Genomic DNA, 53,278 nt, shown 5'->3' on the forward strand with positions numbered 1-53,278 from the left:
ATATCATCAACCTGCAGCGCGGTGAAGCCTTGATTCCGGCCACCGACGGCGGCCTGCACGAAGTGCGCCTGGCCAGTGGTGCCTCGCTCAAGGCCAAGACTGTGATCCTCGCCACCGGTGCACGCTGGCGCGAAATGAACGTACCCGGCGAGCAGCAATACCGCAGCCGCGGTGTTGCCTACTGCCCGCACTGCGATGGCCCGCTGTTCAAGGGCAAGCGCGTGGCGGTGATCGGTGGCGGCAACTCGGGTGTGGAAGCGGCCATTGACCTGGCCGGTATCGTTGCCCAGGTGACCCTGATCGAGTTCGACAGCCAGTTGCGTGCCGACGCCGTGCTGCAGCGCAAGCTGCACAGCTTGCCGAACGTCAAGGTGATCACCAGTGCGCTGACCACCGAGGTGCTTGGTGATGGCGAGAAGGTCAACGGCCTGCGCTACAAGGACCGCAACAGCGATGAGCTGCATGACCTGGCGCTGGAAGGGATCTTCGTGCAGATCGGCCTGCTGCCCAACACCGACTGGCTCAAAGGCACGGTCGAGCTGACCCCGCGTGGCGAGATCATCGTCGATGCCCGTGGCCAGACCAACCTGCCGGGCGTGTTCGCCGCCGGTGACGTGACCACCGTGCCATACAAGCAGATCGTGATTGCCGTGGGCGAGGGCGCCAAAGCTTCGTTGGCGGCCTTCGATCACCTGATTCGCACCTCGGCGCCAGCCTGACCGGCGTTATCGCGGGGCAAGCCCGCTCCTACAGACCAGGTAGGAGCGGGCTTGCCCCGCGATGGTTTCAATGCGCCAGCCCGGTGTCGGGAACACCGGCCATTCCAGCGGCGCTTTGACAAGAGTCTGCAAGCTACCGGCTATCACCCGGCATCGGTGTGCGGGCGCCGATGGCCGAGCCAGAGCGCTCGTGGTCCAGTGTCTATAGTGAAGTAGTGTGTTTCAGCGGGAGCCATTGCCATGCAATTGATCAGTCGCGAGCCCTGGTGGCGCAATCCGCCCAAGCCTGGTCAGCGGGAGCAGGATCTGGAATGGGGGTATCTGGAGATCTACAAGGATGGCCGCGCCGTGTTCGTCGAGCAGCGACCTACCGACCAGGAACTGGCCGAGCGCAAAAGCTGCCGCAACTTTCCCGAGGCTGAGGAGTAGGCTATAGGGTATGCCGTAATACAAATCTACCTGGGGCGGGAGAATGCAATGAAGGCCTGCTGGATTGCCCCTGTCGAGGTCAGCGACCCTGAGCGGTATCAGCAGTACATCCAGCGGGCACTGGCGGCCCTGCAGCCTTCCCCGCTATGCCGAGATCGTCATCACCGGGGGCTAAAGCGATCAAGTCGGCGCAGCGGGCTTGAGGCAGGCTGGACAGTCAGCCCAAGGAGATGACCATGATCCGCCTGACCCTGTCCGAAGCCCATTCGCTGGCCTTTTCGATCCTTTTGCACAACGGCTTTGACGCCGACCACGCCCGGGCGGTGAGCGACACAATCATCGCTGGCGAGCGCGATGGCTGCGCCTCCCATGGCCTGTACCGGGTGCTGGGCTGCGTCGGCTCGCTCAAGGCCGGCAAGGTGGTTGCCGATGCCCGCCCCGAAGTCATCGACCAGGCGCCGTCGATCGTGCGCGTGGACGCCGGCGGCGGGTTCTCCCAGCTGGCATTCCAGGCCGGCTTGCCGTTGCTGCAAGCCAAGGCCCAGAGCACCGGCATCGCCGCCCTGGCGATCAACCGCTGTGTGCACTTTTCGGCCTTGTGGGTCGAGATCGAGCAGTTGGCCGAGGCCGGCCTGGTGGCCCTGGCATTCACCCCCAGCCATGCCTGGGTGGCGCCTGCCGGTGGCCATCGGCCGGTGTTCGGCACCAACCCCATCGCCTTCGGCTGGCCGAGGGCGGGCACGCATCCGTATGTTTTTGACTTCGCTACCAGCGCCATCGCCCGTGGCGACATCGAGCTGCATCGGCGTGCCGGCAAGGCCATCCCCGAAGGCTGGGGCGTGGATGAGCACGGCCAGCCCAGCACCGACCCCAACGTGGTGCTGGACCGAGGTGCGATGCTGACCTTCGGTGGGCACAAGGGCTCGGCGCTGGCGGCGATGGTCGAACTGATCGCCGGGCCCTTGATCGGTGACTTGACCAGTGCCGAATCCCTGGCCCATGCCGACGGCAGCAAAGCCTCGCCTTATCATGGTGAGTTGCTGATTGCCCTGGACCCGCGCAGGTTCCTCGGCGAGGCCGCCGATCAGCACCTGGCCCGGGCCGAGGTGGTATTCGAGAGCATCGAAGGGCAGGGCGCGCGGCTGCCGTCTGCGCGCCGCTATAAAGCACGGGCGCGCAGCCTGGTGGAAGGGGTGGAAATCCCGCAGGCTCTGTACAACGATCTCAGGGCGCTGCTGGCCTGAAAGCCGCCCTTACAGGGCGGTGCGGCTGCTCTGGCCGTCGACCAGGCGCGCGATGCCCAGCGGGTTGGCGTTCTGCAACGCTGGCGGTAGCAGCGCATCCGGGCAGTTCTGGTAGCACACAGGGCGCAGGAAGCGCTCGATGGCCAGGCTGCCCACCGACGTCCCGCGGGCATCCGAGGTGGCCGGGTAGGGGCCGCCGTGCACCATTGCATCACAGACTTCAACGCCGGTCGGGTAGCCGTTGAACAGTACCCGGCCGACCTTCTGCTCCAGCAGCGGTAGCAGTTCAGCGTGGCTTTGCAGATCTTCAGTTTCGGCGATCAGGGTAGCGGTGAGCTGACCGTGCAGGCCGTGCAATGCTTGCTGCAACTGCGTGCTGTCGGCCACCTCGACCAGCACCGTGGCCGGCCCGAACACCTCTTCCTGCAACAGCGCATCGCCTTCGAGCAACAGGCTGACATCGGCCTTGAACAGCTGCGCCTGCGCCTGCTTGCCCTGTTGCGGCTGCCCGGCCAGCTGGCTGATGCCAGGGTGAGCGAGCAGCGCCTCGACGCCCTTGCGGTAGCTGGCGAGGGTGCCGGCGTTGAGCATGGTCTGTGCCGGTTGCGCGGCCAGTTGCGCGGCCAGTTGTTCGGTAAATGCACTGAATGCCGGCGAGCGCAGGCCGATCACCAGCCCCGGATTGGTACAGAACTGCCCGCAGCCGAGCACCACCGAGGCCGCTAGTTCGCGGGCGATCTGCTCGCTGCGCAGGTTCAGGGCCTGGGGCAGTACCAGCACCGGGTTGATGCTGCTCATTTCGGCGAACACCGGGATCGGTTGTGCCCGTGCCGCCGCCATGTCGCACAGCGCACGGCCGCCCTTGAGTGAGCCGGTAAAACCCACCGCCTGGATCGCCGGATGCTTGACCAGCGCTTCGCCGACGCCGGCGCCGTAGATCATGTTGAACACGCCCTTGGGCATGCCGGTCTGTTCGGCCGCGCGGATGATCGCATCGGCCACCCGCTCAGCGGTGGCCATGTGGCCGCTGTGGGCCTTGAATACTACCGGGCAGCCGGCGGCCAGGGCCGCGGCGGTGTCGCCGCCGGCGGTGGAGAAAGCCAGGGGGAAGTTGCTGGCGCCAAACACCGCGACCGGGCCGACGCCCAGGCGGTACTGGCGCAGGTCGGCGCGGGGCAGCGGTTGGCGATCGGGCTGGGCGCGGTCGATGCGTGCGCCGAGAAAGTCACCGCGGCGCAGCACCTGGGCGAACAGGCGCATCTGCCCGCACGTGCGCCCGCGCTCGCCGAGGATCCGCGCGGCGGGTAGCGCGGTTTCGCCGGTCACCAGGGTGATGAAATCATCCCCCAGGGCCTCCAGTTGCGCGGCAATGGCCTCAAGAAACTGCGCCCGTCGCTCCGGCGACAAACTGCGAAACACCGGATAGGCCTCGGCCGCCGCCTGGGCAGCGGCATGCACTTCTGCGCCGGTGGCCTGGTGGAACCGATAGGGCAGGGCCTCGCCGCTGGTTGCGTCATGGCTCTGCAGGGTGAGGCTGCCAGCGGCGCTGCGCGCGCCGCCAATGTAGTTGTGGCCGATGATATCCGCCATGGATTACTCCTGAAGAAAAAGGTGGGGTCAGGCCAGCGAACTGCCCGGGCGAACGGGGGCCGCTTGCCCGGCGGCGATGCGCGCGGCAGCTTCGGCGTCTACCTGGTGCAGCGACTTGCCGCGGGTCTCGCGGGTCAGGCCAACAGCGACAATCGAGATCAGCGCAGCGCCAACCAGGTACCAGGCAATCGGCGTCGAGCTATGAAACTCATTGAGCAAACTGATGGCGATCAGCGGCGCCAGGGATCCGGCGAAAATCGGCGCCACCTGGTAGCACAGCGACAGCGCGGTGTAGCGCACATGGGTGGGGAACAGCTCGGCCATCAGCGCCGAGTAGGGCGCGTAGGTCATCGACTCGATGGCCAGGCCCAGGGTAATTGCGGCCATGATCAGCCAGTTGTTGCCGGTGTCCATCAGCGGGAAGCCGACGAAGCCCCAGAAGGCGGTGAGCACCGCGCCGGTCAGGTACACCGGCTTGCGCCCGACCAGGTCGGACAGGTAGCCCATCAGCGGGATCATGAAAAAATGCAGCAGGTGCGCGCCGAACATCAGCAAGAGGATCTGCGAGGTGTCCTTGTGCACTACAAGCTTGAGGTAGGTGATCGAGAAGGTCACCACGGTGTAGTAGAGGATGTTCTCGGCAAAGCGGGCGCCGATGCCTACCAGCACCGCGCGCCAGTGATGGCGCAACACCTCGACCACGCCCAGTTGCTGCTCGGCTTTCTGTGCCTGGCGCGCCTGGGCCTCTTTGAAGATTGGTGCGTCGTCGACGCTGGTGCGGATCCAGTAACCGATCAGCACCACCACCGCCGAGAACCAGAATGCCACGCGCCAGCCCCAGGCCAGGAATTGTTCTTCCGAGAGGTTGCTCGACAACAGCAGTAGGGCAACCGTTGCCACCAGATTGCCGGCCGGCACCCCGGCCTGCGGCCAGCTGGCCCAGAAGCCGCGACGGTTGTCCGGGCAGTGCTCGGACACCAGCAAAATCGCGCCACCCCATTCGCCGCCGAAGGCAAAACCCTGGATCAGCCGCAGCAGCACCAGCAACACCGGCGCGGCATAGCCGATAGTGTCGAAGCCCGGCAGGCAACCCATCAGGAAGGTGGTGATGCCGACTACCACCAGGCTCAGTTGCAGCAAGCGCTTGCGGCCGAATTTGTCACCGTAGTGACCGAATACCAAACCGCCCAGGGGGCGAGCGAGAAAGCCTACGGCATAGAGGGCGAAGGCGGCGATGATGCCGTCGACGGGGCTGTCGGTCTGGCGGAAGAACAACTGGCCGAAGACCAGTGCCGAGGCGGTGCCGTAAAGGAAGAATTCATACCATTCGGCGACGGTGCCGGCCATGGCTGCGGCGACGACCCGTTTCAAGCCCGAAGGGCTGGTTGCGCTGGAGGGGTGACTGGACATGCTGGCGTTTCCTGTATGGGCGCAAAACAGGCAGGCCGGTCTCCATGATGGAGCCGGCCCGGCAATCACTCAGAGGCCGACGTCCGGCAGTTGCGGACGGTTGGCCAGGGCCTTGGCCATGATCTGCTCGACATAGACCCGATCGCTTTCTGGCAGGGCCAGGCGTGGCGGACGGGTCAGGGCGCTGCCGCGACCGGCGATGGCTTCGCACAGCTTGATGCACTGCACAAGGTCGGCGCGGGCATCCAGGTGCAGGATCGGCATCAGCCATTCGTAGATCGGCATGGCCTCGGCGAAGCGCCCGGCCTTGGCCAGGCGGAAGATCGTCTCGCCCTCTTTGGGGAACACGTTGGACATGCCCGAGACCCAGCCCTGGGCGCCGACCGCGATGCTTTCCAGGACCACGTCGTCGAGGCCGGCGAACAGCACGAAGCGGTCGCCCACTTCATTGCGCACGTCGATGAAGCGGCGGGTGTCGCCGGAGGAGTCCTTGAAGCACACCACGTTGTCGCAGTCGGCCAGGGAAATCAGGATGTCCGGGGTGACGTCGTTTTTGTAGATCGGCGGGTTGTTGTAGACCATCAGCGGCACGTCGGTGTGCTTGGCCACGTAACGGTAGTGCTCGGCGGTCTCGAACGGCTTGGAGCCATAGACCAGCGCCGGCATCAGCATCACCCCGTCGACGCCGACCTGGCGCACCGCATTGGCCACCTTGGCGGCCTGCACGCTGGTGAACTCGGCCACGCCGCAGATCACTGGAACCCGGCCGCGCGAGGCATCGACGGCGACTTCGGTGACGGCGATTTTCTCTTCGGCGCTCAGCGAGGTGTTTTCGCCCACCGAGCCACACACCACCAGGCCCGAGACGCCGTCGCGGATCACGTTGGAAATCACCTCGTGGGTCTTTTCCAGGTTGATCGAGAAGTCATCGTTGAATTGAGTGGTGACCGCAGGGAAGACGCCGCTCCAGTTTACGTACTTGCTCATGGTGTTCTCCGGTTGTTTATTGTATTTCGTATACGATATTTGAAGTGTTTGCAGTGGACCAGTGTTTTTTCACTTCGTTTACCGATCGGTTTTCAAGGCTGGTTGCAAATCAACGGCTTAGCGTTCAGGCGCCGGGCCAGGTGTCCGACAACCGGTAGCCTTGTGGCCAGGGGTCGCTGGGGTCGAGCAGCAATTGATGGGTGCCGGTGATCCAGGCGCGGCCGGAAATGCACGGGTAGATGGCCGGGCGGCCGGCGATTTCGGTCAGTGATTCGATGCGGCAGTCGAAGCGCGAGCCGATGATCGAGCGGCCAATGAACCGCTCGCCGACTTTCATCAGGCCTTTGGCCTGCAACACCGCCATGCGCGCGGAACAGCCAGTGCCGCAGGGCGAGCGATCGATCTTGCCGGGGCGGATCACCACCGCGTTGGCGCCGCTGGCAACGCCGTCCTCATACTCGATGGGCGCGGCGATCTGGCAGAAGGAAATGTGCGCCCAGTCCGGATTCAGCGGGTGGCTGAAACCCAGTTGCTGGTTGGCGGCCTGGGTGATCTTCAGGCCGACCTCGACGATATCTTTGGCTTCGTCCGGGCGGATGGCAAAGCCCAGTTGCCGGGCATCGGCAATCACGAAGCTGTCGCCGCCGTAGGCCGTGTCGACCTGCAGCGAGCCCAGGCCTTCGACCTCGATCCAGGCGTCGAGGCGGTCGGCAAAGGACGGCACGTTCTTCACTTCCACCCGTTCGACCTTACCGTCCCGGCATTGGGCGACCGCTTCGATCAGGCCGCCCGGGGCTTCGAGCACCAGGTGCGTCTCGGGCTCGGTCATCGGCAGGATGCCGCTGTCGAGCAGCACGGTTGACACGCACAGCGAGTTGGAGCCGGACATCGGCGGAGTGTCGGCCGGCTCCATGATGATCCAGGCCATTTGCGCCCGCGGGTCCTTGGGCGGCACCAGCAGGTTGACATGGCGGAACACGCCGCCGCGTGGCTCGTTGAGGACGAAGTTGCGCAGGGTCTGGTCGCGGGCGATCCAGCGCGACTGCTCCCAGACCGTGGCGCCGGGGGGCGGGGCGACGCCGCCGACGATGACGTCGCCGACTTCACCTTCGGCGTGGCAGTTGACGATGTGGATGATTTTCGATGAGCGCATTCGCAGGACTCCTTGTGTTGTAAGGGCAGGCCTCATCGCTGGCAAGCCAGCTCCCACACAGATCCCTGTGGGAGCTGGCTTGCCAGCGATGCTGTTATTTCACCGACTTGAGAAACGCCGCCGTCTCCGGCTGTAACGGATTGCCGATCACCTGGTCGGGCGAGCCGATCTCGTGCACCAGGCCGTTACGGAAGAACGCCACGCGGTCCGACACATCGCGGGCAAAACGGATCTCATGGGTCACCAGCACCATGGTCATGCCGTCCTCGGCGAGCATGCGCATGGTGTCGAGCACCTCGCCGACCAGTTGCGGGTCGAGTGCCGAGGTGGCCTCGTCGAACAGCATGTAGTCCGGCGACATCGCCAGCGCCCGGGCAATCGCCATGCGTTGCTGCTGGCCGCCCGAGAGCTTGCCGGGGAAGGTCTTGAGCTTGTCGCCCAGGCCGACGTGGGTCAGCTGCTTGACGGCCAGCGCCTCGGCGTCGTGCTTGTCTTTGCCGAGCACTTTGCGCGGCGCGAGCATGACGTTTTCCAGCACGGTCAGGTGCGGGAAGGCGTTCCACTGCTGGAAGACGATGCCGATCTTCTGGCGCAGGCGGTTGAGGTCGGTGGCGCGGTGGTGGACCTCGACGCCGTCGACGCGGATGTTGCCTTTCTGGATCGGCTCCAGGCCGTTGATGCACATCAGCAAGGTCGACTTGCCCGAGCCCGAGCCGCCGATGATCGATACCACTTCGCCCTTGTTCACGGTCAGGCTTACGCCCTTGACCACTTCCAGGTCGCCGAAGGATTTGTGTACGTTCTCGATCTCAATCATTTTCCTGCCACCTTCTTTCCAGACGGGCGCCCAGGCGGGCAACCACCAGGCTCATGACGTAGTAGATGAGGCCTGCGATGCACAGCACCAGCAGGGGTTCCTGAATCCGCGTAACGATGGTTTGCGAAGCGCGCAGCAATTCGACGATGCCGATCCACATCACCAGCGCCGTGTCTTTCATCACCCCCAGGACCAGGTTCAGCCAGCCGGGAAACGCCACCCGGGTGGCCATTGGCAAGACGATCCAGCGCAGGTCCTGCAGGTAGCTCATGCCCAGTGAGCGGCTGGCCCGACGCACGCTCAGCGACACCGCCAGCACGCCGCCGCGGACGATCTCGGTGAAGTACGCGGCGGTGTAGACGCCGAGCACGATGCAGCCGACGCTGAAGGCGCTGATGTCGAGGCCGACGATGCTCTTGAACGAGTTGAACAGCACGAACTGGATCAGCAGCGGCACGCTGCGAAACACATCCAGCACCCACGCCAGTGGCAGGCTCAGCCGTGGCCACAGGGCCCGGGCCAGGCCGAACAGCAAGCCGGCAAAGGTCCCCAGCAAAATCGCCCAGAAGGTCAGCTGCAAGGTGATACGCGCCCCGTCGAGCAGGAACACAAAGTCGTTCCAGGTAAAACCGGTGGAAAACATGCCGAGCTCCTCAGTAACGGAACAGCCGCCAGGCCATCAGCCGGGCCAGCGCGACGATCGCCTTGGCAATCAGGTAGTACAGCGCCGCCGCCAGGGCGAAGTATTCGAAGGTGCGGAAGGTCTTGACGTTGTAGTCCTGGGTCACGCCGGTGAGGTCGTTGTTCAGGCCGACGATCACCCCCAGCGAGGTCATCAGCACCGCCCAGACCATCTGGTTGGTCAGCGGGTAGAACACCACCCGCAGCAGCTGCGGGATGACGATCATCCGGTAGGTCTGGAAAGCGCTCATGCCCAGCGAACGCGCCGCACGCACTTGCGTAGTCGGCACGGCCTTGAGGCCGCCGCGAAAGTTCTCCGCCAGGTACCCCGCGTTGTTGAAGGTGATGCCCGCCAGCAGGGCGATCCACGAGCTGACGTGCAGGCCCAGCGAGCCGAGGCCGAAGTACAGGATGTAGATCTGGAACAGCGACGGCGTGTTGCGCGCAATCGACACCCAGCCGTTGGCAAAACCGCGCAGCAGCGGTTGCTTGCCTTCGCGCATGACGGTCAGGGCCAGGGCGATCAGCACCCCGAAGATCATCGACAGGGCGGCGGTCTCGAAGGTCACCCAGGCGCCGGCGAGCATGTCGGGCAGCGCGCGCAACGCCGAGCGCCACTGGAAGGTGTAGTCAAAGTCAAACATGCGCGCGGCCCTCCTGGCTCTGGGCCGCTTGCAACCAGGCCGGCAAGCGACCGCTGGCCTGGCCGCTGCAGGCCGACGCGACGCACTCGGCGAGGCTGGCGAAATGCACCGGGCGGCCGGCCAGGCCCGGCCCGTAGTGGGCATATTTGCCCGAGTTGGTCATCAGCGTACGCGCCGTTGGCGGGATCACCGGCTCACCCAGCATGCACCAGCAGGTGTCGGTCACCAGGGTCACGCCGAAGCGCTCAAGCTCGGCGATGTACCCGGCGGCGCGGGCCTGTTCGAGCACTGTGCGACCGCAGGTGATGGCCACGACCACCTCCGGGTGTTTGTGCCGGCCCTGGCACAGCTGTGCAAGCGCGGCGAACTCGCTGAAGGAAAAATGCGGGTTGCCCAGCGACACCACATCCACCTGCGGCTCGCGGGCACTGTTGAGCGCGTGCCAGCTGTGCAGCAGGTCCGCCAGTTGGATGCGCTCGCTGGGCAGGTTGGCGTCCGGTTCGAGGACCTGCGCCGGCTCCAGCGCTTCGGGGGTGACCCCGGCGATATGAAACAGCGGCGCCGCCGAGGTGGTGGCAAAGGCGGCGCCGAAGGCCTTGAGGTCGTCCAGGCTCGGCTGCGCCTGTTCCAGCCCGTAAATCAGCGGTATCCGCGAACCGGCCAGGGCGCCGATATGGTAGCCGAGCAGCGGGTAGAAGCTGTCATCCAGTGCCGCCAGCGCCGGCACCTGCACCAACAACTGCGCCTTGCGCTGGCTGTCCAGGTGACAGCCGATGCGCGGCGCGCGGCCGGTCAGGGCGATGCAGATATCCAGGTAGTCGGGGTACTTGAGGGTGCGCGCGCCGAGCACGCTGTTGGCGTAGACCACGGCGTTGGATTCGGCCCAGACGATCTGTTCGCCCTGGCTCGGCGCGCTGTCGAGCAGGTACGGCGCGCAGGTGAAGCTCATCTGCGCACCCATGGCCATGTAAGCATCGCCCAAGGCGCTGGCCGGCTCGCCCAGCGCCGGGTCGATGCCCAGCTCGCGCCAGCGGCGCTGGTCGACCGAGATGGCATTGAGGGTGGTCGGCACCCGCACCTTTGCGCCCCAGCGCACCAGCTGTTGGGCAAAGCCGAGGCTGGCGGGGCCGGTGTAGATGCAGCCGTCGATGTGCGCCTGGGTGACGTCCAGCAACTGCTCGGCGCCTTGCAGCTCGGCCATGCGCAAAACGATCTGCATGGCCATTTGCGCCGCCTTGCCGTGCGTGCCGTCGAGCAGCGCCTGGTCCTCGGCTTGCAGCTTCAGGCGGGTGTTGAAAGACTCGGCGCTGTGGTCATACGGCGCGGCCTGCCAGTGATCGGCTGGGGCCTGGGGATACAGGCTCAGGCAATCGCCTTCGACCCTTGCCCAGCCTGCACCGCGCAAGCCGGCGAAGGCCTGCTTGCCGATGCACAGCACCGGCAGGGAGCGCTGGAACAGGGTTTGCGCGACCAGCACGCCGAGGGTCAGGATCTCGTCGGCCTCGGCCAGCACCAGTGCCGCCGGTGCGTGGCCGTTGCTGATCAGTTCCATCATCACGCTGCTGCCGGTGCACGAGCCGCGCCCGCTGGGGATCGCCAGCACGCGCCCGGCGATGCACTGGCCACTCAGTGGATGATGACGGTCGATGACTTCGCCGCTGGCGGCGTCGACCCCGCCCCAGAAGCTCAGCCCGGTATCGGCGAACAGCAAGGGGCCCTGGGCCGCGCCCGCGACCAGGCTGCGCCCGGCCTGGGGGATCGGTGTGCTGGTCATGCTGCCCACCTCAGTAGTAGACCTGTGGCACGGTCAGGTCGGTCGGGGCGATTTCGGTGCCGACCCACTTGGTGAACAGCTCCTTGTAGCGCCCGGTGCGCACCTGCTGGTTGACGAACAGGTCGAGGTAGCGCAGCAGGCCATACTCGTTGCGCTTGGCGCCCAGCGACACGTAATCGATCACGTAAGGGGCATTGCCGGCGACCTTGAGGTTCTTGTACTTGCCGGACTTGAGGGTGGCGGCGGCGACGGTGTTGGTGACCACGGTGGCGTCGATGTGCCCCTGGGCGACCGCCAGCAGGGTATCGTTCTGCGACTGGTAGGCCCGGAAGGTGCCGCTGCCCCAGCTCTTCACGTCTTTTTCCAGGGCAATGGCTTCATAGGTGCCGCTGGTGTTGCCCAGCGCTTTGCCCTTGAGGTCGTCGAAGCTGTTGATGCCGGTGTTGTCGCGGGTCAGCACGACCATCTGGAAGGCAAAGTAGGGCACGGTCAGGCCGACGGTCTTGGCCCGTTCGAGGGTGTCGGAGGTGGACGCGACGATCACGTCGGCACGGCCCGAAACCAGCGCCGGAATGCGGTCGGGGAAGGGCGTTTCGACCACTTCCGGCTCAACCCCGAGCACCTTGGCCAGGTCGCTGCAGTAGTCGACGTCGAAGCCGGCGGGCTTATTGCCCTCATCGCGAAAACCCATCGGTGGGAAGTCCAGGGTCACGGCGCAGCGCAGCTTGCCGGAGCCGATGATGTCATCGAGCTTGTCGGCCTGGGCGTTGGCGATAAAGGTGGTACTGAGAACAGCGCTGAGGGCTACGGCAAATGTGCGGTTTTTCATAGAGGCCTCGGGTTGGGAGCGTGCTGTTAAATATCGTATTGGTAATTTCGTATACGATATTTTCTAGTGCAATGGCCGTGCCTGTTTTGTCGCCGATGTAGGAATAATCTTTCGGCCCGTGGGCTAGGGCGCTCGAAGCAAACAAGGGCAGTTGGGGTGCTGCAGCAGGGGAGCGGGGCAGGTGTTACATATCGGAGCACTGCCTGTGCGCAGCGCCCGATAAAGGAACACTTAGCGCTGGCTGTCGCGGTACTGGCTCGGTGAAAGCCCGGTGAGGGCGCGAAACTGCCGGCTGAAGGCGCTGTGATCGGTGTAACCGCAGCGCAGGGCGATCTCGGTGATCGGCAGGTCGAGCTCCTGCAGCAGGCGCGAGGCTTCTTCGAGGCGCGCCTTGTGAATCATCTGTCGCGGCGTGAGCTGGAAGATGCGCTTGCAGTGGCGCTCCAGCTGCGCCACCGACAGCCCGGCGATGGCGGTCAGCTCTGCAAGGCTGATGGGGCGGGTGAAGTGGGCGCGGATATGTGCATCGACGGCAGCGAGCTTGTGGAACGCCGGGTGGTTGGACTGGGGCAGTTGCAGGTCGCGGGAAATGCCGGCGAGGCCGACGATCTTGCCTTCGGCGTCCTTGAGTGGCCGTTTGTGGGTCAGGCACCAGATCGGCTGGTTGCCGAAGTAAAGGTGCAGCTCAAGCTGGTCGGCCAGTTCCCGGCCACTGCTGAGCACGCGGCGGTCCTGCTCGGTGTAGAGCGGGCCGAAGCGGGCGGGGAATACATGCTCGGCGGTAAGCCCAAGCAAGTCTTCGCGGTGCTTGCGCCCGCAGCGCCGGGCCAGGGTCTGGTTGACGAAGGCGTAGCGCGCCTCGCAATCCTTGATGAAGAACACCACGTCGTTGAGGGTGTCGAGCAGCGGCGCAATCGGCTGCAGGCTGCTGAGCAGGGTCGGCAGGTCGCAGGGCGCGAAGTGGTTGAGCGTGGCGTGCATGGCGCTGACGTTCCGGGGGCGACCGTCGGGATCATAGAGCGCCCCCGGTGTTTACCTCAAGTGTCGCTCTCAAGGTGCAGCAGGGTGTCGATGCGCGCCGGGCTGAATGGCGGGCGCGGTGCCGAGGGCTGCCAGCCGAACAGGTGGGCGGTGGCCGCACCGCACACCCGGCCCTGGCAGGCGCCCATGCCGCAACGGCTGGCCAGCTTGGCCTGGCGCCAGTCGCTGTGCCCGGCGAGGGCGGCATAGGGCACGTCTTCGCAGCGGCACACCAGGGTGTCGGCGGTTGCCAGCGACTTCAGTGCGGGGTCGAGGGCGAAGGCCGTGTTCAATGCGCGGGCAAAGGCGTGCCAGCGCGCCCGGCGGCGCCACAGCCGCTGCGCCGCCTGGCGATTGCCGGTGGCGCTAAGACCGGCAATAGCGCCTTCAACCAGAGCGCGCTCGCTGCCACCGAAACCTGTGCATTCGCCTGCCGCGTAAACGCCGGGTTGTGAAGTCGCCTGCCAGGCATCGACGGCAAGCGCCTGTTGCTCCACGGCGCAGCCCAGGGCCTGGCCCAACTGGATGTTGGGGATCAGGCCGAAGCCGCAAGCCAGCCGATCGCAGGCAATTTCAACCACCTGGCCGTGCTGCTGCAGGCGCACGCCTTCGAGCCGGTCGGTGCCCAGCGCGGCCAGCACATGGCTGGCGCTGCGGTACTGGCGGTCGAACAGGCTAAACGATTGCAGCAGCTTGTGCGGCCAGCGCGGCAACTGTGCGGCAAAGCCGCTGACGGCCGCAAGCGAGGCCTGCTCGGCGATGCGCAGTACCCGCGCGCCATTGGCCTTGGCGGTGGCGGCGCTGGCCAGCAGCAAGGGGCCGCTGCCGGCGATGACGATACGCTCGTCGCGTACCGGCATCCCGCCCTTGATCAGCGCCTGCAAGCCACCGGCACCGGTCACCCCAGGCAGCGTCCAGCCAGGGAAGGGCAGCAGCAGTTCACGGGCGCCGGTACAGAGGATCAAGCGCTCGTAGTGGATTTGCCAGCCGCGCTCGGCGTTCTCCACCAGCAGGCTGTTGGGGCCGGCGTTGGCGATCACCCGCGTGCCGCTGTGCCAGTGCACATTGGCGCAGGCCAGCACCTGCTCGCGCAGCCGGCGCGCCTGCTTGGGCAGCTTGGCCTGTGGCCCGTCGCGCCAGATCTGCCCGCCCGGCAGCGGGTTGTCGTCGAGCAGCACGATGCGCGCGGCCCGCGGCGCGGCGGCCAGGGCCGCAGCCAGTCCGGCGGGGCCGGCGCCAATGATCAGCAGGTTGGTGTGTTCGTTCATGCGCGGGTCTCCACCTGCATGCCGTCACGGCACAGGGTCTGGCAGGCCAGGCGCCGGCGACCGTCGATCGTCACCCGGCACTCCTGGCAAACGCCCATGCCGCACAGCGGGGCGCGGCGCTGGCCGCTGACCGAAGTGCGCGAGCAGCCATCGCCGCCCAGGGCCAGAGCAGCAGCGACGCTGGTGCCGTCGGCCACGCGTAGCGGGCGGCCATCGAGGGTCAGGTCAGGCATGGGCGAGGGCTCCAAGAAAGCGATCTGGCAGGTAAGGGCTGGCCGCCAGCGGCGGCGTTTGGTCAAACAGCTGCGCGCTCAAGAGGTCGGCGGTCGCCGGCGCCGTGGTCACGCCCAGCCCTTCATGACCGACCGCCAGCCACAGGCCATCCTGCTGCGGATGGCGGCCCACCAGCGGCAGGCCGTCGGGGCTGGCGGCGCGAAAGCCGGTCCAGGCGCGGATGCCGTTCAGATTTGCCAGGTCCGGCATGTACTCGGTTGCGCGCTTGAGCATGCGCGCCAGCATCCAGCCTTCCACGGCCGGGTCAGTGGTGCCGAACTGGCGCGAGGCGCCGATGAACAGCTGGCCGGTGGGCCGTGGCTGGATATTGCAGGCAGTCGACGGCCCGCTGGCGTTGTGGGCGCTGGTCACGTAGCCCAGCTCCACCAGGGTATGGGTGACGGTGCCGGGGTAGCGATCGGTGATCAGCAGGTGGCCTTTCTTCGGCTCGATCGGCAGCTCCGGGCACAGCTGCGTGGCCTGGATGCCGTTAGCCAACACCACGGCCTCGGCGCTCAGCCACTGGCCGCTGTCGAGGCGCACACGGTTGCCCTCTACTGCGCTGACCCGCGCCCGACGCTGTTCGATCCCTGCTGTTTGCAGCATCCAGCCGGCAGTGGCCGGGGCATAGAGAATGCCGTCGCCGTTGATCAGCAGACCGCCTTCGAGCCCCTCGCGCAGCGCCGGTTCGCGCTGGCGCAGGGCGTGCCCGGCGACCAATTCGCAGGCCACCCCCTGTGCTTGCAGGAGGTTGAATTTGTGTTCGGCCACGGCCATTTCTTCGGTGTTGGCCGCCAGCCACAGGGTGCCGTTGCTGCGATAGGCGCAGGTCTCGGGGAGTTGCGGGGCCAGTTCGCGCCAGCGTTGTAGCGAATACTGGCTGAGCGCAAGCTCTGCGGGATTGTCGTCGAGCACCAGCAAATGGCCCATGCCGGCGGCCGTGGCGCCGTGCAGCCCGGCATCGAGTACCAGTACTTGCAGCCCGCGCGCGGCCAGCGCCTGCGCGCAGGCGGCGCCGATGATTCCGGCGCCGATGACGATGACATCGGCCACGGCACCACGGCTCACGGGCGAATGCCCCAGGCGAACGGGTCGTCCTCCTCGATGATCAGCGTGGCTTCGGCGCTAATGTGCGCGCGGCCGCGAATGGTCGGGATGATGCGTTGGCCGTCGGCCTCGAACGAGCCCTCGAAGGTGCTGCCGATCACGCTGGCCTGGCGCCAGGTCTGCCCGGGTTGCAGTTTGCCGTCGGCAGCCAGGCAGGCGAGCTTGGCGCTGGTGCCGGTGCCGCAGGGCGAGCGGTCGTAGGCTTTGCCGGGGCACAGCACGAAGTTGCGGCTGTCGGCGTCGGGGTCGTCGGCGAACAGCTCGATATGGTCAATCAGGCCGCCGTCTTCACCGCGAATGCCTTGCTCTTCCAGGGCCTGTTGCACGGCGTAGGTATAGGCCGTCAGCGCCTCGATGTTGTCACCGGCGACCTCCAGGCCGTGGTCGGCGATCAAAAAGAACCAGTTGCCGCCCCAGGCCACATCGCCCACTACCTTGCCGATGCCGGGCACCTCCAGCGCCAGGTCCTTGCGGTAGCGGTAGGCCGGCACGTTGCGCACGCTGACCGAGCGGTCCTCGTGCAGGGTCGCCTGCACGGTGCCGACCGGGGTTTCGATGCGGTGCACGCCCGGGCCGATCCTGCCCAGGTGCGCCAGCGACACCACCAGGCCGATGGTGCCGTGGCCGCACATGCCCAGGTAACCGGTGTTGTTGAAGAAGATCACCCCGGCGCAGGCGCTGGGGTCCACCGGCTCGCACAGCAGCGCGCCGACCAGCACATCGCTGCCGCGCGGCTCCAGCATGCAGGCAGTGCGCCATTGATCGTGCGCCTCGGCAAGGCGCTGGCGGCGCTGGGCCATGCTGGCGGTGCCCAGCTCGGGGAAGCCGTCGATGACCAGGCGGGTCGGTTCGCCGCCGGTGTGGGAATCGATCACGGTAATGCGTTTCATGGAGGCCGCGTCCGTTCAGGGAAGTGAAGGACAGAGTGGCGTGTCATGCGGCGCGCAGGCTTGATGCGTTTATGTCGTGCCGATGACGAAATCGGCACAGTGGCGCAACCCACAGGTTTCTGTCACTTGCTCGGCGGCAGGTGCTCGAACAGGGTCTTGCAGACGCCGGCGATGTGTTCGTCGAGCAGCCTCACTGCCAGCTCGACATCCTTGGCCCGGCAGGCGTCGAGGATGTCGCGGTGTTCGTGGTCGGCGCGCTCCTTGCCTGCCGAGAGGCTCATCTGCATGCGCAGGTAGCGCTCCAGCTTGTCGTTCACCGAGCGGATCATGTTGACCAGGAACGGCCGCTGCGCCGGTTCATACAGGCAGGCGTGCAGTTCCCAGTTGAGTTCGGCCCAGCGGCCGACGTCGTTCTCGCCGACGAACTCCTGGCAGATGCGCTCGGCGCGGGCGAAGGTTTCCTCGGTCATGTTCGGGATGGCCAGGCGCAGGGCCTTGTCTTCAAGCAGCATGCGCACTTCGAACATCTGCGCCAGCTCTGGTTCGGACATGCGCGTAACCATCGCCCCGCGATTGCGCTGGAACATCACCAGGCCTTCGGCTTCCAGGCGCTTGAGCGCTTCACGCACCGGGATCTTGCTGACGTTGAACTGGCGGGCGATATCGTCCTGGCGGATTGGTTCGTCTTCGGCGAAGTGCCCGGCAATGATCGCATCGCGCAGGTGACGGGTGATGATTTCCGAAGTCGAGGGCGTGTTGCCCAGGTCCGGGGCGTTGAGGCGGGGTACGGTCACGGTGGCGTCGTCCGAAGTTATTTATGGATATGGTATACGAAACTCGCCATGCATGGCGCCAGACCTGCCCGCTGGCATGCTCAGCGGCCTATGCGGGGTTCTTTGAGGGCAATGGGCGCGGCGATGTCGCGCAGGTTGCTGCTGTCGTTGTGTTTCAAGCGCAGGTAATCCAGCGCGACCTTGGCGGCGATGAGGCCAGCCCCCCAGGTTGGGTGGAGGCTGGCCCGACCAGGTATCAGCGCTTACTTGCGCGCTTCAAGGATCAAATTGAACGGCGTCTCGGTCGCCCGGCGAAAGTGCTTGAACCCGGCTTCCTCGAACACCGCGCGCAGCCGCGCCTCGCCCGCCTGGGCGCCGAGCCCCAGGCCAACTTCCTGCGACAACGAGTTCGGCGTGCAGATAAAGGTCGAAGCGGCATAGAACAAGCGCCCGACCGGGGTGCTGTTTTCATCCAGGGTGTCGTTGGCATAGGGCTCGACCAGCAGCACCGTGCCATCGGCTTTGAGCGACTCATAGGCATGCCGGGCGGCGCCGACCGGGTCGCCCATGTCGTGCAGGCAGTCGAAATAGCAGATCAGGTCGTAATCGGTGCCGGGGAAGTTCTTGGCGCTGGCCTGGACGAACTGCGTGCGCTCGGCCACACCGCCTTCGGCGGCGCGTTGGCTGGCGATAGCGATTGACGGGCCGTGGTAGTCAAAGCCGCTGAAGCGCGAGGCCGGGAAGGCCTGGGCCATGATCACCGTCGAGGCGCCGTGGCCGCAGCCGATATCGGCGACCTTGGCCCCGGCCTGCAGCTTGTCGACCACCCCGCTCAGGCTCGGCAGCCATTCGGCCACCAGGTGGGCGCGGTAGCCGGGGCGGAAGAAACGTTCGGTGCCGCTGAACATGCACGGATGGTGATCACCCCAGGCCAGGGCGCCATCGCCGCGCATGGCGGCGACCAGTTTGTCCTTGTCGTGGAACAGCGCGGCGATCACCGAGGCGCCGCCGGCGACATACACCGGCGAGTCTTCGATGGCCAGGGCCATGGCCTGTTCTTCGGGCAGGCGAAAGCGTCCTTCGCTGTGCTCCATATAGCCGGACGCGGCCTGGGCGCTCAGCCATTCGCGCAGCAGGCGGGGATTGCAGCCGGTCTTGTCGGCCAGTTGTTCGGGGGAGATGAATTGGCTGTCGGCCATGGCCCGGTACAAACCGAGTTCATCGCCGAGGATCAGGTTGGCAAGCATGGCCGCGGCACCCATGTCGGTGACCAGCTTGCCCATGAAGTCATTGAGTCTGGCTTCGTCCATTGCGTGTTCTCCTGCAAGAAGTCCAACGTCAACGGGGCTGCCGGCGGGCCGGCAACCTCGGGCCAATGTGTTGCGGGGGCAACCTTTAAGTCTAGTTCGCTTCGAAGAACGCCAGCAGTTGGGCGCTGAACGCTTCGTCCGCCTCTTCCATGACAAAGTGCCCACAGTCGGCGATGACGCTGCCGCGCAGGTTGTCGGCATGGGCCTGCAGGGTCTGCAACGGCACCTCGCCGGTAGCATGCTCGGCGCCGATGGCCAGCACTGGCATGCCCAGGCGCTTGCCGGCGCGCTGGCGGTTCTGGGCGATGGTCTGGCTGATCGAACGGTAGTAGGCCAGGCCGCCGCTCAAACCGCCGGGCTTGCTGTAGGCCCTGATGTAAGTGTCGACGGCCACGCGGTCGACATGGTGCGCCCAACGCTCGTACATAAAGGTCAGGTAGCGGTCCTCGCGGCCGGTGATCAGGGCTTCGGGCAGATCCTGCAACTGGTTGAAGAGAAAGTGCCAGATAAAGATGTTCTGCTCGGCGCTGACAAAGATCGGCGGCGCTTCGGCCAGGCCCGGGATTACCGCTTCGCTGAGCACCAGCTGGCTGACCGCCTCGGGGTAATCGCTGGCCAGCGCGTAGCCGACCCACATGCCCACATCATGCCCGGCCAGCCGGTAGCGCTGATGGCCGAGCTGGCCCATGGCGCGGTGCAGCAGGGCGGCGATGGTGCCGGTGTCATGGCCTTCGCTGGCCGGGTCGGACAGCCCGGTGCCCGGCAGGTCGACGGCAATCGCCTGGTAACCCTGGCGAGCCAGGGCGCGCATGACATGCCGCCAGGCGTACCAGGTCTGCGGCCAGCCGGGGATCAGCAGCACCGGCTGGCCGCTGCCCAGTTGCACGCAATGCAGGCGGCGGCCGGGTTCGAGGATCAGGTAGCGGTGTTCAAAGTCGGCTTCGGGGGTGATGGACATCGGTTGCACTCCAGGTGAAAGAGGGGGATTCAAGCCAGGCCCAGCAGGGTCCGGATCTGTTGCGGGTCGACCGGCGCGCCGGCGAAGTCGTCGAAGGTGCGAGTGGTGACCTGGATGATGTGCTCACGGATGAACGCCGCGCCTTCGCGGGCGCCGTCTTCCTGGTCCTTGAGGCAGCATTCCCATTCCAGGGTGGCCCAGCCGGGGAAGTCGTATTGCGCAAGCTTGGAGAAGATCGCCTTGAAATCGACCTGGCCGTCGCCCAGGGATCGGAAGCGCCCGGCGCGCTCGGTCCAGTCGCAGTAACCGCCGTAGATGCCCTGGCGACCGGTTGGGTTGAACTCGGCATCCTTGACGTGAAACATGCGGATGCGCGTGTGGTAAATGTCCAGGTAGTCGAGGTAGTTCAGTTGCTGCAGGACGAAGTGGCTGGGGTCGAACAGCAGGTTGCAGCGCGGGTGGTTATCCACCAGGTCGAGGAAGCGCTCGAAGCTGCTGCCGTCGTGCAGGTCTTCGCTGGGGTGAATCTCATAGCAGAGGTTGATACCGTGGTCTTCGCAGGCATCGAGGATGGGCCGCCAGCGCCGCGCCAGCTCTTCGAAAGCCGCCTCGATCAGGCCCGCCGGGCGCTGCGGAAACGGGAACAGGTAAGGCCAGGCCAGCGAGCCTGAGAAAGTCCCCATGTCGGTCAGGCCCAGGCGTTGCGAGGCCTTGATTGCCAGCTGCAGTTGTTCCAGCGCCCAGGCGGTGCGCGCCTGGGGTTTGCCGTGCAGCGCGGGCGGGGCGAAGTTGTCGCACAGGGCGTCGTAGGCCGGGTGAACCGCTACCAACTGGCCGAGCAGATGGGTGCTCAGCTCGCTGACCTCAAGGCCGTGTTCGGCAAGCATGCCGCGCAGCTCATCACAATAAGTCTGGCTTTGTGCGGCCAGTTCCAGGTCGAACAGACGCCGGTCCCAGGCCGGCACCTGCAAGGCCTTGAAACCATGGCCGGCAGCCCAGCGGGCGATCTCGGGCAGGCTGTTGAAAGGGGCTTGTTCGGCACTGAACTGGGCCAGGTGCAGGCTAGGACCTTTGAGGGTACGCATGATGACTTCCTATTGTTTGTCGATCGACAAACAATAGGGCGACAACGCGCTTGCGTCAACTGTCTTGCAGGGTAGAATCCGCCCCATCTGATTTGATGGACACACAACCCATGGCCGGACGTCCCCGGGAATTCGATCGCGACCAGGCCCTGCACAAGGCCCTGGCGACCTTCTGGCAATACGGTTACGAAGGCACGTCAATGGCCTTGCTGGTCAGTGCCCTGGGCATTGCCTCGGCGCGCATCTACGCCGCCTTCGGCAGCAAGGAGCAGCTGTTTCGCGAGGTGGTGGCGCTGTACCTGGCCGAGCAGGGCGGCTTTGCCGAGCGGGTCATCAACCGTGAGCTGGCGGTGGGCCAGGCCGTGGAGCAGATCCTCCTTGAGGCCATTGCCACCTACACCGCAGCGGACGGCCCGCGCGGTTGCCTGGCGGTGTCATCGACCGCCAGCGGCGGCCCGGATATCAGCGGCGTACTGGACTGGATGAGCGAGCTGCGCCGCCAGCGTACCCAGTCGATCATCGACCTGCTGCAGCAGGCCCATGGCCGTGGCGAGCTCAAGGCCGAGGCCGACCCGCAGGCGCTGGGCGACCTGTTTGCCACCTTGCTGCACGGTATTGCCATCCAGGCCCGCGACGGCATTGCCACGGCGCGCCTGCAGGCGATGATCAAACCGGCGTTGTGCGCTTTGCACGCCGCCCTGGCCTGATCAGCGCGCCTGGCCCGAGGCCCGCTCGCGCAGGGCCTTGCTGACCTTTGCCTGGATCTCGTAGGCCGGCGCTTCGACGGCGTCGAAGTCGCGCGAGTAGCGCCGGGCGAATTCCTCCACACCCCATTGCTGGTACTGCTGCACGTGGTGCAGTTCGTGGGCCCAGAGCGCGACGTTGTTTTCGGCGTCGGCCTGGTTGCGAAAAACGATGATGTCGATCAGGGTCACGGCGTTGACGTCGGGGTTCTGCAGCAGGGCGTTGGCGCTGTCCAGGGCTTGTTGGTCGCCGACCTTGTAGCGCGCCGCGTCGAGCACCTGGAAGTCATAGTAGGATTCGAGCTGGGCGCGGATGTGCAGGGGGATCGGCAGCAGCGTGCCGGCCGCCGCGGTATTGCGCGCCTGCTGCAAGGCCAGGGCCAGGGAGCTGCTGGCCACCCGGCCGAGGTCGTCGAGCACGGTGCCGGCCTGGCCGGGGTCGATGGGCGAACAGATGCAACTGCCCAGGCAGATTTCGTACTGGCCGGCCGGGCAGGCGGCGAGGGCGGTGAGCGGGGCGCTCAGGGCAAGGCTGAGCAGCAACGACTCAAGGCGCTTCATGCAGGGCCCCGGCAATGAAATCGCGAGAGGCCTTGAGCACTTCCTCCTGTATCGGCTCGCTGGCGAGCATGCGCGCAAGCACCAGCGCGCCCACGCACTGGCTGATCAGCGCCCAGGCCAGGGCCGGGTCTTCGAGGGTTTGCGCCCAGGCTTGCTGGAGCTGGCACAGCCAGTGTTCGGCTTCCGCGCGCACCGGCTGCTCGGCGCGGGCGATTTCCGCGCCCAGGGTCGGGATCGCGCAGCCGCCTTCGACATTGTGCAGGTGGGCCATGCTCAGGTACTGCTCCAGGCAGCGTTCGAGCCGCGCGCGGTTCATCGGCTGCTGGGCGATGGGGCTGTGCGACAGCTCGCGGCGCACCACCTCGGTGAACAGCTCGTCCTTGGACGGGAAGTGGTTGTAGAAGGCGCCGCCGGTCAGGCCGATGGCCTTCATCAGCCCGGCCACGCCAGTGGCGGCAAAGCCGCCGCGCTTGGCCAGGGCGCCGCTGCTTTGCAGCAGTTTCTGCCGGGTTTGTTCTTTGTGAGTGGTGGAATAACGCACGCCGGTAGGCTCCACAGGGCTGGCTTGACGAAGCCTGAATCATAGCATAGCGTTCGTTTACTAAATGATCGTTTACCAATGGAGGCGAGACATGACCCAAGGCAAGAAGGTGGTACTGGTGGTAGGGGCCGGTGATGCAACCGGCGGCGCGATTGCCCGGCGTTTTGCCCGCGAGGGTTATGTCGCCTGCGTGACCCGGCGCAGCGCCGACAAGCTGCAGCCGCTGGTGGACGAGATCCGCGCCGCCGGTGGCGAGGCCTACGGTTTTGCCTCGGATGCGCGCAAGGAAGAGGAGGTGGCGGCGCTGGTCGAAGAGATCGAAAGCAGCGTCGGTCCGATCGAAGCCTTTGTCTTCAACATCGGCGCCAACGTGCCCTGCAGCATTCTCGAAGAGACCGCGCGCAAGTACTTCAAGATCTGGGAAATGGCCTGTTTCGCAGGCTTTCTCAGCGGCCAGGCGGTGGCGCGGCGCATGGTGACCCGCGAGCGTGGGACTATCCTGTTTACCGGTGCCACTGCAGGCTTGCGCGGCGCCGCCGGGTTTGCCGCGTTTGCCGGCGCCAAGCACGGCATTCGCGCCCTGGCCCAGAGCATGGCCCGCGAACTTGGGCCGCGCAATATTCATGTCGCCCATGTGGTGGTGGACGGTGCCATCGATACCGCGTTCATCCGCGACAGCTTCCCCGAGCGCTATGCGCTCAAGGACCAGGACGGCATTCTCGACCCGCAACATATCGCCGACAGCTACTGGTTTCTGCACAGCCAGCCGCGCGACGCCTGGACCTTCGAGCTTGACCTGCGGCCGTGGATGGAGCGCTGGTAAGCCTTTGACAACAGCCTGCGCAACAACAAAAAAAGGACCTGCTGCAGATGAGCAAAACCGTAGAATTCTTCTTTGACCTGGGCAGCCCGGCCAGCTACCTGGCTTGGACCCAGTTGCCGAAACTCTGCGCCGAGCACGATGCGCAACTGGTGTACCGGCCGATGTTGCTGGGCGGGGTATTCCAGGCCACCGGCAACGCCTCGCCGGCGATGGTGCCGGCCAAGGCCCGGCATGTGTTCGTTGATTTTCAGCGCTACGCCAAACGCTACGGCGTGACCCTGGCCTTGCCGCCGGGCTTCCCGATCAACACCCTGGGCCTGATGCGCGGCACGGTGGCCGTGCAGCGCTACCAGCCAGAGCGTTTCGAGGCCTACCTGAACGCGGTGTTCACGGCCCTGTGGGTGCGCCAGCGCAATCTTGCCGACCCGCAGGTGCTGGCGGCAGTGCTGCAGGAGGCCGGCTTCGACCCCGAGCAATACCAGGCCTGGAGCGCCGAGCCCGAGGTCAAGGCCGCACTCAAGGACGCTACCGAAGAAGCGGTGCGCCGTGGCGTGTTCGGTGCGCCAAGCTGCTTTGTCGGCGAGCAGATGTTCTTCGGCCAGGACCGCCTGGAGTTCGTCGTCGAAGCGCTGGCCGAGCACGACAGTCAAGTGTAGCGGCATTATTTTCACTAACTGTATGGTCGAGGCGGATCAGGACTCCGTTAGTGTCAGGGCAGCCCAATAAAAATACTGGATGCCTGCCATGCTCGGCTCACTGGACCTGATCACTGCCTTTGTGTTGTTCGCGTTCGTCTCATCGATCACCCCGGGGCCCAACAACACCATGTTATTGGCCTCCGGGGTGAACTTCGGCGTGCGCCGTTCGATTCCTCACGCGCTGGGCATCAGTGTCGGCTTCATGGTCATGGTATTGGCGGTGGGTTTTGGCCTGGGCGAGGTGTTCAAAGCCTACCCGCCGATCTACACCGTGCTGCGCTACGTGGGCGCCGCCTACCTGTTGTTCCTGGCCTACAAGATTGCTACCTCCGGGCCGCTGTCGGTCAGCGACTCGTCGAGCCGCAAGCCCCTGGGCTTCTGGGGCGCGGCAGCCTTTCAGTGGGTCAACCCGAAAGCCTGGGTGATGGCCGTGGGCGCAATCACCACCTACACCCCGGCCCAGGGCTACGTCACCAACGTCATCGTCATTGCCGCGGTGTTCGCCCTGGTCAACCTGCCCAGTGTCGGCGTCTGGGTGATGTTCGGCAGCGCCTTGCGCACGGTGTTGCAGAACCCGCGCTGGCTGATGTTGTTCAATCTGCTGATGGCGGCGCTGCTGGTGATATCCCTGTACCCCCTGCTGTTTGTAGAATCGGGTTTTTCCTGACGTGAGTGCGCTGGCACATGCAGTTGATTCCCTGGTCCCATGACACAAGTGCTGGCTTCACCCTGCGCGGCTGGCGCTCCCCAGCCAGTGGCAAGCCGCTGCTGCATTTTTTGCACGGCAACGGCTTTTGCTGCCTGGCCTACCAGCCGTTGCTGGCGCGCCTGGCCGAGCAGTTCGACCTGTGGCTGTGCGATGTCCAGGGCCATGGCGACAGCGACCATGGCGGCCCGTTCGCCGGCTGGAACCGCACTGCCGAGCTTGCCATCGAAGCCTTCGAGGCCGGCCGTGGCGAGTACGGCGATGTACCACGCTTTGCCGTCGGCCACAGTTTTGGCGGGGTGCTCACCGGCCTGATGCTGGCGCAACAGCCGCAGCTGTTCCAGCGTGCGGTGCTGCTTGACCCGGTGCTGTTCACCCGGGCGATGATGGGCATCATGGGCGCGGCGGCGCTGGTCGGCCTGCACCGTCGCCATGCTCTGGCGCGCAAGGCTGCCACCCGTCGCAGCCACTGGCCTGACCGCACGGCGGCGCGGGCATCGCTGGAAGGGCGGGGGATCTTCAAGGGCTGGAGCGAGCCGGCGTTGCAGTCCTATATCGAACACGCCATTGGCGATTGCGGCGAAGGCGTGGTGCTCAAGTGCCGCCCTAGCCGTGAAGTGGAAATCTTCAGCTCCTTCCCCCGGCGCATGTGGGCGTCGCTGGCCCAGGTGAGCACCCCGAGCCTGGTGCTGTATGGCCAAACCACCTATCCCTTCGTGCCGCAGTCGGTGCAGCGCTGGGCCCTGGGCAATCCTCAGGTCAGCGCCAGCCAGGTGGCGGGTGGGCACTGCTTCATGCAGGAAGATCCGGCGGCGTGCAGCGAGCGGGTCGCGGCGTTTTTGCTGGAACAGTAATCAAGCCGCAGGTTCAGGCAATATCACTGGCCTCGAACTCCGCCGCCAGAAAGTCCAGCAGGCTGCGCACCGACGGCAGCAAGCCGCGCCGCGAGGCGAACACCGCGTGCACCACGCCGCACTCCGGTGCCCAGTTCGGCGTGGCTTGCAGCAGGCGGCCGGCGTCGAGCTCTTCGCGGATCACCACCAGCGGCAAATGCACCACGCCGACACCCGCCACCGCCGCCTGGCGCAGCACCACCAGGTCATCGGTGACCAGTCGCGGGCTGTGCCGCAGGCTCGCGCGGACGCCGTCGGGACCGAGCAGGTGCCAGTGGTAATCGCGTTGCGGGTAGCCCCAGTGCAGGCTGGGCAAGGCGCTGAGGTCGGCGGGCACCGGGCGCGGGGGCAGGCGTTCGAGCAAGGCGGGCGCCGCCACCAGGTACTGGGTGCTGCGCGCCAGTACCTTCATCACCAGGTCGCTGCTTTCCAAAGGCGGTACGCGCACGCGCAAGGCAATGTCGATGCCTTCCTGGATCAGGTCGACCTGGCGGTTGGTGCTTTCGATATGCAGCTGCACCAGCGGGCACTGGACCATGAAGCGGGTGAGCATGGCCCCCACCCAGAAATCCAGCAACGCCGTCGGGCAACTCAGGCGCACGATGCCCTGGGGCTCGGCGCGGTTGCGCTCGATCAGCTCGGCGGCGCCTTCGGCCTCCACCAGCATGGCCACACAGTGGCGGTAGTAAGCCTGGCCGATCTCGGTCACTGAAAAATGCCGGGTCGAGCGCTGGATCAGGCGCACCCCCAGGCGTTCTTCCAGCCCGGCAATGCGCCGGCTGAGCTTGGACTTGGGCATGTCCAGGGCGCGGCCGGCCGGGGCAAAGCCGCCGTGATCGACTACTTGAGCAAAGTAGTAAAGGTCGTTGAGGTCTTCCACCAGTGTTCTCCAAATGGAACGCTGAAGGCAGTTTAACCGATCTACCGCCGATGTCGTTGCGCTCGTATGGTTATAGCCATGCACGAGAGGAGGCATCTGATGAAAAAGATCCAAGGCGTCTACAGCAGTCCGAACCCCCATTGGGTGGGTGATGGCTTCCCGGTTCGTAGCCTGTTTACCTACGACAACCTGGCCCAGCACATCAGCCCGTTCCTGCTACTGGACTATGCCGGCCCCCACGACTTCACCCCGACCACGGCGCGTCGCGGCGTCGGCCAGCATCCCCATCGCGGTTTCGAAACCGTGACCATCGTCTACCAGGGCGAACTGGAGCACCGCGACTCCACTGGCGCCGGCGGCCTGATCGGCCCGGGCGATGTGCAGTGGATGACCGCCGCCGGCGGCATTCTCCATGAAGAGTTCCACTCGCCGGCGTTCGCTGCCAAGGGCGGCACCCTGGAAATGGTCCAGCTGTGGGTCAACCTGCCAGCCAGGGACAAATCGGCGCCGGCCGGTTACCAGACCCTGCTCAGCAGCGACATCCCGCTGGTGCCACTGGGCAACGGCGCCGGCACCTTGCGGGTGATTGCCGGTGCGTTTCGCGGCCACCAGGGCCCGGCGCAGACTTTCTCGGCCATGGATGTCTGGGACCTGCAGCTCAAGGCCGGCGCGCCCGTGCGCCTGCCCAGTGCCGCCGGGCGCAGCACCGCGCTGGTGGTGTTGCGCGGCCAGTTGCTGGTCAACGGCGAGCGCCAGGTTGGCGCCGCGCAACTGGTGCTGTTTGACCGCGCCGGTGACGAGCTGCTGCTTGAAGCGCAAAGCGATGTGTCGGTGTTGTTGCTCAGTGGCGAGCCGCTGGATGAGCCGATCGTTGGCTACGGCCCGTTCGTGATGAACAGCGATGCCGAAATCGCCGAGGCCTTTGACGATTTTCGCGCCGGGCGCTTCGGCCAGATGAGCGGGCAGGCCGGTCCGCGCCACCACAACTAGTCTCATAACCCCTGAAGGAGAATACGCCATGAGTACCTTTGCCAACGTTGCCAACTTCAACGGCCAGGTGCCGCGCATAGACCCTGAAAATGTCGCGATGCTGCTGATCGACCACCAGAGCGGCCTGTTCCAGACGGTCAAGGACATGCCCATGACCGAGCTGCGGGCCAACGCCATCACCCTGGCCAGGATTGCCAGCCTGGCGAAGATCCCGGTGATCACTACCGCTTCGGTGCCACAAGGCCCCAATGGCCCGCTGATTCCGGAAATTCACCAAGCCGCGCCGCATGCCCGCTATATCGCCCGTAAAGGTGAAATCAACGCCTGGGACAATCCCGAGTTCGTCGAGGCAGTCAAGGCTACCGGCAAGCAGCAACTGATCATCGCCGGCACCATCACCAGTGTGTGCATGGCCTTCCCGAGCATCAGCGCAGTTGCTGCAGGCTACCAGGTGTTTGCCGTGATCGACGCCAGCGGTACCTACTCGAAGATGGCTGAGGAAATCACCTTGGCGCGGGTAATGCAGGCCGGTGTGGTGCCGATGGACACCGCTGCGGTGTGCTCGGAAGTCCAGCGCAGCTGGAACCGCGAAGACGCCCAGCAATGGGCCGAGGCCTACAGCTCGGTGTTCCCGCATTACCAGCTGCTGATTGAAAGCTACCTCAAGGCGCAACAGGTAGCCCGCGACAACGAACTGCTCGATTCGCAACGCTGATCCCTCATGTCCGGTGCCTGGCACCGGCGTCTCAACGCAAGGAGTAAGATCATGACCAAGCCCTACGTCCGCCTGGACAAGAACAACGCTGCCGTCCTGCTGGTCGACCACCAGACCGGCCTGCTGTCGCTGGTGCGAGACATCGACCCGGACCGTTTCAAGAACAACGTGCTGGCCGTTGGCGACCTGGCCAAGTACTTCAAGCTGCCGACCATCCTTACCACCAGCTTCGAAACCGGCCCCAACGGCCCGCTGGTGACCGAGCTCAAGGCGCAGTTCCCCGAGGCGCCGTACATTGCCCGCCCGGGGCAGATCAACGCCTGGGACAACGAAGACTTCGTCAAGGCGGTCAAGGCCACCGGCAAGAAGCAGCTGATCATTGCCGGTGTGGTGACCGAGGTGTGCGTGGCTTTCCCGGCGCTGTCGGCCCTGGAAGAAGGTTTTGAGGTGTTCGTGGTTACCGATGCTTCGGGCACCTTCAACGAACTGACCCGCGACTCGGCCTGGAACCGCATGTCGCAAGCCGGCGCCCAGCTGATGACCTGGTTCGGCCTGGCCTGCGAGCTGCACCGCGACTGGCGCAACGATATCGAAGGCCTGGGCACCTTGTTCGCCAACCACATCCCCGACTACCGCAACCTGATGACCAGCTATAACACCCTCACCAACGGCAAGTAACGCCGTTCAATGATTGACGGCCGGGCGCTGGCGTGGCCCGGCCGTCGTCGTCTGACAGTCGTCGAAATCCCTGGCGTCGTTGCCGTTGCCCAGGTGATGATCGGCGCATGAATTCCACTTCCAGCCTGGCAGGCCATCGCCGCAGCATTCGGCCCGCCAGCGCTATCAGCTTCTGGCTGGCTTACCAGCCACCCTTGCACTGGCCGTCGCTGCTGGGGTTTCTTGCTGCGCGGGCGATTAGCGGGGTAGAGACGGTCGTAGCGGGGGTCTATACCCGCAGTTTTGATCTCGCTCGTGGCCAGGGCATCGTCCAGGTCGCGAAGGCGCGTGGGCACCGGCTGAAAGTCACTGTGATCGCTAGCTCTGCCGGTGCGTTGCCGGGGTTGCTCGTGAGGGTCCGGCGAGTATTTGACCTGGATGCCGAGCCGCTGAAGATCGAAGCACTGCTGCGCCGCGACCCGTTGATGGCGCAATTGATCGAACTGCGCCCGGGCCTGCGCGTGCCTCGGGGCTGGGATGGGTTCGAGCAGGCCATGCGTACAGTGCTGGGCCAGCAGATCAGCGTCGCCGGGGCGATTACCCTGGCCGGGCGCCTGGTGGCGGGGTACGGCGAGCCGCTGGCCGCGCAGCTTCAGCGTGTACCCGGCCTGACCCATGTGTTCCCCCGCGCAGAGGCTGTTGCTGACGTCGACCTCAGTGGCCTGGGCATGCCGCGCTCGCGGGCCGCGACCCTGTCGACCCTGGCCCGGGCGCTGCTGCACGACCCGCAACTGCTGCGCCCTGAGCGCGACCTGGAGGCCTGGGTCCAGCGCCTGTGCCGCCTGCGCGGCATTGGCCCGTGGAGCGCCCACTACCTGGCCTTGCGCCAGATGGGCGCGGCCGATGCCTTGCCGCTGGGCGACGTGGCGCTGGTCAAGGCCCTGCGCCTGCTTGAAGGCCCCGAGGCGCAACTGGCCCAGCGCGCACCGGCCTGGAGCCCGTGGCGCGCCTATGCCGCCCAGCATCTGTGGGCGTCGTTGAGCTGACTCAGCTGGACTGGCGCCAGGTCACATCGGTAATGCCGTAGCGTTCGGCCAGTGGCTTGCTGACTTTTTTGACTTTTTCGCGACCGTACCGGCCTATGCGACCGATACCGGCGTCGCAACTTGCCCAGTGCCAGGCTTCAGCGTTGTCCATCATCTCGGCGCGGATGATGAAGGACTTGTGATCGCCGTGAAGCTGGTAGTCGATGACGAACAGTTTTGCGTTGTTCATGGGTCTGGAATGATCCTTACAGAGCAGTGACCAAGAAAATCCCTTCAATGCCTCTAGTGAGTGCTGCGCCGGCAGAAAAATTCCATCGGATTTCAGCCTGTCAGTGGGCGCCGCTGATGGTCAGGTGCCGGGCATCCTTTTCGAACACCACCTGCTCCAGGCGATGGGCGATGCCGCAGGCCAGCGAATCGTAGGCGGGGATGACCTTTTCTTCGGTCGACAGGCAATGGAAGATGTCCAGTTTGCGCTCGGCCTGGGCGGTCTCAAGCTCGAAAATGCGCACGTAGCGCTCCAGGTCATTGTTCAGGCTCGACAGGTATTCACGCAGGCGCGAATGGTCCACCGCGCTCTGGCTGAAGTGCCAGGTCATGGGGTGGATGAGAAAACGCGAATGCGGCGCGGCGACACGCTCGCCAGCGGCCAGGTACATGATGATGCCCATCGATTCGATGTTTCCGGCGTTGACTGCGCACAACGGCACCGGCAAGGACTTGAGAAAGCTGTACAGCGAGAAACCGAAGTTGGTGCTGCCACCGGTGGTCGACAAAAACAGCAGCAAGGAGGTGGCGCCATCGTCGACGGCCTGCAGGCAGCGGTCGCGAAAACGTTCGGTGGTGTCCTGGTCGATCTGGCAATGAAAGTGGATCACCTGTTGGCTCATGGCAGTGCCTCGGGACCGACGCACGTGGCGTGCGCCGGCCTTTCGTCCTTTAGCTACGGCCGCCACCACTTGGTTTGCGGGTCTGGTCTTTGCCCATGTCGGGCTTGCGGCTCTGGTCACTTGGCTTTTGATTGCCACCGGAAGCCTGGCCACCCTTTTTCCCGGCTTCAGACGCTTTTTGTCGGTCGTTCGCGAAATTCCCGGGATTCGAAGTGTCTTTGCTAGCCATGATTCTCTTCCTCTTGTGAATGTTCGCAAGGCGTTTGCCTTACACAGGTTGGGAGGCGGTCGGCGCAGGCAAAGTTTGAAATATTTCGCCGCTGCGGGACGAACGGTCCGGGGCCGCCGTTCATCCGCGACAGCCGCGAATGCTTTGAACTTGGCGACCCACGGGCGGCTCTTCCGAAAGATCATTGCTGCCCTGCATGGGGGATACGGCGCGGCATCAGCGATTTCAATTGGCATTAAGGGCCGACGGGGTAGTAACTGAGTAGTCGGGCCCTCCGACACGAGGATCGCAGCATGTCACTGATTGGAGTTTCCACGCTTGAGTTGTGCCATATGATCGAACAGGCATTGCTGCCTGAACACAGTGTGGTGTCGTGCACCGATGGCGAGCACCTGACCATCCAGCTGGGGCAGGGCGATAGCCTGGGCGACTGCCTGACCGTCACCGGCATCAAGGTGCATAGCCTGACTACCTGCCACGAACTTGCCGCCCTGGTGGCCCAGGTGCGCGAAGAGCAGCGCCTGGGGCGTAGCCAGATTCCGTTCAAGCCCCAGGCGTTTGCCTGAACCACGCCGACTGCGTCCAGTCAGCCAAGGCTGGCCGGGCGCAGGTATTCAGGGCTGAGGACGTTGAACCAGAACAGGATCATCGACACCAGGATGGTCACCAGCACCAGCAGCCCCACCGCCCAGACACTGGTCGAATACAGCAGGCCGTCTTCCTTGCGCAGGCGCAGGAAGGTCGGCAGGCCGACGTACAGCAGGAAGGTCGCATAGGCCGACGCCGCACCCAGCACGATCAACGCCAGCCAGCGCCCGGGGTAGAGCCCGGCGACACCGGCGACGAAGTACGGCGTGGCGGTGTAGGCGGCAAAACCGATGCACTGGTTGAGGCTGGGGCGGGCATCGAAGGTGCGCGACATCCAGCGAATGAACCCGCCCATGATCATCACCCCGACCACGCAGGCGGCATACAGCAGCACCCCAAGCTCGGCGGCGCTGGCCACGCTCAGGCGAACCCGCTCGGTGCCGGCCAGGCTCCAGCCAATACTGGTAGTACCAATGAACAGGCACAGGGCGGGAATCAGCGCCATCAGCAGCAGGTGCGGCAGGTAGTGGCGCGGGTGCAGTTCTTCTTCCTGGCGGATTTCCATCCAGGCGTCATCGGGGTGGGTGAAGAGTTGAACCAGATGGGTACTCATGGTGACCTCCGGTAAGCAGGGTGGGAAACACTTCTCCCTGTTCTATGGAGGTCTGGCCGGCGTCGGGGTTTCATTTATTTGAACCACCCAGCCCAAGGCCCGGTGTATACACCGCTGTTGTGGGAGCCGGGTTACTGCAGCTCCAGCTGCAACTGCAAGCCGCCGTCATCACAGCGCCGGTGATACTGGACGATCCCGCGATAAGTGCGGCCCTCCCAGACAAACGCCACGCTGTGTGAACGCTCAAGCTTGGCCGGTACCGGCGCGCGTACCTGCAGGCGCAGGCCGGGCAGGCCATTGATGTTCAATGGCGCCAGTTGCACTTCACATTCGGCGCTGTGGGCCACCGGGCCGAACAGAGTGTCCTGGACAAAGTCGATCTGCAGGCTGGTCGGGCTGGCCGGGCTGACCTTTCTCATTCCAGGGCTCTCCTTCAGTTCTTGCGGTGTGCGTTCTGCAGTTGCTTGGCCATTTGCAGGTGATGCTTGAGGGTCGGCAACGTGGTCTTGGCAAAGGTGCGCAGGTCGTCCGGGTCGGAGGTCGACCGGCTTTCTTCGTCGAACAGGCGCACCGCCTGTTCATGGGCGTCGACCTGATGAGTGGCATAGGCCGCATCGAACGACGCGCCGTCCTGCACCTGCAGCATCATCTTGCGCGCCTTGCTGGCCAGGGCAGCGTCGTCCGGGACGCTGAAGTCATGTTGTCTGGCCAGATCAAGCAGGTGCTGATTGGCTTTAGTGTGATCCTTGATCATCTGCTGGGCAAACGCCTTTATCTCGGGCGAGCGGGTTTTTTCCAGGGCCAGCTGGCTGGTCTGGATTTCTGCCATGCCGGCACTGATGGCTTCGTCGACAAAGGCATTGTTGCTGGCAGCCTGGGCGCCGATGCTGAGCAGGGCGCACAGGCCCAGGGCGAGGCGGGTGGGACGCAGGAACGGGCTCATGAGCGGTATCTCCGTGGGTGTGAACAAACGGACGGCTGTTAGTTTTACGAAAGGCTGCCGGCGCCAGAGTTCAGCTTCAATGCTGCGCAGCAGCGGATCGGCGCAGTTGCAGCAAACCTTCACCGACCGGCGCAGTCAGACTGACAAAGGGCCCTTCAAATACCCCTGGGAGAACGTCATGGCCAGAGCCATCTGGAAAGGTGCCATCAGCTTCGGCCTGGTGCACATTCCGGTGTCGTTGAGTACCGCGATCAGCAGCGACCGGGTCGATTTTGACTGGCTCGATGAGCGCAGCATGGAACCGGTGGGCTACAAGCGGGTGAACAAAGTCACCGGCAAGGAGATCGCCCGCGAGCACATCGTCAAGGGCGTGCAATACCAGAAAGGTCAGTACGTGGTGATCAGCGAGGAGGAGATCCGCAAGGCCCGCCCCGAGGCGACCCAGACCATCGATATCTTCTCGTTCGTCGACAGCAACGAAATCCCCCTGCAGCAGTTCGACACCCCGTATTACCTGAGCCCCGACCGGCGTGGTGGCAAAGTCTATGCCTTGCTGCGCGAAACCCTTGAGAGCACCGGCAAGGTGGCCCTGGCCAAGGTGGTGCTGCACACCCAGCAGCACCTGGCGCTGCTGCGCCCGCTGGAGGACGCGATGGTGATGATCACCCTGCGCTGGCCCGAGGAAGTGCGCGGCCTCGACAGCCTGGAACTGGACGCCAGCGTGCGCGATTCGAGCATCGATAAGCGTGAGCTGCAAATGGCCAGACGCCTGGTCGAGGACATGAGCGGGCACTGGACGCCCGGGGACTACCGCAACGACTTCAAAGACACCATCATGAGCCTGGTCGAGGAGAAGGCCAGCCAGGGCAAGATCGCTACGGTCGAGCCGCTGGAAGGCGAAGGTGAACAGAAAAGCGCCGATATCATCGACCTTACCGAGCTGCTCAAACGCAGCCTGGGCGGGCGCAAACCGGCGGCGAAGAAAGCCGCGCCAGCGGCGAAAAAGCCTGCCGGCAGCAAGCCGCGCAAGAAGGCCTGATCAGCCGGCCACGGTGGTTTCATGCAGATGGCGCCAGCGCAGGGCGCCATCGTGGCGCTCGAACACCGCGGTCGAGCGGCGCACCGAGCGATTGCCGGCGTCATCGACCTGCCATTCGCGATAACTGACCACGCAAAGGCTTGGCCCTTCGCCAATCACTTGCAGTTCATCGATGCTGATTTGCAGCCCGGCGCGCTGCCCGTGGGCGTGGGCGAACAGTTGCTGCAAGCCCTGATAATCGACGATTTTGCCGGGCAGGTTGATCATCGAGAACTGCGCGCTGAAGCGCGCCATCAATGCGTCCAGCTCTGTGGCGTGGGCTGCGCCGGACAGCCATTGTTCGATGGCTACGTGGGCGTCGAGAACTTCCTTGAAAGCGGGATGGGTCATGGGCACATCTCAAGTAGGAGTGGTAGTCAGCCCCAGGCCGCGAGCCCCGGGCAGTTTCAGCACCAGCGGTAGCGGAATCAGGGTCAGCAGCGCGGCGAGGATGAAGGTGTGCCGGAACGCCTGGTCATCGGGCAGCAACCGGTTAAGCACGGCGCCGAGCACGGCGACGCCGAGGCAGAAGCTCAGCTGGCGGTTGAGGTTCCACAAGGCGCTGGCCTGGCCCATTTGCGCAGGCGCAATGGCCAGGAACGCCAGGCTTTGCGCGCTGCTGCTGCACAGGCTGCTGCCCATGCCGAGCAGGGCGAAGATCAGCGCCAGCCAGGCCTGGTGCCCGGCAACCGAGGGCAGGGCCAGCCACAGCAGGGCGGCGCACTGGATCAGCATCCCGGCAATCAGCAGGCGCTTGGGGCCGCTCAGGTTGAAGCGCCAGCGCACCCAGGCGATCGCCGCCAGGGCGCCCACTGACCAGGGCAGCATCAGGGCGCCGGTGGCCGTGGCGCTGAGCCCAAGGCGCTGCTGCAGGTACAGGGCGGCCACCAGGTTGGCACCGATGAACACGCCTGGCACGCACAGGTAGATAAGCATCGCCGTGCGCAGCAGCGGTTGGCCGAGCAGGCGCAGGTCGAGCATCGGCTGGGGCGCAGGCAACGGCCGATTCGCCGGTAACCAGGCCAGCACCAGGACGACGGTGATCAAGGTCAGCGGCAGCATGGCAAAGAAGATCCAGCGCCACGAGCCCTGATCGACTACCACCCCGCCCAGTGCCGGCGACAACGCCGGGACCAGCAAGGCGACCATCATCACCAGTGAGGTCAGGTGGTGGCGCTGCTCGGGCGCATACAACCGATAGGCCATGGCCTGGCCCACCGGAATCAACAGGCCGCCACCCAGGCCTTGCAGCAGGCGCCAGACCAGCAGGCTGTCGATCGAGCCGGCACTGCCTGCCAGCGCCGAGCCCAGGCCGAACAGCGCCAGCGACAGCATTAGCGTTTGCCGTTCACCCAGCCGCGTGGCCAGCCAGGTGCCCAGCGGGATCACCAGGGTCAGGCCGAGCATGTACAGGTTGCTGCTCCAGCTCAGTTGCGCCACCGAGGCGTGCAGTTCCTGGCCCAGGGCTGGATAAGCGGCGTTGAGGGCAAACATGTTGAGCAGGTCGAGGGTGAAACCCAGCAGATAGACCAGGGTGACTTTCGTGCGATAGGGCATGAGTGCTTCGAAGGGCTGGAGAAAGGCGCAGTCTAGTGGCTTGTTGGCGCTTGAATAAGGTGCGTAAACCCGGCAGATTGGTCGAATTATTTTGACAATGGCGAACCCACACGCATGGTCAGCCTCGACCGTTTCGAACTGTTTTGCGCCGTGGTGCAGGCAGGCTCCTTCACCGGCGCCGCCGAGCGCTTGCAGCAAACCCGCGCTGCGGTCAGCTTCAGCATCAAGCAACTGGAAGCTGAATTGGGCGTCACCCTGCTGACCCGCACCACCCGCCGCATCGCCTTGACCGATGCCGGCGAGCGCTTTTACCAGCGTTGCCTGTTGTTGGTCGAAGATGCCCGCATCGCCATCGACGAAGCGCGCGCCGAGCACGCCGGCTTGCAGGGCAGCCTGCGGATTACCACCACGGTCGAGTACGGGCTGAAGGTGCTCGCCCCGGCACTGCAAGCGTTCTGCCGTTTGCACCCTGAGCTGAGCGTGCGTCTGGAAACCCACACCGCTCAGGTCGACCTGGTGCGCGAGCGCTTCGATGTCGCCATCCGCCTGGGCCAGGCACACGACTCCGATTACCGTGGCGTATGCCTGGCGAGCTACCAGGTGCGCCTGGTGCTGGCGCCCGGCCTGCTGGCTGCCCACGGCGAGCAGTTGATCAACTCACCCGCGCGCCTGGCTCAGCTGCCGCAACTGGTGCACAGCCGTTTCGAGCAGAACAACCGCTGGGCGCTGGTCGACAGCAAGGCGCGCAGTTCGGAGTATGTCCCTCAGGGCACGCCATTGCTGATCGCCGACAACGCCTCGATCCTGCGTGCCTTTGCCGTGCAGGGCGCAGGCGTGGCGCTGCTGCCGGACTGGCTGGTGGCCGATGAGCTGGCCAGCGGGCAGTTGCTCGATGGGCTGCCCGGCTATGGTTTTGCGCCGCAAAGCGTGTATGCCCTGTATCCGTCCAGCCGCCACGTACCGCGCAAGGTCCGCGCCTGGATCGACTTCATCAAGGCCTGGCTGGCTACGCCCGGGCCGGATCACTCAGGTTGTTGAGAAAGTCCCCGAAGCCGCCGCGCACCCGGCAGTCCTTGCGGCTGCTGGTCGACACGCTGTTGCGCGCGGTCCAGACGATATGTGCGCCGCTTTGCTGCAGGTCGTTGACCAGTTGCACATCCTCGTGCAGCGGCAATGGCTGGAACCCCCCGACCTTTTCGTAGGCGCGGGCGCAGATGCCGAGGTTGGCGCCGTGTATGTGCCGGTGGCCTTCGCGGGCCTGGTAATGGGCCAGGTAGCGTTCGCGCAGCGCCGCATCCTGGTGGGCTTGCCAGGTGTCGACATGCACCGTGCCGCACACCGCATCGGCAGCAAAGGCCAGTTGGCATAACAGCCAGTCGGCCGGGACGCAGCTGTCGGCATCGGTGAAGGCCAGCCAGCGTGCGCCACGCTCGAGCATCAACGCCGCACCGGCGCGGCGCGCCTGGCCGACATTACGCGCCTGGACCTTGAGCACTTCCACGCCATGGGCGCGGGCGACGGCCTCGCTGGCATCGCTGCAGGCGTCCAGTACCACCACCGTCTGCACCTCTTCGCCCCGCGCCGTTAGCGCCCGGGCGGCACGGCCAAGGGCGCGCAGGCAGCGGCCGAGCAGTTGTTCTTCGTTATGCGCGGGGACAATCACGGCAATCATAGGCAGGGCTCGTCAAGGTCGATGGCATAAGGCTGGACGCACCAGTATTCAAGAACAAAGTCGGTCTCTTCGTGGCGCAGGCTGCGGTACAACGGCAAGCGCTCGGCCAACAGTTCATGGACCTGGTGGCCGGTTTGCGGGCAGCCGTCGATCGGGTGCAGCCAGTGGCACAGCAGCAGAGCACCGTCGGCGCTCAGGCTGGCGGTGGCGCGCTCCAGTACTTCCAGCCACTGGCCGGGGTCCAGGTAGTAGCCGATCTCGCTGAGCACGATCAGCTCGAACTCGCCGGCCGGCCAGTCGCCGGGCAGGCAGCCTTGGGTAACCTCGGCGTTGGGCCATGGCCGCAGGCGTTCGCCGGCCAGTTGCACGGCGGTGGCGTTGAGGTCCTGGCACAAAAGGCTTTCGCAGCGCTCGGCGAGGGCGGCGCTGAGCTCGCCATTGGCGCAGGCCGGCTCGAACACCCGGCCGTAGTACTGGCGCGGCAGGCTGGCCAGCAGCAGCTCGCGCTTGCGTTTTTCGTACCAGCGGGTGCGAAAGGCCCAGGGGTCGTCGCTGTGCGCGAACAGCTGCTCGAAGTAGCTGGCCGAGACGCTCATGTGAACACCAGTTCGAAAGGTTGCTGCAGCCGCGCCAACGCTTCGCGGTCGAGTACCGGCGGGGTCAGCTCGTCGGCCAGCAACTGGCTGGTATGGGCGGCGATGGCCTGTTGCTTGAGGGCCAGCACCGCGCGGTCGAGAAACAGCTTGTGGGCGCGCTGCCAGGGCAGCCGCGGGTCGCTGGGGCGGGCCCAGTGCCAGGCCCAGATTGGCACTTCGATCAAGCGCGCGCCGACAGTGTCGCAGGCGCGGGCGCAAGCGCGGCCTACTGCTTCATGGTCGCAGTGGCCGTCCAGGCGCCAGGTGGTCAGCACCCGGTCGCTGGCGCGCAGTAGCTGCACCAGGCGTTCGGCCAGCCAGCGTTCATGGTTGGCCACGGCGCTGTCGGCCAGGCCCAGGCGCAGCCAGCTCAGGCGGGTCAGGTCCAGCCCGAGACGGCGCAGGGCATCGGCGCTTTCCCGTGGGCGTTGCTGGCGTAGGCGTTCGCTGGTCCAGTGGCGCGAATCGGGGTGGCTGGCCTCTCCGTCGCTGACCGAGACCAGCAGCAACTCGTGTTCACGGCCGCGCATGCCAGCCAGCACGCCGCCGCAGCCGAGCACTTCGTCGTCCGGGTGCGGGGCGACCACTACCAGGCGCCTGCCACCAGGCACCAACTGGTCATGGGTAATTGCCGGCACCGACTGCAGGATCGCCGACGCTTGCCAGTGCGCCAGCGGTGTGCCCGGCGCCTGGATCGGGTTCTGCGGTGGTTGCAGGGTCATAGCCGCCAGCCTCCCTCGGGGGTTGCACGCACTTGCCGGCCCAGCTCGGCCAGGTCGCGCTCGGCATGACTCTGGCGCAGGAACACCGGCAGGTCGGCGCTGAGCCGGGCAAACTGGCTGTCGCGACAGAACGGCGTCGCGCCCAGGGCCCGGCCGACGTGATCGAGCACACACAGCGCGGCGTTTTCGACCTGCGCGCGCAGGCGCCGGACGCTCAGCTCGGCATCGCTGCCGGGATGGCCGTCGATCCACGCCGCGGTTTCATGCAAGGCCGCCCGGGCACCGGCAAGCGCAGCGTCGACTGCACCCAGATGCGCCTGGGCGTGGGCGTCTTCATGACTGCGGCAATGTTCGAGCAAAAACTCGCCCAGGGTTTGCGCCGCGCCGTACCAGCAGGCGGCGATGCCAGCGCCACCGTGCCAGAAGCCCGGTCGCGACAGGTACTGGCCGCTGCTGCCGACCAGGTGCGCCGGGCAGTCGTTGAACTCGACATCGACGCTGGCGGTAATGGCCATGCCGACCGCCTGCCAGCCGTCATTGAAGATGCGCAGCGCCGGTTGATTCAAGGCCACCGCCACCAGTTGCGGACGGTCTTGTTCGTCCCAGGCGGTGAGCAGCGCCCGGTCGATCTGCAGGGCGCCGGAGCACCAGGCCTTGCGGCCTTGCAGGTGCACGTCGTTGCCGGTGCGACGGACGATACGCACCCGCGCATTGGCCGGCTCGGCTGCCCATACCCCCCAACTGCCCGCCGGGTCCAGATGGCTGGCGCCGCACTCATGGATGATCGCCAGGGCGTCGGTGTGGCCCTCGAACAGCTTGGCCAGGGCCAGATCAGCCCCGGCGACTTGGGCCAATACCTGCCAACGCTGCAGGGTGCGGCCATGGCCGGGCAGCGGCAGTTGGTCGAGACCGGTCTCCCGGCATTGTTCCAGGCAGCGTTGCAACTGGCGGTCGAGGGTCAGCGCCTGCGGGCGACGGGCGAAGGTCTGTAACAGCTCCAGGTGGTTCATGACTCAACCCCCATGCGCCGGCGCAGTTCCTTGCTGATCGACTGGCGTACCTGGCCATACCCGGCCCAAGGGTCATCGCCTGCGGCCAGGCGTTCGCCGAGGTTGAGCAGGTTCCACTGGTTCGCGCCTTTAAGCTCGGTCAGCTCTTCACGGCGAATCGGCACCGACACCGGCAGCCCTTCGCGGGCGCGGATCGAATAGGCACAAACCGTGGTCGCGCCTTTACCGTTGCGCAGGTAGTCGATAAAGATCCGCCCGACCCGGTTCTTCGGCCCGGACACCGCCGACAGGCGCTCGGGGAACAGCCCGGCCAGGTGCTGGACCATGGCCTGGCTGAAGCCTTTGACCTCGTCCCAGCCGGCGCGCCGGGTCAGCGGCACGACAATGTGCATGCCCTTGCCGCCGCTGGTCTTGAGGAATGACTGCAGGCCCAGTTCGTCGAGCAGCGCCAGGGTCAGCTGGGTGGCTTCGAGCATGGCCTTCCACGGCAGCGCCGGGTCCGGGTCGAGGTCGAGGATCAAGCGGTCGGGCCTGTCGAAATCCTTGGCGGTGGCGTTCCAGGTGTGCAGCTCGAGGGTGTTCATCTGCACCGCGCCGAGCAGGGTCCGGGCCTGGTCGATGATCATCAGCGCCTGGCCGGCTTCGGCCTTGGCGTGGCTCTCAAGGCCCGGGATGTTCAATTGCGCGGCGTTCTTCTGGAAGAACAGCTCGCCGGCCAGGCCATCGGGTGCGCGCACCAGCGCCACCGGGCGGCGCTTGAGGTGCGGCAGGATCCACTCGGCGACCTGGGCATAGTATTCGGCGACCTGGCGCTTGGTGATGCCGGTGCTGGCGTCGATGACGCGGTCGGGGTGGGTCAGGTGCAGGTTGGACGTTTTGCTCGCCGGGGTTTTCACGGGTTGCTCCAGGCCAATGGCCTTGGCCGGTTTATCGTCGCGCAGGCCGTGGAACACCGAATGGCGGACCACGCCGTCGCGGGTCATCTGCGCATAGGCGACCTCGGCCAGCAGTGTTGGCTTGAGCCAGTGCACACCCCTGGCCTCGGCGCCGCTGGGTGGCTTGGCGAACTGCGGCCTGGCCACTTCGAGGGGTTTGAGGCGCTGGTGAATATGGGCCAGGGTCGCGCTGTTGAACCCGGTGCCGACCTTGCCGGCATAGCGCAGCTCGCCGCGGTCATCATGCAGGGCCAGCAGCAGCGCGCCGAAGGCCTCGCGCGAGCCCTTGGGCTCGGTAAAGCCGACGATGACGAACTCCTGGCGCTGCTTGCACTTGAGCTTGATCCAGTCGCTGCTGCGCCGGTTCAGGTAGCTGCTGCCCAGGCGTTTGCCGATCAGGCCTTCCATCTGCATTTTGCAGGCGCTGTCGAGCAGCGATTCGACGCTCTGGTCAAAGTCGGCGGAAAAGCGCAGGCGCTTTTCATCGGCCTTTTCCAGCACCTTCGCCAGCGCCGCACGCCGTTGCTCCAGCGGGCATTGGCGCAGGTCCATGCCGTTGAGGTAGGGCACATCGAACAGGTAATAGAGGATCTGCTCGTCGCGTTGCTGGTCGAAGGCATTCTGCAGGGCCTGGAAATCCGCCACGCCTTGCTCATTGGCCACCACCATCTCGCCATCGAGCCAGGCCGAGTGCAGGCCGAGCTTCGCCAGGGCCTTGGCTTGCCGGGGCAGCTTGGCGGTCCAGTCATGGCCATTGCGGGTGAACAGGCGCACATCGTCACCATCGATACGGGCGAGGATGCGGTAACCGTCGAATTTGACTTCGTAACGCCAGTCGCCTTCAGGCGGCGTTTCTACCAGGGTGGCCAGCTGCGGCTTGAGCGAGGCGGGCAGGGCGGCTTTTTTTGCGCCGCTGAGTTCGTTTTTGCTCGCAGGTTTGGCCTTGCTGGTGGATTTGCTCGCGGCCTTGGTTGAGCGCGCAATCAGCGTGCGTTCGCTAAGCACGCTGTCTGGCTCGGCGTCGAGAATGTCGTAGTCGGCCTGCGGGCGCGCCTGGGCATCGTCAGACTTGATCAGCAGCCACTGCTCCTGCTTGCCGGCCAGGTGGGTGCGAAACAGGTTCCAGATGCCCGAAAGCTTTTCGCCCTGCAGGCGAAAGCGCAGCTTGCCCTTGGCATAGGCCTTGTGCGGATCTTCCTCGGGGATCCACACGCCACGGTCCCAGACGATTACATCACCGGCGCCGTAATGGCCTTCGGGGATGTTACCTTCGAAACTGGCGTAGTCCAGCGGGTGGTCTTCGACGTGCACGGCCAGGCGCCGGACCTTGGGGTCCAGCGACGGGCCCTTGGGGATGGCCCAGCTTTTCAGGGTGCCGTCCAGCTCCAGGCGAAAGTCATAGTGCAGGTGGCTGGCGTCGTGTTTCTGGATGCAGTACTGCAGGGCGTGGGCGGCTTTTTTGCCGCTGCGTTGATGGCCTGCGGGCTCCGGGGTAGCGTCGAAATTGCGCTTGCGCGCGTACTCCTGCAACGGCTTGGCCATGGCGGTGTCCTGCGGCTTTTGGGCGGGTCCTAAGCATTGGGATAGGGCGGCAGGGGTGGGAGTTCAATCGGCTTTTGTTCGAGGAGGGGCTGCTACGCACCCCATCGCCGGCAAGGCCGGCTCCCACAGGATTCGAGTGCGCCGCTATCCTGTGGGAGCCGGCCTTGCCGGCGATCGACCGTGAAGCGGTCGCCGTATCAGCCCTGTTTCTTGATAATCGCGTCACTGATGCTCGCCGGCGCCTCGGCGTACTTGGTGAACTCCATGGTGTAGCTGGCGCGGCCCTGGGTCATCGAGCGCATCTGTGTGGAGTAGCCGAACATCTCGCCCAGCGGCACTTCCGCGCGCACTACCTTGCCCGCCGGGGTCTCGCCGCCTTCCTGGATCATCCCGCGGCGCCGGCTGAGGTCGCCCATGATGTCGCCCTGGTATTCTTCGGGGGTCACCACTTCGACTTTCATCACCGGCTCCAGCAGTACTGCACCGCCTTTATCCTTCAGCTGTTTGGTGGCCATGGAGGCGGCGACCTTGAAGGCCATCTCGTTGGAGTCGACGTCGTGGTACGAGCCGTCGAACACCGTGGCCTTGAGGCCGATCAGCGGATAACCGGCGAGCACGCCGTTTTGCATTTGTTCTTCGATACCTTTCTGGATCGCCGGGATGTATTCACGCGGCACCACGCCGCCGACCACTTCGTTGACGAACTCCAGGCCCTCCTTGCCTTCATCGCCCGGGGCGAAGCGGATCCAGCAGTGGCCGTACTGGCCGCGACCGCCGGACTGGCGAACGAACTTGCCTTCGATCTCGCAGGTATTGCGGATCTTCTCGCGGTAGGCCACCTGCGGCTTGCCGATATTGGCCTCGACGCCGAACTCGCGGCGCATGCGGTCGACGATGATGTCCAGGTGCAACTCGCCCATGCCGGAGATGATCGTCTGCGCCGTCTCTTCGTCGGTGCGCACGCGAAACGACGGGTCTTCCTGGGCCAGCTTGCTCAGGGCGATGCCCATTTTCTCCTGGTCGGCCTTGGTTTTCGGCTCGACCGCCACCGAGATCACCGGGTCGGGGAAGTCCATGCGCTCGAGGATGATCGGCTGGTTGATGTCACAGAGGGTGTCGCCGGTGGTGACGTCCTTCATGCCGATCAGCGCGGCGATGTCGCCGGCGCACACGTCCTTGATCTCGGCGCGCTGGTTGGCGTGCATCTGCACCATGCGCCCGATCCGCTCCTTCTTGCCCTTGACCGAATTGAGCACGGCATTGCCGGAGCTGAGCACGCCGGAGTAGACCCGGGCGAAGGTCAGGGTGCCGACGAAGGGGTCGGTGGCGATCTTGAACGCCAGCGCCGAGAACGGTTCGTTGTCGTCGGCATGGCGTTCCAGGTGCTTGTCTTCGTGGTCCGGGTCGGTGCCGTTGATCGCCGGGATTTCCGAGGGCGCCGGCAGGTAGTCGATGACCGCGTCGAGCATCAGCGGCACGCCCTTGTTCTTGAACGACGAGCCGCAGATCGCCGGGACGATCTGGTTGGCCAGGGTGCGCTGGCGCAGGCCGGCCTTGATCTGCTCGTTGCTCAGCTCCTGGCCGTTGAGGTACAGCTCCATGAACTCGTCGTTGGCCTCGGCGGCGGCCTCGACCATGTGCGCGCGCCATTCGTTGGCAAGCGCGAGCATGTCGGCGGGAATCTCTGCTTCGCGGTAGCTGGTGCCCTGGTCGTCGTCGTTCCAGTAGATGGCCTTCATCTTCACCAGGTCAATCTGCCCGGCGAAATGTTCCTCGGCGCCGATCGACAGCTGGATCGGCACCGGGTGGTGGCCCAGGCGCTGGTCGATCTGCTTGACCACGCGCAGAAAGTCCGCGCCCTGGCGGTCCATTTTGTTGACGTAGGCCAGACGCGGCACATGGTACTTGTTGGCCTGGCGCCAGACCGTTTCCGATTGCGGCTCGACGCCGTCGGCGCCGCTGAACACCACCACCGCGCCGTCAAGCACGCGCAGCGAGCGCTCGACCTCGATGGTGAAGTCGACGTGGCCGGGGGTGTCGATGATGTTGAAACGGTACTTGTCGGGGAACTGCTTGGTCGAGCCCTGCCAGAACGCCGTGGTCGCCGCCGAAGTGATGGTGATGCCGCGCTCTTGCTCCTGGGCCATCCAGTCCATGGTCGCGGCGCCGTCGTGCACCTCGCCCATCTTGTGGTTGACCCCGGTGTAAAACAGGATGCGTTCGGTGGTGGTGGTTTTGCCGGCGTCAACATGGGCGACGATGCCGATGTTGCGGTACAGCTCGATGGGGGTGGTGCGCGCCATGAGGGGTCACCTGTGTGTGATGCGGAGGAAGAGGGTATTCCCACGGTAGCAGAAGTGCGCCGGCTTGCACGCCAGCCCATGGCTGAAGCAGGTTCATCCATGGGCTGAGCAGGCATCGGTTGTAAAGCGCCCGGGGCTGTCGCTTAATCGCTGCATTCGCCTCATGGAGCCGCCCGATGCCGCTGGAAAAATCCGTTACTGCCTGGTGCCAAAGTCATCCGCTGATCGCAGATCTGGTGGCGCTGCGCCCGACCTGCTGGTTCAACCCGGCCCTGGCGCCGAGCGCCGAAGCCCTCGCTGACGTGGCGCTGACCGCCGCGGATATCCGTGAGGCCAGCGCGCGGCTCGAACGCTTTGCCCCGTTCATCGCCTCGGCGTTCCCCGAAACCTCGGCCAGCGCCGGCATCATCGAATCGCCGTTGGTGGCGCTACACGCGTTGCAGGCGGTGCTGTGCGCCGAGCAGCAATTGCCAGTGAACGGCGCGCTGTGGCTCAAGGCCGACAACCTGCTGCCGATTTCCGGTTCGATCAAGGCCCGCGGCGGCATCTATGAAGTGCTCAAGCATGCCGAAGATCTGGCCCTCAAAGGTGGCCTGCTGCAACCGGGCGACAGCTACGCCAGGCTCGACAGCGATGCCGCCCGGGCGTTCTTCGGCCAGTACAGCGTGGCGGTCGGCTCCACCGGCAACCTGGGCTTGTCGATCGGCATCATCAGCGCGCGCCTGGGTTTCAAGGCCACCGTGCACATGTCTGCCGATGCCCGCCAGTGGAAAAAGGAGCGCCTGCGCGCCTGCGGCGTCGAGGTGCGCGAGTACAGCGCCGACTACAGCGTGGCGGTGGAGCAGGGCCGTAAGGAGGCCGAGGGCGATGCGCACTGTCACTTCGTCGATGATGAAAACTCGCTGAACCTGTTCCTCGGTTACGCCGTGGCCGCCGAGCGCCTGCAGCGCCAGTTGGCGGAACAGGGCATCGTGGTGGATGCCGAGCACCCGCTGTTCGTCTACCTGCCTTGCGGCGTCGGCGGGGGGCCTGGCGGCGTGGCCTTTGGCCTCAAGCAGATCTTTGGCGACGCAGTACATTGCCTGTTCGCCGAGCCGACCCACTCGCCGTGCATGTTCCTAGGCGTGTACACCGGCCTGCACGACGCGGTGTCGGTGTACGACTTCGGCATCGACAACCAGACCGCCGCCGACGGCCTGGCGGTGGGCCGGCCCTCGGGTTTTGTCGGCCGTTCGTTGCAGCGCCTGGTCGATGGCTACTACACCGTCAGCGACGCCACCCTGTACCGCCAGCTGGCGCAGATGCAGGCGTGTGAGGGCATCGAACTCGAGCCGTCAGCGCTGGCCGGGCTCGCGGGCATGTGCACTGTGCTGCAGGAGCAGCAGGGCTACCGTCAGCGCCTGGGCTTGAGTGAGGCGCGCATGGCCCGCGCCACCCACCTGGTGTGGGGCACCGGCGGCAGCATGGTGCCGCGCGAGGAGATGGACCGCTACCTGGCCAGGGGCCGCGCAGAACTTGCCGGTAACTGACCATGCTCAACCTGCCCGATCGCCTTGGCAGCCGCAAGAGCTGTGCCCAGTTCGCCAACCTGCACACCTTTGTCGCGGTTGCCCGGCACCTGAGCTTCAGTCAGGCCGCGCAAGAGCTGTGCCTGACTGCCAGCGCCGTCAGCCATCGCATCGCCCGCCTGGAGCAAGCCCTGGCGTTGCGCCTGTTCGAACGCCTGACCCGGCGCATTCGCCTGACTGCTGAAGGCGAGCGCCTCTATCAGGTGCTGCAAGGCTTGGAAGCGCAACTGCAAGAAGCCCTGCAACCGTCGACTGAAGAAGTCAGCGGTGCCTTGAGCCTGTATGTACGGCCATCGCTGGCCCAGCACTGGCTGGTGCCGCGCCTGGCGGATTTCCAGCAGCGTTATCCGCAGCTCAGCCTGGACATCCGCACCGGCAACGATCCGGTGGATTTTCGCACCCGCCCGGTGGACCTGGCCTTGCTGTATGGCCATGGCGAGTTTCCCGGGCTGGCCAGCCAGCTGTTGATGGATGAGCGCGTCGCCCCGGTGTGCAGCCCGCAGTATGCCGAGCGCCACGGCCTGATCGACCACCCCGGCCGCCTGGCCCAGTGCACCTTGCTGCACGATGCCCTGGCCTGGGAACATGCCGCCTTCGACGCCGAGTGGCAACGCTGGGCCGGCGAGCAGGGCGTAGGCCAGCACCTGCCCGCCCGCCACCTGACCTTCGACCGCTCCGACCTGTGCAGCGCCGCCGCCAGCCACCATGCCGGCGTGGCCATCGGTCGCCAGCGCCTGGTGCAACCGTTGCTGGACCAGGGCGCGTTGATCCTGCCCCTGGGGGGCTTCAGCCAGACGGCGGGGCAGGGTTACTACCTGGTGCATCCGCCGCAGGAAAGGTTACCGCTGCGTTTGCGGGTGATGATTGAGTGGTTGCGCGAGTGCGCGCTCAACTGACTTCGATCCAGCGCCCCTCCTGGCGATCCGACTGCACACACGCCTCGATAAATGCCATGCCGCGCAGGCCGTCTTCAGCGGTCGGGCACAGGCGTGCCAAGGGCGCCGGGGCGCGCTGTTCGCGGCGGGCCCTGATCAGTTCGGCGGCGTCGCTGTAGATGTTGGCGAAGGCTTCGAGCAGGCCTTCGGGCTGGCCGGCCTTGATTCGCGTGGCTTGTCTGGCGGCATCGCTGAGCCAGCTTTCACCCCGGCGCAGCACCTGGTGCGGCTGGTCCTGGTGGCGCAGTTCGAGGCGCTCGGGTTGTTCCTGGTGCCAGTACAGCGAGCCGCTTGAGCCAAAGATCCGGATCTGCAAGCCATGGCGCTGGCCGGCAGCGACGAAGCTTGCCCATAGCAGGCCTCGGCCGCCGCCGCTCAGGCGCAGTTTGACGTGGGCGTTGTCGTCCGAGGCGCGGCCCGGCACCAGGGTGCTGAGCTCGGCCGAGACCTGGCTGACCTCCTGGCCTGTTACAAAGCGCAGCAGTTGGTGGGCATGCACGCCGACATCGGCCAGTACCGACGAAGCGCCGGCCTGGCTGGGGTCGGTGCGCCAGGCCAGGGCCTTGACCCCTTGCTGCTCCAGCGGGTGGGTGCCGAAGGCGCTGGCGTGCTCGACCTGCACCAGGCGCACCTCGCCGATCGCACCCTGGGCGATCAGTTCGCGGGCTTCGCGAATCAACGGGTAGCCGCTGTAGTTGTGGGTCAGCAGGTGCAGGGCCGGGCCTTGGCGAACCTGATCGAGCAGGCATTGGCCTGGGCAAGGTTCGCCGCCAGCGGCTTGTCGCAGATGACGTCGATACCGTGCTTGAGAAACGCAAGGCTGGCCGGTACGTGCACGGCATTGGGCGCCATGATCGCCACCACCTGGATGCCGTCTGCGCGGGCGGCTTCGGCCCTGGCCATGGCTTCAAAATCGGCATAGGCGCGCTCTGGCGCCACGCCATAGGCCTGGGCTGCGGCCAGGTTGCGCTCGGGGTCGCGGGCGAAGACCCCGGCGACCAGCTGGTAATGGCCGTCCAGGGACGCCGCGTAACGGTGAGTCGAACCGATCGACGACTCCAGGCCGCCGCCGACAAAGCCCAGGCGCAGTCGTTGTTGTGGGTTGGCCATGGTTTTCATTGGGCGCCTCCGTTGGCGTGCTTGAGTTCGCGGGCAAAATGTTCGATCGCCAGCACATAGCCGTGAGTGCCGAAACCGGCCAGTACCGCCTTGGCCACCAGCGACACATAGGAGTGGTGGCGGAAGGCTTCGCGGCGGTGGACGTTGGAGATGTGCACCTCGATCACCGGTACCTCGGCGGCAATCAAAGCGTCGTGAATTGCCACCGAGGTGTGGGTCCAGGCGCCGGGGTTGATGACGACTCCGGCGACCCGGCCACGGGCCTGGTGAATCCAGTCGATCAGTTGGCCTTCGTGGTTGGTCTGCTGGAACTCAAGTTTCAGTTCCAGGCGCCGGGCGGCCTGCTGGCAGAGGTTTTCGACATCGGCCAGGGTTTCGCGGCCGTAGACTTCGGGTTGGCGCAGGCCGAGCATGTTCAGGTTGGGGCCGTTGAGCACGAGCAGGGTATTCATGGCTGGTTTCCAGTCAGGGCGTTGGCGCGCAGGGCGTCGTAGGTGGGTTTGTCCAGGCTTACCGCGTCGGCCTTGCCGAGCTGGTCGATGGGCGTGCGGTAGGTTTCCGGGGCGCTCCAGGCGGCGATGGCCGACAGCGCGGTGACCAGGCAGGTGATGGCGCCGATCAGCAGCGGCACGTTGTCGGAGCCCGGCGGCGCCACGGCGGTGAACAGCGCCGGCAGCAAGGCGGTGATCATGTAGCCGATGTTCTGCGCCACGGCCATGGCCGAGACCCGGTAATGGGTCTGGAACTGCTCGGGGAAGAAGCTTGGGAAGATGGCGTTATAGCCCTGGTAGATCATCCCCCACATCAGCAGCGAGGCGGCAAACGCCAGCGGCAGGTTGTGCAGGCTGATGGCATAGAGGTAAAGGAACGACATCAACCCGCAGCCGATGGCGCTGCCGATGATCAGCGGGCGGCGGCCGATTCGGTCGGAGAGGTTGCCGACAAAGGGGATCACCAGCACTGCGACGATGTTGCCGACCACCGGGATCCACAGGTACACGCTCTTGTCAAAACCCACGCCGTAGGCCGGCTGTACCGCATAGGCGGCGCCGAACACGGTGGTCACCACCGGGATCACGTTCATCAGCGACACCCCGAGTACTACCAGCATGCCGCGCCAGCTGTGCTTGAAGGCTTCACCGATGGGCGAGCGCTGGCGCACCACCTTGGCGACTTTCTGGGTGAACGCCGCCGGCTCCTCGACCTCGCGGCGGATGATGAATGCTGCCAGCAGCACGGCGGCACTGAGCAGGAAGGGGATGCGCCAGCCCCAGCTGTTGAAGGCCTCTTCGGGCATGAAATAGGCCAGCGGCAGGAAGATTGCCGCCGCCAGCACCTGGCCGGCCTGCACGCCCTGCAGGGTGAAGCTTGCGTAAAAGCCACGACGACCGGGCGGCGCATGTTCGAGGATCATCGAGCTGGCACCGGCGATTTCCCCGGCCACGGCAAAGCCCTGGACCAGGCGCAGCACCACCAATAGCACTGGCGCCCAGTAGCCGATCTGGTTGTAGGTCGGCAGCAGGCCGACGGCGAAGGTGGCCAGGCCCATCAACAGCATGCACAGCAGCAACACATGCTTGCGCCCGCGGGTATCGCCCCAGTGGCCGAGCACGAAGGCGCCGACCGGGCGCGCCAGGTAGCCGACGCCGTAGGTGGCCAGGGAGGCGACGATGGCCAGTTTCGGGTCGCTGGAAGGGAAGAAGATCTGCGGGAAAATCAGCGCCGCAGCCTGGGCATAAATGAAGAAGTCGTAGTACTCGAGCGCCGAGCCGACCCAGCCGCTGGCCGTGGCTTTCTTGGTTTGCCGGGCTGCATGCAGCCCTTGGGGATGGTTGGCCATCTGTCTGTCTCCGTTTGTTGTTGTTATGGAGCGGTAGGACTGGATAAAAGGCTTCAGAGGCTGTCGGTGTCGACGATCTGCCCGCTGCGTGCGGCGCTGCTGATGGCTTCGACGATCTGCAGGTTGCGCAGGCCGTCGCGCACGCTCACCAGCGGCGCTTGTTCGCCACGAACCACCTGGCAGAAATGCGCCAGCTGGCGGGCCAGCGGGTCGGCGCTCTGCAGCGGCGCCACGGCGGTGCTGAAGGGTTTCCACCATGAGCGCTCGGCAGATTGCTCGTAGTACTTCAGGCGCATGGTCGGGATCGACAGCGTGCCCTGGGTGCCGCAGATCACGTAGCAGTCTTCGTCGGCGTAGCTGGGGTAATCGAGGTTCTCCCGCGCGGTCTGCTCCCAGCTGCGGGCGCAGGCGGCGGTGTCGCAGAGCATGAAGGTGCCGAGGGCGCCGTTGGCAAAGCGCAGGCTGATGGCGACGCTGTCTTCCACGGCAAAGCCACGGGTGGCGCTGGAAGCCTGGGCCTGCACGGCGACGATCTCGCCGCACAGCGAACGCAGGTTGCCGATCTCGTGGATCATGTTGATCAGCACCGGCCCGCCGCCGAGCTGCCGGCGCCAGGGCGCGGCGTCGAAATAGTCGTCGGGCTTGTAGAACAGCGCGCTGCCCATCACCGCTACCAGGTTGCCGAGCAAGCCTTCGGCGATTACCTCGCGGGCCTTGGCGAGGATCGCGCTGTGGGCACGGTGATGGCCGACCAGCAGCCGCGCACCCGTTTGCTCGGCGATCGCCAGCAGGCGCTTGCCTTCCTCCAGGGTGTGGGCCACGGGTTTTTCGATCAGCGCGGCAACGCCGTGGTCGACGCAGGCCAGGGCGCCTTCGACATGCAGGTGATTGGGCGTAGCGAGGATCACCCCGTCCGGGCGCTGCTCGGCAAACAGTTGCTCAAGTGAAGGGTAGAGGGCAACGCCGTGGCTGGCTGCCAGCTCGGCGGCGGCCGGGGCCGGGTCGATCAGGGCGGCCAGTTCGCACTCGGCGCTGGCCTGGATCAGTTCGATATGCCTGTGGCCAATCAGGCCGGCACCGGCAACGGCAATGCGAAGTTTGTTCATGGCGCTCTCGTTATTGTTATGCGGACCGCGGCAGCGGTTTTGTGAGAGGCTAATAAAAAACTCCCAGGAGATAATCGGGCCAGATGAAGAATCAGAATGCGCTATTAGCGAATAATGAACCGCTGCTGCGCGACCTGCAGTTGTTCTGCGAAGTGGCGCGCCGCTCAAGCTTCATCGCCGCCGCCACCGAGATCGGCCTGTCGCCGGCGCATGTCAGCAAGCGCATTGCCACCCTCGAGACCCTGCTGGGGGTCAAGCTGTTCAACCGCACCACGCGGCGGGTGAATATCACCAGCGACGGCGAGGCGGCGTTCATCTGGGCGCAGAAGATTCTCGAGAACGTCGAGTCGATGCTTGAGTCGTTGTCCGCTGCCCACAGCGAGCCGCGCGGCACCCTGCGTATCAGCACCAGCCTGCGCCTGGGCCGCGAGCACATCGCGCCGATCTTGTCGCTGTTGCGCAAGCGTCACCCGACCCTGGATATCTGGCTGGAACTGCTCGACCGCCGGGTCGACCTGATTGGCGAGAACTTCGATATCGACATCCGCGTCGGCGAGGTGCAGGAGAAACACCTTATCGCTCACCGCATTGCCGAGAACAAGCGGGTGCTGGCGGCATCGCCGGATTACCTGGCGCGGCGCGGGCCGGTGCGGGTACCGGCGGAACTGGCCCAGCACGATTGCCTGCTGTTTCGCAGCCGCGACGACCGCTTTGGCGTGTGGCGACTGGTCGGCCCGGGCGGGCCGGAAACGGTCAAGGTCACCGGGCCCATGGCCGCCAACCACAGCGATATCGTCCGCCAATGGGCGATGGACGGGCACGGCATCATCATGGCTTCGTACTGGGACGTGGCCGCCAGCTTGCAGGAGGGGGCGCTGGTCAGGGTGTTGCCGGCCTATCACCAGCCGGCGGATGTCTGGGCGGTGACGGCGGCGCGTTCGGGTAGCTCGGCGAAGGTCCGCAGTTGCGTGGCGTTCTTGCGTGAGCAACTGGCGCAGGGGCCGTTTGCGCTGGCGGTGGGTGGCTGAGGGGGCATCGCGGGGCAGGCCAACTCCCACAGGCACTATGCAGGCTCAAAACTGTGGGAGTCGGCCTTGCCGGCGATGGGCTGCACAAGCAGCCCCAAGCACTCAATCGCCGGCTTGCACCTGCAGCATCCACTGCCCGTCGATTTCACGCACCAGGCCGCTGGCCAGGAACAACGGCAGCAGGCGCTTGTGCAGCTGCGGTTCAACAAAACCTTTCACTGCGCTCAGGTCCAGCGCACCCAGCGCCGGCAGATCGGCCTTGGTGTACGAAAGCCAGGCCTTCTTCAGTGCATTGAGCACATCGCTGCCCGCGGTGTTGGCAAAGCGCCGGTTGAGCGTCTGGCCGTCGAGCACGAAGGTGTGCTGGTACTCGTAGCCCGTTTCGTCACCGCCGCTGGTGCGGCAGCGGATACAGGTGCAAGGCCCGTCGCCGAAGGCTTTTTGCAGGTAGTTGTTGAAATCCACCACGGGCTTGAGCCCCAGGCGCTTGTCGACCTCGAACATGTCCGAGGTCAGGTTCTGTTCAGCACTCAATGTCATTCCTCTGACAGGTTTTACCGGGGGGGCACAATACCAGCCGGGGCGGGCCGAGGGTACCTTCGTGCGTCGCCTCGTCGATAGGCGCGGGCTTTTTCCGGGCCGCTCCATTACCCTATGCGCCCGTGAGCGTCAGCAGACGCCGATAGAATTGTCGTTGGAGTTCGACCATGTACAACTACACAGCCACCGTAACCGTCAGCGACGACCTGCA

Annotated in this window: 60 protein-coding genes and 2 pseudogenes (2 of these 62 running past the window's edge); 20 read left to right on the forward strand and 42 right to left on the reverse strand. The window is 65.4% G+C overall.

What is annotated here, in order from left to right; genetic code table 11:
- The 4 genes and pseudogenes from ahpF to UB48_RS10705 form a co-directional block, all read left to right on the forward strand.
- On the forward strand, positions 1-719 hold the end of the coding sequence (ahpF, locus tag UB48_RS10695) for an alkyl hydroperoxide reductase subunit F (RefSeq protein WP_045196736.1). The gene continues 844 nt to the left of window position 1, outside the view; only the last 719 of its 1,563 coding nucleotides appear in the window; the start codon falls outside the window, past its left edge; the stop codon is at positions 717-719.
- 240 nt (positions 720-959) lie between these two features.
- On the forward strand, positions 960-1,148 hold the full coding sequence (locus tag UB48_RS10700; RefSeq protein ID WP_045196737.1) for a hypothetical protein: 189 nt from the start codon (positions 960-962) through the stop codon (positions 1,146-1,148).
- Between the two features lie 48 nt (positions 1,149-1,196).
- Positions 1,197-1,283: pseudogene (locus tag UB48_RS28405) on the forward strand (DUF1330 domain-containing protein); the annotation flags it as partial.
- A 101-nt stretch (positions 1,284-1,384) separates the two neighbouring features.
- Positions 1,385-2,392, forward strand: coding sequence for an Ldh family oxidoreductase (locus tag UB48_RS10705; protein ID WP_045196738.1), 1,008 nt, complete (start codon positions 1,385-1,387; stop codon positions 2,390-2,392).
- Positions 2,393-2,401: 9 nt separating this feature from the next.
- Here the strand turns inward: UB48_RS10705 and UB48_RS10710 are convergent, their stop codons facing one another.
- The 19 genes and pseudogenes from UB48_RS10710 to UB48_RS10795 all read right to left on the reverse strand — a co-directional run bounded on the left by UB48_RS10710 (position 2,402) and on the right by UB48_RS10795 (position 20,961).
- On the reverse strand, positions 2,402-3,982 hold the full coding sequence (locus UB48_RS10710; RefSeq protein ID WP_045196739.1) for an aldehyde dehydrogenase (NADP(+)): 1,581 nt from the start codon (positions 3,980-3,982) through the stop codon (positions 2,402-2,404).
- Positions 3,983-4,009: 27 nt separating this feature from the next.
- Positions 4,010-5,392, reverse strand: a complete 1,383-nt coding sequence (gene abaF, locus UB48_RS10715; RefSeq protein WP_045196741.1) for a fosfomycin efflux MFS transporter AbaF — start codon at positions 5,390-5,392, stop codon at positions 4,010-4,012.
- A gap of 69 nt (positions 5,393-5,461) precedes the next feature.
- Positions 5,462-6,379, reverse strand: coding sequence for a dihydrodipicolinate synthase family protein (locus tag UB48_RS10720; RefSeq protein WP_045196743.1), 918 nt, complete (start codon positions 6,377-6,379; stop codon positions 5,462-5,464).
- Between the two features lie 124 nt (positions 6,380-6,503).
- Positions 6,504-7,532: a proline racemase family protein gene (locus tag UB48_RS10725; RefSeq protein ID WP_045196745.1), complete on the reverse strand. Its 1,029-nt coding sequence runs from the start codon at positions 7,530-7,532 to the stop codon at positions 6,504-6,506.
- A 94-nt stretch (positions 7,533-7,626) separates the two neighbouring features.
- Positions 7,627-8,349 carry an amino acid ABC transporter ATP-binding protein gene (locus UB48_RS10730; RefSeq protein ID WP_038995715.1) on the reverse strand — a complete coding sequence of 241 codons (723 nt, stop codon included), beginning with the start codon at positions 8,347-8,349 and terminating at the stop codon, positions 7,627-7,629.
- Positions 8,342-8,992 carry an amino acid ABC transporter permease gene (locus UB48_RS10735; RefSeq protein ID WP_045196748.1) on the reverse strand — a complete coding sequence of 217 codons (651 nt, stop codon included), beginning with the start codon at positions 8,990-8,992 and terminating at the stop codon, positions 8,342-8,344. Before UB48_RS10735 ends, UB48_RS10730 begins: the two co-directional genes overlap by 8 nt.
- 10 nt (positions 8,993-9,002) lie before the next feature.
- Positions 9,003-9,674 carry an amino acid ABC transporter permease gene (locus UB48_RS10740; RefSeq protein WP_045196750.1) on the reverse strand — a complete coding sequence of 224 codons (672 nt, stop codon included), beginning with the start codon at positions 9,672-9,674 and terminating at the stop codon, positions 9,003-9,005.
- Positions 9,667-11,448, reverse strand: coding sequence for an aconitase X (locus UB48_RS10745; RefSeq protein WP_045196751.1), 1,782 nt, complete (start codon positions 11,446-11,448; stop codon positions 9,667-9,669). The genes UB48_RS10740 and UB48_RS10745 overlap by 8 nt, the downstream gene beginning before the upstream one ends.
- Before the next feature lie 10 nt (positions 11,449-11,458).
- On the reverse strand, positions 11,459-12,277 hold the full coding sequence (locus UB48_RS10750; RefSeq protein ID WP_045196753.1) for a transporter substrate-binding domain-containing protein: 819 nt from the start codon (positions 12,275-12,277) through the stop codon (positions 11,459-11,461).
- A gap of 231 nt (positions 12,278-12,508) precedes the next feature.
- Positions 12,509-13,258, reverse strand: coding sequence for an AraC family transcriptional regulator (locus tag UB48_RS10755; protein WP_045196755.1), 750 nt, complete (start codon positions 13,256-13,258; stop codon positions 12,509-12,511).
- A gap of 56 nt (positions 13,259-13,314) precedes the next feature.
- The gene (locus UB48_RS10760) at positions 13,315-14,565 is read right to left on the reverse strand and encodes an FAD/NAD(P)-binding oxidoreductase (RefSeq protein ID WP_045196756.1); all 1,251 of its coding nucleotides are present in this window, start codon (positions 14,563-14,565) and stop codon (positions 13,315-13,317) included.
- Complete coding sequence (locus tag UB48_RS10765; protein ID WP_045196758.1) at positions 14,562-14,798, reverse strand: (2Fe-2S)-binding protein; 237 nt, start codon at positions 14,796-14,798, stop codon at positions 14,562-14,564. Before UB48_RS10765 ends, UB48_RS10760 begins: the two co-directional genes overlap by 4 nt.
- Positions 14,791-15,906, reverse strand: a complete 1,116-nt coding sequence (locus UB48_RS10770) for an FAD-binding oxidoreductase (RefSeq protein WP_045196760.1) — start codon at positions 15,904-15,906, stop codon at positions 14,791-14,793. The genes UB48_RS10765 and UB48_RS10770 overlap by 8 nt, the downstream gene beginning before the upstream one ends.
- Positions 15,903-16,835, reverse strand: coding sequence for a 4-hydroxyproline epimerase (locus UB48_RS10775; RefSeq protein WP_045196761.1), 933 nt, complete (start codon positions 16,833-16,835; stop codon positions 15,903-15,905). The genes UB48_RS10770 and UB48_RS10775 overlap by 4 nt, the downstream gene beginning before the upstream one ends.
- A gap of 122 nt (positions 16,836-16,957) precedes the next feature.
- Positions 16,958-17,629: a GntR family transcriptional regulator gene (locus UB48_RS10780; protein ID WP_045196763.1), complete on the reverse strand. Its 672-nt coding sequence runs from the start codon at positions 17,627-17,629 to the stop codon at positions 16,958-16,960.
- Between the two features lie 80 nt (positions 17,630-17,709).
- Positions 17,710-17,817, reverse strand: a pseudogene (locus tag UB48_RS28180) (GntR family transcriptional regulator); the annotation flags it as partial.
- 54 nt (positions 17,818-17,871) lie between these two features.
- Positions 17,872-18,918, reverse strand: a complete 1,047-nt coding sequence (locus UB48_RS10785; protein WP_045196765.1) for a class I SAM-dependent methyltransferase — start codon at positions 18,916-18,918, stop codon at positions 17,872-17,874.
- A 91-nt stretch (positions 18,919-19,009) separates the two neighbouring features.
- A complete protein-coding gene (locus UB48_RS10790; protein ID WP_045196767.1) occupies positions 19,010-19,876 on the reverse strand; it encodes an alpha/beta fold hydrolase in 867 nt (288 codons plus the stop codon).
- Positions 19,877-19,905: 29 nt separating this feature from the next.
- Positions 19,906-20,961, reverse strand: a complete 1,056-nt coding sequence (locus tag UB48_RS10795; RefSeq protein ID WP_045196769.1) for a sugar phosphate isomerase/epimerase — start codon at positions 20,959-20,961, stop codon at positions 19,906-19,908.
- Positions 20,962-21,071: 110 nt separating this feature from the next.
- On the opposite strand from UB48_RS10795, the gene UB48_RS10800 reads away from it, so the two are divergent.
- Entirely contained in the window at positions 21,072-21,668 is a 597-nt protein-coding gene (locus UB48_RS10800) for a TetR/AcrR family transcriptional regulator (protein WP_045196771.1), read from the forward strand.
- Here UB48_RS10800 and UB48_RS10805 read toward each other — a convergent pair whose 3' ends face one another.
- Together UB48_RS10805 and UB48_RS10810 are read right to left on the reverse strand one after the other, a co-directional pair.
- Positions 21,669-22,265 carry a DUF4157 domain-containing protein gene (locus UB48_RS10805; RefSeq protein ID WP_045196773.1) on the reverse strand — a complete coding sequence of 199 codons (597 nt, stop codon included), beginning with the start codon at positions 22,263-22,265 and terminating at the stop codon, positions 21,669-21,671.
- Positions 22,252-22,806, reverse strand: coding sequence for a TetR/AcrR family transcriptional regulator (locus tag UB48_RS10810; protein WP_045196775.1), 555 nt, complete (start codon positions 22,804-22,806; stop codon positions 22,252-22,254). The genes UB48_RS10805 and UB48_RS10810 overlap by 14 nt, the downstream gene beginning before the upstream one ends.
- A 91-nt stretch (positions 22,807-22,897) precedes the next feature.
- On the opposite strand from UB48_RS10810, the gene UB48_RS10815 reads away from it, so the two are divergent.
- The 4 genes from UB48_RS10815 to UB48_RS10830 all read left to right on the forward strand — a co-directional run bounded on the left by UB48_RS10815 (position 22,898) and on the right by UB48_RS10830 (position 25,887).
- Positions 22,898-23,629 carry an SDR family oxidoreductase gene (locus UB48_RS10815; protein ID WP_045196777.1) on the forward strand — a complete coding sequence of 244 codons (732 nt, stop codon included), beginning with the start codon at positions 22,898-22,900 and terminating at the stop codon, positions 23,627-23,629.
- 47 nt (positions 23,630-23,676) lie between these two features.
- Entirely contained in the window at positions 23,677-24,285 is a 609-nt protein-coding gene (locus UB48_RS10820; RefSeq protein WP_045196779.1) for a 2-hydroxychromene-2-carboxylate isomerase, read from the forward strand.
- Positions 24,286-24,364: 79 nt separating this feature from the next.
- Positions 24,365-24,994, forward strand: coding sequence for a LysE family translocator (locus tag UB48_RS10825; protein WP_177329153.1), 630 nt, complete (start codon positions 24,365-24,367; stop codon positions 24,992-24,994).
- 17 nt (positions 24,995-25,011) lie between these two features.
- Positions 25,012-25,887, forward strand: a complete 876-nt coding sequence (locus tag UB48_RS10830; RefSeq protein ID WP_045196783.1) for an alpha/beta fold hydrolase — start codon at positions 25,012-25,014, stop codon at positions 25,885-25,887.
- A gap of 13 nt (positions 25,888-25,900) precedes the next feature.
- On the opposite strand, the gene UB48_RS10835 is transcribed toward UB48_RS10830, so the two are convergent.
- The gene (locus UB48_RS10835) at positions 25,901-26,809 is read right to left on the reverse strand and encodes a LysR family transcriptional regulator (RefSeq protein ID WP_045196855.1); all 909 of its coding nucleotides are present in this window, start codon (positions 26,807-26,809) and stop codon (positions 25,901-25,903) included.
- A 96-nt stretch (positions 26,810-26,905) separates the two neighbouring features.
- Here UB48_RS10835 and UB48_RS10840 point away from each other — a divergent pair, with 96 nt between their 5' ends.
- From UB48_RS10840 to UB48_RS10855, 4 genes are all read left to right on the forward strand, one after another.
- Positions 26,906-27,796 (forward strand): pirin family protein, encoded by an 891-nt coding sequence (locus UB48_RS10840; RefSeq protein ID WP_045196785.1) that lies wholly within the window; start codon positions 26,906-26,908, stop codon positions 27,794-27,796.
- A gap of 28 nt (positions 27,797-27,824) precedes the next feature.
- Positions 27,825-28,511 carry a hydrolase gene (locus UB48_RS10845; protein WP_045196787.1) on the forward strand — a complete coding sequence of 229 codons (687 nt, stop codon included), beginning with the start codon at positions 27,825-27,827 and terminating at the stop codon, positions 28,509-28,511.
- A gap of 51 nt (positions 28,512-28,562) precedes the next feature.
- Entirely contained in the window at positions 28,563-29,189 is a 627-nt protein-coding gene (gene ycaC / locus UB48_RS10850; RefSeq protein ID WP_045196789.1) for an isochorismate family cysteine hydrolase YcaC, read from the forward strand.
- Positions 29,190-29,296: 107 nt separating this feature from the next.
- On the forward strand, positions 29,297-30,214 hold the full coding sequence (locus tag UB48_RS10855; protein WP_045196791.1) for a DNA-3-methyladenine glycosylase: 918 nt from the start codon (positions 29,297-29,299) through the stop codon (positions 30,212-30,214).
- A 1-nt stretch (position 30,215) separates the two neighbouring features.
- Here UB48_RS10855 and UB48_RS10860 read toward each other — a convergent pair whose 3' ends face one another.
- The 3 genes from UB48_RS10860 to UB48_RS27300 form a co-directional block, all read right to left on the reverse strand.
- On the reverse strand, positions 30,216-30,443 hold the full coding sequence (locus UB48_RS10860) for a DUF6555 family protein (protein ID WP_045196793.1): 228 nt from the start codon (positions 30,441-30,443) through the stop codon (positions 30,216-30,218).
- Positions 30,444-30,543: 100 nt separating this feature from the next.
- Positions 30,544-31,104, reverse strand: coding sequence for an ATP-dependent Clp protease proteolytic subunit (locus UB48_RS10865; protein ID WP_045196795.1), 561 nt, complete (start codon positions 31,102-31,104; stop codon positions 30,544-30,546).
- Between the two features lie 49 nt (positions 31,105-31,153).
- On the reverse strand, positions 31,154-31,333 hold the full coding sequence (locus UB48_RS27300) for a general stress protein (protein ID WP_082075430.1): 180 nt from the start codon (positions 31,331-31,333) through the stop codon (positions 31,154-31,156).
- 293 nt (positions 31,334-31,626) lie between these two features.
- Here UB48_RS27300 and UB48_RS10870 point away from each other — a divergent pair, with 293 nt between their 5' ends.
- On the forward strand, positions 31,627-31,899 hold the full coding sequence (locus UB48_RS10870) for a DUF1652 domain-containing protein (protein WP_045196797.1): 273 nt from the start codon (positions 31,627-31,629) through the stop codon (positions 31,897-31,899).
- Positions 31,900-31,919: 20 nt separating this feature from the next.
- Here UB48_RS10870 and UB48_RS10875 read toward each other — a convergent pair whose 3' ends face one another.
- The 3 genes from UB48_RS10875 to UB48_RS10885 form a co-directional block, all read right to left on the reverse strand.
- On the reverse strand, positions 31,920-32,534 hold the full coding sequence (locus tag UB48_RS10875) for a Yip1 family protein (RefSeq protein WP_045196799.1): 615 nt from the start codon (positions 32,532-32,534) through the stop codon (positions 31,920-31,922).
- A gap of 131 nt (positions 32,535-32,665) precedes the next feature.
- Positions 32,666-32,953: a hypothetical protein gene (locus UB48_RS10880; protein WP_045196801.1), complete on the reverse strand. Its 288-nt coding sequence runs from the start codon at positions 32,951-32,953 to the stop codon at positions 32,666-32,668.
- A 14-nt stretch (positions 32,954-32,967) separates the two neighbouring features.
- Entirely contained in the window at positions 32,968-33,477 is a 510-nt protein-coding gene (locus UB48_RS10885) for a DUF4142 domain-containing protein (RefSeq protein ID WP_045196802.1), read from the reverse strand.
- 178 nt (positions 33,478-33,655) lie between these two features.
- Here UB48_RS10885 and UB48_RS10890 point away from each other — a divergent pair, with 178 nt between their 5' ends.
- Entirely contained in the window at positions 33,656-34,516 is an 861-nt protein-coding gene (locus tag UB48_RS10890; protein WP_045196857.1) for a Ku protein, read from the forward strand.
- Here UB48_RS10890 and UB48_RS10895 read toward each other — a convergent pair whose 3' ends face one another.
- Together UB48_RS10895 and UB48_RS10900 are read right to left on the reverse strand one after the other, a co-directional pair.
- On the reverse strand, positions 34,517-34,906 hold the full coding sequence (locus UB48_RS10895; protein ID WP_045196803.1) for a nuclear transport factor 2 family protein: 390 nt from the start codon (positions 34,904-34,906) through the stop codon (positions 34,517-34,519).
- 9 nt (positions 34,907-34,915) lie between these two features.
- Positions 34,916-36,112 (reverse strand): MFS transporter, encoded by a 1,197-nt coding sequence (locus tag UB48_RS10900; protein ID WP_045196804.1) that lies wholly within the window; start codon positions 36,110-36,112, stop codon positions 34,916-34,918.
- Between the two features lie 114 nt (positions 36,113-36,226).
- On the opposite strand from UB48_RS10900, the gene UB48_RS10905 reads away from it, so the two are divergent.
- A complete protein-coding gene (locus UB48_RS10905; protein WP_045196807.1) occupies positions 36,227-37,150 on the forward strand; it encodes a LysR family transcriptional regulator in 924 nt (307 codons plus the stop codon).
- Here the strand turns inward: UB48_RS10905 and UB48_RS10910 are convergent.
- From UB48_RS10910 to fusA, 6 genes are all read right to left on the reverse strand, one after another.
- A complete protein-coding gene (locus UB48_RS10910; RefSeq protein ID WP_045196809.1) occupies positions 37,119-37,784 on the reverse strand; it encodes a glycosyltransferase family 2 protein in 666 nt (221 codons plus the stop codon). The genes UB48_RS10905 and UB48_RS10910 overlap by 32 nt on opposite strands.
- Positions 37,781-38,380 (reverse strand): bifunctional 2-polyprenyl-6-hydroxyphenol methylase/3-demethylubiquinol 3-O-methyltransferase UbiG, encoded by a 600-nt coding sequence (locus UB48_RS10915; protein ID WP_045196811.1) that lies wholly within the window; start codon positions 38,378-38,380, stop codon positions 37,781-37,783. Before UB48_RS10915 ends, UB48_RS10910 begins: the two co-directional genes overlap by 4 nt.
- Positions 38,377-39,141, reverse strand: a complete 765-nt coding sequence (locus tag UB48_RS10920; RefSeq protein WP_045196813.1) for a PIG-L deacetylase family protein — start codon at positions 39,139-39,141, stop codon at positions 38,377-38,379. The genes UB48_RS10915 and UB48_RS10920 overlap by 4 nt, the downstream gene beginning before the upstream one ends.
- Positions 39,138-40,151, reverse strand: a complete 1,014-nt coding sequence (locus UB48_RS10925; RefSeq protein ID WP_045196815.1) for an acyl-CoA dehydrogenase family protein — start codon at positions 40,149-40,151, stop codon at positions 39,138-39,140. Before UB48_RS10925 ends, UB48_RS10920 begins: the two co-directional genes overlap by 4 nt.
- The gene (gene ligD / locus UB48_RS10930; protein ID WP_045196817.1) at positions 40,148-42,628 is read right to left on the reverse strand and encodes a DNA ligase D; all 2,481 of its coding nucleotides are present in this window, start codon (positions 42,626-42,628) and stop codon (positions 40,148-40,150) included. Before ligD ends, UB48_RS10925 begins: the two co-directional genes overlap by 4 nt.
- Before the next feature lie 197 nt (positions 42,629-42,825).
- Positions 42,826-44,931 carry an elongation factor G gene (fusA, locus tag UB48_RS10935; protein ID WP_045196819.1) on the reverse strand — a complete coding sequence of 702 codons (2,106 nt, stop codon included), beginning with the start codon at positions 44,929-44,931 and terminating at the stop codon, positions 42,826-42,828.
- A gap of 176 nt (positions 44,932-45,107) precedes the next feature.
- On the opposite strand from fusA, the gene dsdA reads away from it, so the two are divergent.
- Positions 45,108-46,460 carry a D-serine ammonia-lyase gene (dsdA, locus tag UB48_RS10940; RefSeq protein WP_045196821.1) on the forward strand — a complete coding sequence of 451 codons (1,353 nt, stop codon included), beginning with the start codon at positions 45,108-45,110 and terminating at the stop codon, positions 46,458-46,460.
- Between the two features lie 2 nt (positions 46,461-46,462).
- The gene (gene dsdC / locus UB48_RS10945) at positions 46,463-47,395 is read left to right on the forward strand and encodes a DNA-binding transcriptional regulator DsdC (protein ID WP_045196824.1); all 933 of its coding nucleotides are present in this window, start codon (positions 46,463-46,465) and stop codon (positions 47,393-47,395) included.
- On the opposite strand, the gene UB48_RS28185 is transcribed toward dsdC, so the two are convergent.
- From UB48_RS28185 to UB48_RS10965, 5 genes are read right to left on the reverse strand one after another with little or no spacing between them, the layout of a single operon-like run.
- On the reverse strand, positions 47,388-48,113 hold the full coding sequence (locus tag UB48_RS28185) for a Gfo/Idh/MocA family protein (protein WP_275559527.1): 726 nt from the start codon (positions 48,111-48,113) through the stop codon (positions 47,388-47,390). The genes dsdC and UB48_RS28185 overlap by 8 nt on opposite strands.
- A 23-nt stretch (positions 48,114-48,136) precedes the next feature.
- Positions 48,137-48,553: a Gfo/Idh/MocA family oxidoreductase gene (locus UB48_RS28190; protein ID WP_275559528.1), complete on the reverse strand. Its 417-nt coding sequence runs from the start codon at positions 48,551-48,553 to the stop codon at positions 48,137-48,139.
- Positions 48,550-49,005: a type II 3-dehydroquinate dehydratase gene (gene aroQ / locus UB48_RS10955; protein WP_045196826.1), complete on the reverse strand. Its 456-nt coding sequence runs from the start codon at positions 49,003-49,005 to the stop codon at positions 48,550-48,552. Before aroQ ends, UB48_RS28190 begins: the two co-directional genes overlap by 4 nt.
- Positions 49,002-50,393 carry an MFS transporter gene (locus UB48_RS10960; RefSeq protein ID WP_045196828.1) on the reverse strand — a complete coding sequence of 464 codons (1,392 nt, stop codon included), beginning with the start codon at positions 50,391-50,393 and terminating at the stop codon, positions 49,002-49,004. The genes aroQ and UB48_RS10960 overlap by 4 nt, the downstream gene beginning before the upstream one ends.
- A 53-nt stretch (positions 50,394-50,446) precedes the next feature.
- Complete coding sequence (locus UB48_RS10965; RefSeq protein ID WP_045196830.1) at positions 50,447-51,499, reverse strand: Gfo/Idh/MocA family protein; 1,053 nt, start codon at positions 51,497-51,499, stop codon at positions 50,447-50,449.
- 83 nt (positions 51,500-51,582) lie between these two features.
- On the opposite strand from UB48_RS10965, the gene UB48_RS10970 reads away from it, so the two are divergent.
- Positions 51,583-52,527: a LysR family transcriptional regulator gene (locus UB48_RS10970; protein ID WP_045196831.1), complete on the forward strand. Its 945-nt coding sequence runs from the start codon at positions 51,583-51,585 to the stop codon at positions 52,525-52,527.
- 102 nt (positions 52,528-52,629) lie between these two features.
- Here the strand turns inward: UB48_RS10970 and UB48_RS10975 are convergent, their stop codons facing one another.
- Entirely contained in the window at positions 52,630-53,061 is a 432-nt protein-coding gene (locus UB48_RS10975; RefSeq protein WP_045196835.1) for a hypothetical protein, read from the reverse strand.
- 173 nt (positions 53,062-53,234) lie between these two features.
- Here UB48_RS10975 and UB48_RS10980 point away from each other — a divergent pair, with 173 nt between their 5' ends.
- Positions 53,235-53,278, forward strand: the 5' portion of a protein-coding gene (locus UB48_RS10980) for a hypothetical protein (RefSeq protein WP_045196837.1). Its footprint extends 244 nt past the window's final position; the window shows 44 of its 288 coding nt (coding positions 1-44); its start codon is at positions 53,235-53,237; the stop codon falls past the right edge of the window.

The sequence above is a fragment of the Pseudomonas sp. 2(2015) genome, from assembly GCF_000955865.1.
GTDB lineage: Bacteria > Pseudomonadota > Gammaproteobacteria > Pseudomonadales > Pseudomonadaceae > Aquipseudomonas.

Excerpts from the sequence above, each read along its gene's own strand:
- UB48_RS10700 (WP_045196737.1), top strand. The coding sequence starts at position 960 with ATGCAATTGATCAGTCGCGAGCCCTGGTGGCGCAATCCGCCCAAGCCT.
- UB48_RS10705 (WP_045196738.1), top strand. The coding sequence starts at position 1,385 with ATGATCCGCCTGACCCTGTCCGAAGCCCATTCGCTGGCCTTTTCGATC.
- UB48_RS10710 (WP_045196739.1), bottom strand. The coding sequence starts at position 3,982 with ATGGCGGATATCATCGGCCACAACTACATTGGCGGCGCGCGCAGCGCC.
- abaF (WP_045196741.1), bottom strand. The coding sequence starts at position 5,392 with ATGTCCAGTCACCCCTCCAGCGCAACCAGCCCTTCGGGCTTGAAACGG.
- UB48_RS10720 (WP_045196743.1), bottom strand. The coding sequence starts at position 6,379 with ATGAGCAAGTACGTAAACTGGAGCGGCGTCTTCCCTGCGGTCACCACT.
- UB48_RS10725 (WP_045196745.1), bottom strand. The coding sequence starts at position 7,532 with ATGCGCTCATCGAAAATCATCCACATCGTCAACTGCCACGCCGAAGGT.
- UB48_RS10730 (WP_038995715.1), bottom strand. The coding sequence starts at position 8,349 with ATGATTGAGATCGAGAACGTACACAAATCCTTCGGCGACCTGGAAGTG.
- UB48_RS10735 (WP_045196748.1), bottom strand. The coding sequence starts at position 8,992 with ATGTTTTCCACCGGTTTTACCTGGAACGACTTTGTGTTCCTGCTCGAC.
- UB48_RS10740 (WP_045196750.1), bottom strand. The coding sequence starts at position 9,674 with ATGTTTGACTTTGACTACACCTTCCAGTGGCGCTCGGCGTTGCGCGCG.
- UB48_RS10745 (WP_045196751.1), bottom strand. The coding sequence starts at position 11,448 with ATGACCAGCACACCGATCCCCCAGGCCGGGCGCAGCCTGGTCGCGGGC.
- UB48_RS10750 (WP_045196753.1), bottom strand. The coding sequence starts at position 12,277 with ATGAAAAACCGCACATTTGCCGTAGCCCTCAGCGCTGTTCTCAGTACC.
- UB48_RS10755 (WP_045196755.1), bottom strand. The coding sequence starts at position 13,258 with ATGCACGCCACGCTCAACCACTTCGCGCCCTGCGACCTGCCGACCCTG.
- UB48_RS10760 (WP_045196756.1), bottom strand. The coding sequence starts at position 14,565 with ATGAACGAACACACCAACCTGCTGATCATTGGCGCCGGCCCCGCCGGA.
- UB48_RS10765 (WP_045196758.1), bottom strand. The coding sequence starts at position 14,798 with ATGCCTGACCTGACCCTCGATGGCCGCCCGCTACGCGTGGCCGACGGC.
- UB48_RS10775 (WP_045196761.1), bottom strand. The coding sequence starts at position 16,835 with ATGAAACGCATTACCGTGATCGATTCCCACACCGGCGGCGAACCGACC.
- UB48_RS10785 (WP_045196765.1), bottom strand. The coding sequence starts at position 18,918 with ATGGACGAAGCCAGACTCAATGACTTCATGGGCAAGCTGGTCACCGAC.
- UB48_RS10790 (WP_045196767.1), bottom strand. The coding sequence starts at position 19,876 with ATGTCCATCACCCCCGAAGCCGACTTTGAACACCGCTACCTGATCCTC.
- UB48_RS10795 (WP_045196769.1), bottom strand. The coding sequence starts at position 20,961 with ATGCGTACCCTCAAAGGTCCTAGCCTGCACCTGGCCCAGTTCAGTGCC.
- UB48_RS10800 (WP_045196771.1), top strand. The coding sequence starts at position 21,072 with ATGGCCGGACGTCCCCGGGAATTCGATCGCGACCAGGCCCTGCACAAG.
- UB48_RS10805 (WP_045196773.1), bottom strand. The coding sequence starts at position 22,265 with ATGAAGCGCCTTGAGTCGTTGCTGCTCAGCCTTGCCCTGAGCGCCCCG.
- UB48_RS10815 (WP_045196777.1), top strand. The coding sequence starts at position 22,898 with ATGACCCAAGGCAAGAAGGTGGTACTGGTGGTAGGGGCCGGTGATGCA.
- UB48_RS10820 (WP_045196779.1), top strand. The coding sequence starts at position 23,677 with ATGAGCAAAACCGTAGAATTCTTCTTTGACCTGGGCAGCCCGGCCAGC.
- UB48_RS10825 (WP_177329153.1), top strand. The coding sequence starts at position 24,365 with ATGCCTGCCATGCTCGGCTCACTGGACCTGATCACTGCCTTTGTGTTG.
- UB48_RS10830 (WP_045196783.1), top strand. The coding sequence starts at position 25,012 with ATGCAGTTGATTCCCTGGTCCCATGACACAAGTGCTGGCTTCACCCTG.
- UB48_RS10840 (WP_045196785.1), top strand. The coding sequence starts at position 26,906 with ATGAAAAAGATCCAAGGCGTCTACAGCAGTCCGAACCCCCATTGGGTG.
- UB48_RS10845 (WP_045196787.1), top strand. The coding sequence starts at position 27,825 with ATGAGTACCTTTGCCAACGTTGCCAACTTCAACGGCCAGGTGCCGCGC.
- ycaC (WP_045196789.1), top strand. The coding sequence starts at position 28,563 with ATGACCAAGCCCTACGTCCGCCTGGACAAGAACAACGCTGCCGTCCTG.
- UB48_RS10855 (WP_045196791.1), top strand. The coding sequence starts at position 29,297 with ATGAATTCCACTTCCAGCCTGGCAGGCCATCGCCGCAGCATTCGGCCC.
- UB48_RS10860 (WP_045196793.1), bottom strand. The coding sequence starts at position 30,443 with ATGAACAACGCAAAACTGTTCGTCATCGACTACCAGCTTCACGGCGAT.
- UB48_RS10865 (WP_045196795.1), bottom strand. The coding sequence starts at position 31,104 with ATGAGCCAACAGGTGATCCACTTTCATTGCCAGATCGACCAGGACACC.
- UB48_RS27300 (WP_082075430.1), bottom strand. The coding sequence starts at position 31,333 with ATGGCTAGCAAAGACACTTCGAATCCCGGGAATTTCGCGAACGACCGA.
- UB48_RS10870 (WP_045196797.1), top strand. The coding sequence starts at position 31,627 with ATGTCACTGATTGGAGTTTCCACGCTTGAGTTGTGCCATATGATCGAA.
- UB48_RS10875 (WP_045196799.1), bottom strand. The coding sequence starts at position 32,534 with ATGAGTACCCATCTGGTTCAACTCTTCACCCACCCCGATGACGCCTGG.
- UB48_RS10880 (WP_045196801.1), bottom strand. The coding sequence starts at position 32,953 with ATGAGAAAGGTCAGCCCGGCCAGCCCGACCAGCCTGCAGATCGACTTT.
- UB48_RS10885 (WP_045196802.1), bottom strand. The coding sequence starts at position 33,477 with ATGAGCCCGTTCCTGCGTCCCACCCGCCTCGCCCTGGGCCTGTGCGCC.
- UB48_RS10890 (WP_045196857.1), top strand. The coding sequence starts at position 33,656 with ATGGCCAGAGCCATCTGGAAAGGTGCCATCAGCTTCGGCCTGGTGCAC.
- UB48_RS10895 (WP_045196803.1), bottom strand. The coding sequence starts at position 34,906 with ATGACCCATCCCGCTTTCAAGGAAGTTCTCGACGCCCACGTAGCCATC.
- UB48_RS10900 (WP_045196804.1), bottom strand. The coding sequence starts at position 36,112 with ATGCCCTATCGCACGAAAGTCACCCTGGTCTATCTGCTGGGTTTCACC.
- UB48_RS10905 (WP_045196807.1), top strand. The coding sequence starts at position 36,227 with ATGGTCAGCCTCGACCGTTTCGAACTGTTTTGCGCCGTGGTGCAGGCA.
- UB48_RS10910 (WP_045196809.1), bottom strand. The coding sequence starts at position 37,784 with ATGATTGCCGTGATTGTCCCCGCGCATAACGAAGAACAACTGCTCGGC.
- UB48_RS10915 (WP_045196811.1), bottom strand. The coding sequence starts at position 38,380 with ATGAGCGTCTCGGCCAGCTACTTCGAGCAGCTGTTCGCGCACAGCGAC.
- UB48_RS10920 (WP_045196813.1), bottom strand. The coding sequence starts at position 39,141 with ATGACCCTGCAACCACCGCAGAACCCGATCCAGGCGCCGGGCACACCG.
- UB48_RS10925 (WP_045196815.1), bottom strand. The coding sequence starts at position 40,151 with ATGAACCACCTGGAGCTGTTACAGACCTTCGCCCGTCGCCCGCAGGCG.
- ligD (WP_045196817.1), bottom strand. The coding sequence starts at position 42,628 with ATGGCCAAGCCGTTGCAGGAGTACGCGCGCAAGCGCAATTTCGACGCT.
- fusA (WP_045196819.1), bottom strand. The coding sequence starts at position 44,931 with ATGGCGCGCACCACCCCCATCGAGCTGTACCGCAACATCGGCATCGTC.
- dsdA (WP_045196821.1), top strand. The coding sequence starts at position 45,108 with ATGCCGCTGGAAAAATCCGTTACTGCCTGGTGCCAAAGTCATCCGCTG.
- dsdC (WP_045196824.1), top strand. The coding sequence starts at position 46,463 with ATGCTCAACCTGCCCGATCGCCTTGGCAGCCGCAAGAGCTGTGCCCAG.
- UB48_RS28190 (WP_275559528.1), bottom strand. The coding sequence starts at position 48,553 with ATGAAAACCATGGCCAACCCACAACAACGACTGCGCCTGGGCTTTGTC.
- aroQ (WP_045196826.1), bottom strand. The coding sequence starts at position 49,005 with ATGAATACCCTGCTCGTGCTCAACGGCCCCAACCTGAACATGCTCGGC.
- UB48_RS10960 (WP_045196828.1), bottom strand. The coding sequence starts at position 50,393 with ATGGCCAACCATCCCCAAGGGCTGCATGCAGCCCGGCAAACCAAGAAA.
- UB48_RS10965 (WP_045196830.1), bottom strand. The coding sequence starts at position 51,499 with ATGAACAAACTTCGCATTGCCGTTGCCGGTGCCGGCCTGATTGGCCAC.
- UB48_RS10970 (WP_045196831.1), top strand. The coding sequence starts at position 51,583 with ATGAAGAATCAGAATGCGCTATTAGCGAATAATGAACCGCTGCTGCGC.